This window comes from Streptomyces sp., assembly GCF_019510245.1.
Taxonomy (GTDB): domain Bacteria; phylum Actinomycetota; class Actinomycetes; order Streptomycetales; family Streptomycetaceae; genus Streptomyces.
The window spans coordinates 55,985-112,634 of sequence record NZ_JAEKKT010000114.1 but is presented as its reverse complement, the minus strand read 5'-3'; the positions used below and the strand labels follow the sequence as shown (position 1 = coordinate 112,634).

52 protein-coding genes (2 of these 52 cut by a window edge) are annotated in these 56,650 nt (G+C 73.9%); 29 read left to right on the top strand and 23 right to left on the bottom strand.

Features of this window, described 5'->3' with window-relative positions:
* On the bottom strand, positions 1 to 3,236 hold the 5' portion of the coding sequence (locus tag JF597_RS06985; protein WP_293990674.1) for a BTAD domain-containing putative transcriptional regulator. The gene continues 91 nt to the left of window position 1, outside the view; the window shows 3,236 of its 3,327 coding nt (coding positions 1–3,236); its start codon is at positions 3,234 to 3,236; its stop codon lies beyond the left edge, outside the window.
* A 212-nt stretch (positions 3,237 to 3,448) separates the two neighbouring features.
* Between JF597_RS06985 and JF597_RS06980 the strand changes: the two genes are divergently transcribed.
* Positions 3,449 to 4,141 carry a hemerythrin domain-containing protein gene (locus tag JF597_RS06980; protein ID WP_293990672.1) on the top strand — a complete coding sequence of 231 codons (693 nt, stop codon included), beginning with the start codon at positions 3,449 to 3,451 and terminating at the stop codon, positions 4,139 to 4,141.
* A gap of 2 nt (positions 4,142 to 4,143) precedes the next feature.
* Positions 4,144 to 5,058, top strand: a complete 915-nt coding sequence (locus tag JF597_RS06975) for a pyridoxamine 5'-phosphate oxidase family protein (RefSeq protein WP_293990670.1) — start codon at positions 4,144 to 4,146, stop codon at positions 5,056 to 5,058.
* Here the strand turns inward: JF597_RS06975 and JF597_RS06970 are convergent.
* The 6 genes from JF597_RS06970 to JF597_RS06945 form a co-directional block, all read right to left on the bottom strand.
* Entirely contained in the window at positions 5,024 to 6,556 is a 1,533-nt protein-coding gene (locus JF597_RS06970; protein ID WP_293990668.1) for an alpha/beta hydrolase, read from the bottom strand. The genes JF597_RS06975 and JF597_RS06970 overlap by 35 nt on opposite strands.
* On the bottom strand, positions 6,553 to 7,719 hold the full coding sequence (locus JF597_RS06965; protein WP_293990666.1) for a serine hydrolase domain-containing protein: 1,167 nt from the start codon (positions 7,717 to 7,719) through the stop codon (positions 6,553 to 6,555). The genes JF597_RS06970 and JF597_RS06965 overlap by 4 nt, the downstream gene beginning before the upstream one ends.
* A gap of 105 nt (positions 7,720 to 7,824) precedes the next feature.
* A complete protein-coding gene (locus JF597_RS06960) occupies positions 7,825 to 9,102 on the bottom strand; it encodes an RNA polymerase sigma factor (RefSeq protein ID WP_293990664.1) in 1,278 nt (425 codons plus the stop codon).
* The gene (locus JF597_RS06955) at positions 9,099 to 9,440 is read right to left on the bottom strand and encodes a YciI family protein (RefSeq protein ID WP_293990662.1); all 342 of its coding nucleotides are present in this window, start codon (positions 9,438 to 9,440) and stop codon (positions 9,099 to 9,101) included. The genes JF597_RS06960 and JF597_RS06955 overlap by 4 nt, the downstream gene beginning before the upstream one ends.
* On the bottom strand, positions 9,437 to 10,171 hold the full coding sequence (locus JF597_RS06950; protein WP_293990660.1) for a nuclear transport factor 2 family protein: 735 nt from the start codon (positions 10,169 to 10,171) through the stop codon (positions 9,437 to 9,439). Before JF597_RS06950 ends, JF597_RS06955 begins: the two co-directional genes overlap by 4 nt.
* A gap of 96 nt (positions 10,172 to 10,267) precedes the next feature.
* The gene (locus JF597_RS06945; RefSeq protein WP_293990658.1) at positions 10,268 to 11,614 is read right to left on the bottom strand and encodes an FAD-binding protein; all 1,347 of its coding nucleotides are present in this window, start codon (positions 11,612 to 11,614) and stop codon (positions 10,268 to 10,270) included.
* Between the two features lie 138 nt (positions 11,615 to 11,752).
* Between JF597_RS06945 and JF597_RS06940 the strand changes: the two genes are divergently transcribed.
* The 8 genes from JF597_RS06940 (at position 11,753) to hypE (ending at position 21,079) form a co-directional block, all read left to right on the top strand.
* Entirely contained in the window at positions 11,753 to 13,033 is a 1,281-nt protein-coding gene (locus tag JF597_RS06940; RefSeq protein ID WP_293990656.1) for an acyltransferase family protein, read from the top strand.
* Positions 13,034 to 13,053: 20 nt separating this feature from the next.
* Positions 13,054 to 14,724, top strand: a complete 1,671-nt coding sequence (locus JF597_RS06935; RefSeq protein WP_293990654.1) for an enoyl-CoA hydratase-related protein — start codon at positions 13,054 to 13,056, stop codon at positions 14,722 to 14,724.
* Positions 14,721 to 15,302 (top strand): hydrogenase maturation protease, encoded by a 582-nt coding sequence (locus tag JF597_RS06930; protein WP_293990652.1) that lies wholly within the window; start codon positions 14,721 to 14,723, stop codon positions 15,300 to 15,302. The genes JF597_RS06935 and JF597_RS06930 overlap by 4 nt, the downstream gene beginning before the upstream one ends.
* A gap of 207 nt (positions 15,303 to 15,509) precedes the next feature.
* Entirely contained in the window at positions 15,510 to 16,232 is a 723-nt protein-coding gene (gene hypB / locus JF597_RS06925; protein WP_293990650.1) for a hydrogenase nickel incorporation protein HypB, read from the top strand.
* Positions 16,229 to 18,592, top strand: a complete 2,364-nt coding sequence (gene hypF, locus JF597_RS06920) for a carbamoyltransferase HypF (RefSeq protein ID WP_293990648.1) — start codon at positions 16,229 to 16,231, stop codon at positions 18,590 to 18,592. The genes hypB and hypF overlap by 4 nt, the downstream gene beginning before the upstream one ends.
* 3 nt (positions 18,593 to 18,595) lie before the next feature.
* Positions 18,596 to 18,898, top strand: a complete 303-nt coding sequence (locus JF597_RS06915) for a HypC/HybG/HupF family hydrogenase formation chaperone (protein WP_293990646.1) — start codon at positions 18,596 to 18,598, stop codon at positions 18,896 to 18,898.
* Positions 18,895 to 20,022 (top strand): hydrogenase formation protein HypD, encoded by a 1,128-nt coding sequence (gene hypD / locus JF597_RS06910; protein ID WP_293990644.1) that lies wholly within the window; start codon positions 18,895 to 18,897, stop codon positions 20,020 to 20,022. Before JF597_RS06915 ends, hypD begins: the two co-directional genes overlap by 4 nt.
* A gap of 67 nt (positions 20,023 to 20,089) precedes the next feature.
* Entirely contained in the window at positions 20,090 to 21,079 is a 990-nt protein-coding gene (gene hypE / locus JF597_RS06905) for a hydrogenase expression/formation protein HypE (RefSeq protein WP_293990773.1), read from the top strand.
* A 52-nt stretch (positions 21,080 to 21,131) separates the two neighbouring features.
* Here the strand turns inward: hypE and hypA are convergent, their stop codons facing one another.
* From hypA to JF597_RS06855, 10 genes are all read right to left on the bottom strand, one after another.
* Entirely contained in the window at positions 21,132 to 21,470 is a 339-nt protein-coding gene (gene hypA, locus JF597_RS06900) for a hydrogenase maturation nickel metallochaperone HypA (protein WP_293990642.1), read from the bottom strand.
* Between the two features lie 7 nt (positions 21,471 to 21,477).
* Positions 21,478 to 21,654: a hypothetical protein gene (locus tag JF597_RS06895; RefSeq protein ID WP_293990640.1), complete on the bottom strand. Its 177-nt coding sequence runs from the start codon at positions 21,652 to 21,654 to the stop codon at positions 21,478 to 21,480.
* A 46-nt stretch (positions 21,655 to 21,700) separates the two neighbouring features.
* The gene (locus JF597_RS06890; RefSeq protein WP_293990638.1) at positions 21,701 to 21,907 is read right to left on the bottom strand and encodes a hypothetical protein; all 207 of its coding nucleotides are present in this window, start codon (positions 21,905 to 21,907) and stop codon (positions 21,701 to 21,703) included.
* Positions 21,908 to 21,961: 54 nt separating this feature from the next.
* Positions 21,962 to 22,582 carry a DUF5947 family protein gene (locus tag JF597_RS06885; protein WP_293990636.1) on the bottom strand — a complete coding sequence of 207 codons (621 nt, stop codon included), beginning with the start codon at positions 22,580 to 22,582 and terminating at the stop codon, positions 21,962 to 21,964.
* A complete protein-coding gene (locus JF597_RS06880; protein WP_293990634.1) occupies positions 22,579 to 23,124 on the bottom strand; it encodes a NifU family protein in 546 nt (181 codons plus the stop codon). Before JF597_RS06880 ends, JF597_RS06885 begins: the two co-directional genes overlap by 4 nt.
* Complete coding sequence (locus JF597_RS06875) at positions 23,117 to 24,907, bottom strand: nickel-dependent hydrogenase large subunit (protein WP_293990633.1); 1,791 nt, start codon at positions 24,905 to 24,907, stop codon at positions 23,117 to 23,119. The genes JF597_RS06880 and JF597_RS06875 overlap by 8 nt, the downstream gene beginning before the upstream one ends.
* A 58-nt stretch (positions 24,908 to 24,965) precedes the next feature.
* Complete coding sequence (locus JF597_RS06870) at positions 24,966 to 26,057, bottom strand: hydrogenase expression protein HypE (RefSeq protein ID WP_293990631.1); 1,092 nt, start codon at positions 26,055 to 26,057, stop codon at positions 24,966 to 24,968.
* A 3-nt stretch (positions 26,058 to 26,060) separates the two neighbouring features.
* On the bottom strand, positions 26,061 to 27,485 hold the full coding sequence (locus tag JF597_RS06865) for a hypothetical protein (RefSeq protein ID WP_293990771.1): 1,425 nt from the start codon (positions 27,483 to 27,485) through the stop codon (positions 26,061 to 26,063).
* A 296-nt stretch (positions 27,486 to 27,781) separates the two neighbouring features.
* Entirely contained in the window at positions 27,782 to 28,603 is an 822-nt protein-coding gene (locus tag JF597_RS06860) for a maleylpyruvate isomerase family mycothiol-dependent enzyme (RefSeq protein ID WP_293990769.1), read from the bottom strand.
* Positions 28,604 to 28,671: 68 nt separating this feature from the next.
* Positions 28,672 to 29,160, bottom strand: a complete 489-nt coding sequence (locus tag JF597_RS06855; protein ID WP_293990767.1) for a TetR family transcriptional regulator — start codon at positions 29,158 to 29,160, stop codon at positions 28,672 to 28,674.
* Between the two features lie 187 nt (positions 29,161 to 29,347).
* Between JF597_RS06855 and JF597_RS06850 the strand changes: the two genes are divergently transcribed.
* Both JF597_RS06850 and JF597_RS06845 read left to right on the top strand, forming a co-directional pair.
* Entirely contained in the window at positions 29,348 to 30,802 is a 1,455-nt protein-coding gene (locus JF597_RS06850; RefSeq protein WP_293990629.1) for an aldehyde dehydrogenase, read from the top strand.
* 568 nt (positions 30,803 to 31,370) lie between these two features.
* The gene (locus JF597_RS06845; RefSeq protein ID WP_293990627.1) at positions 31,371 to 32,375 is read left to right on the top strand and encodes a 2-dehydropantoate 2-reductase; all 1,005 of its coding nucleotides are present in this window, start codon (positions 31,371 to 31,373) and stop codon (positions 32,373 to 32,375) included.
* Between the two features lie 29 nt (positions 32,376 to 32,404).
* On the opposite strand, the gene JF597_RS06840 is transcribed toward JF597_RS06845, so the two are convergent.
* A complete protein-coding gene (locus tag JF597_RS06840) occupies positions 32,405 to 33,856 on the bottom strand; it encodes a WGR domain-containing protein (protein WP_293990625.1) in 1,452 nt (483 codons plus the stop codon).
* Positions 33,857 to 33,985: 129 nt separating this feature from the next.
* Between JF597_RS06840 and JF597_RS06835 the strand changes: the two genes are divergently transcribed.
* The 3 genes from JF597_RS06835 (at position 33,986) to JF597_RS06825 (ending at position 37,559) form a co-directional block, all read left to right on the top strand.
* Complete coding sequence (locus JF597_RS06835) at positions 33,986 to 35,152, top strand: sensor histidine kinase (protein WP_293990623.1); 1,167 nt, start codon at positions 33,986 to 33,988, stop codon at positions 35,150 to 35,152.
* On the top strand, positions 35,152 to 35,811 hold the full coding sequence (locus JF597_RS06830) for a response regulator transcription factor (RefSeq protein WP_293990621.1): 660 nt from the start codon (positions 35,152 to 35,154) through the stop codon (positions 35,809 to 35,811). Before JF597_RS06835 ends, JF597_RS06830 begins: the two co-directional genes overlap by 1 nt.
* 191 nt (positions 35,812 to 36,002) lie before the next feature.
* Complete coding sequence (locus JF597_RS06825; protein ID WP_293990620.1) at positions 36,003 to 37,559, top strand: carboxylesterase family protein; 1,557 nt, start codon at positions 36,003 to 36,005, stop codon at positions 37,557 to 37,559.
* A gap of 81 nt (positions 37,560 to 37,640) precedes the next feature.
* On the opposite strand, the gene JF597_RS06820 is transcribed toward JF597_RS06825, so the two are convergent.
* From JF597_RS06820 to JF597_RS06800, 5 genes are all read right to left on the bottom strand, one after another.
* Positions 37,641 to 38,801: an ABC transporter substrate-binding protein gene (locus JF597_RS06820; RefSeq protein WP_293990618.1), complete on the bottom strand. Its 1,161-nt coding sequence runs from the start codon at positions 38,799 to 38,801 to the stop codon at positions 37,641 to 37,643.
* Positions 38,802 to 38,909: 108 nt separating this feature from the next.
* Positions 38,910 to 41,489: an ATP-binding cassette domain-containing protein gene (locus JF597_RS06815; protein WP_293990616.1), complete on the bottom strand. Its 2,580-nt coding sequence runs from the start codon at positions 41,487 to 41,489 to the stop codon at positions 38,910 to 38,912.
* Positions 41,490 to 41,501: 12 nt separating this feature from the next.
* Positions 41,502 to 42,371, bottom strand: a complete 870-nt coding sequence (locus JF597_RS06810; RefSeq protein WP_293990614.1) for a branched-chain amino acid ABC transporter permease — start codon at positions 42,369 to 42,371, stop codon at positions 41,502 to 41,504.
* A gap of 177 nt (positions 42,372 to 42,548) precedes the next feature.
* On the bottom strand, positions 42,549 to 43,919 hold the full coding sequence (locus tag JF597_RS06805; protein ID WP_293990612.1) for an FAD-dependent oxidoreductase: 1,371 nt from the start codon (positions 43,917 to 43,919) through the stop codon (positions 42,549 to 42,551).
* A gap of 168 nt (positions 43,920 to 44,087) precedes the next feature.
* A complete protein-coding gene (locus JF597_RS06800) occupies positions 44,088 to 45,155 on the bottom strand; it encodes an alcohol dehydrogenase catalytic domain-containing protein (protein ID WP_293990610.1) in 1,068 nt (355 codons plus the stop codon).
* A gap of 69 nt (positions 45,156 to 45,224) precedes the next feature.
* Here JF597_RS06800 and JF597_RS06795 point away from each other — a divergent pair, with 69 nt between their 5' ends.
* From JF597_RS06795 to JF597_RS06730, 14 genes are all read left to right on the top strand, one after another.
* On the top strand, positions 45,225 to 46,031 hold the full coding sequence (locus tag JF597_RS06795; protein ID WP_293990608.1) for an SDR family NAD(P)-dependent oxidoreductase: 807 nt from the start codon (positions 45,225 to 45,227) through the stop codon (positions 46,029 to 46,031).
* Positions 46,032 to 46,042: 11 nt separating this feature from the next.
* The gene (locus JF597_RS06790; protein WP_293990606.1) at positions 46,043 to 47,176 is read left to right on the top strand and encodes an acyl-CoA dehydrogenase family protein; all 1,134 of its coding nucleotides are present in this window, start codon (positions 46,043 to 46,045) and stop codon (positions 47,174 to 47,176) included.
* 91 nt (positions 47,177 to 47,267) lie between these two features.
* Positions 47,268 to 48,056 carry an enoyl-CoA hydratase/isomerase family protein gene (locus tag JF597_RS06785; RefSeq protein WP_293990604.1) on the top strand — a complete coding sequence of 263 codons (789 nt, stop codon included), beginning with the start codon at positions 47,268 to 47,270 and terminating at the stop codon, positions 48,054 to 48,056.
* Entirely contained in the window at positions 48,041 to 48,412 is a 372-nt protein-coding gene (locus JF597_RS06780; RefSeq protein WP_293990602.1) for an OB-fold domain-containing protein, read from the top strand. The genes JF597_RS06785 and JF597_RS06780 overlap by 16 nt, the downstream gene beginning before the upstream one ends.
* Positions 48,409 to 49,557 carry a thiolase family protein gene (locus JF597_RS06775; RefSeq protein WP_293990600.1) on the top strand — a complete coding sequence of 383 codons (1,149 nt, stop codon included), beginning with the start codon at positions 48,409 to 48,411 and terminating at the stop codon, positions 49,555 to 49,557. Before JF597_RS06780 ends, JF597_RS06775 begins: the two co-directional genes overlap by 4 nt.
* A gap of 52 nt (positions 49,558 to 49,609) precedes the next feature.
* Complete coding sequence (locus tag JF597_RS06770) at positions 49,610 to 50,821, top strand: acyl-CoA dehydrogenase family protein (protein WP_293990598.1); 1,212 nt, start codon at positions 49,610 to 49,612, stop codon at positions 50,819 to 50,821.
* A complete protein-coding gene (locus tag JF597_RS06765) occupies positions 50,818 to 51,804 on the top strand; it encodes a phosphotransferase family protein (protein WP_293990596.1) in 987 nt (328 codons plus the stop codon). The genes JF597_RS06770 and JF597_RS06765 overlap by 4 nt, the downstream gene beginning before the upstream one ends.
* 12 nt (positions 51,805 to 51,816) lie before the next feature.
* The gene (locus JF597_RS06760) at positions 51,817 to 53,031 is read left to right on the top strand and encodes an acyl-CoA dehydrogenase family protein (RefSeq protein ID WP_293990595.1); all 1,215 of its coding nucleotides are present in this window, start codon (positions 51,817 to 51,819) and stop codon (positions 53,029 to 53,031) included.
* Positions 53,028 to 53,804 (top strand): SDR family oxidoreductase, encoded by a 777-nt coding sequence (locus JF597_RS06755; RefSeq protein ID WP_293990593.1) that lies wholly within the window; start codon positions 53,028 to 53,030, stop codon positions 53,802 to 53,804. The genes JF597_RS06760 and JF597_RS06755 overlap by 4 nt, the downstream gene beginning before the upstream one ends.
* Positions 53,801 to 54,568, top strand: coding sequence for an SDR family oxidoreductase (locus JF597_RS06750; protein ID WP_293990591.1), 768 nt, complete (start codon positions 53,801 to 53,803; stop codon positions 54,566 to 54,568). Before JF597_RS06755 ends, JF597_RS06750 begins: the two co-directional genes overlap by 4 nt.
* Positions 54,565 to 55,353, top strand: a complete 789-nt coding sequence (locus tag JF597_RS06745) for an enoyl-CoA hydratase-related protein (RefSeq protein WP_293990589.1) — start codon at positions 54,565 to 54,567, stop codon at positions 55,351 to 55,353. The genes JF597_RS06750 and JF597_RS06745 overlap by 4 nt, the downstream gene beginning before the upstream one ends.
* Positions 55,354 to 55,469: 116 nt before the next feature.
* Positions 55,470 to 56,096 carry a TetR/AcrR family transcriptional regulator gene (locus JF597_RS06740; RefSeq protein WP_293990587.1) on the top strand — a complete coding sequence of 209 codons (627 nt, stop codon included), beginning with the start codon at positions 55,470 to 55,472 and terminating at the stop codon, positions 56,094 to 56,096.
* A gap of 113 nt (positions 56,097 to 56,209) precedes the next feature.
* Positions 56,210 to 56,560, top strand: coding sequence for a nuclear transport factor 2 family protein (locus tag JF597_RS06735; protein WP_293990585.1), 351 nt, complete (start codon positions 56,210 to 56,212; stop codon positions 56,558 to 56,560).
* Positions 56,557 to 56,650 carry the beginning of a hypothetical protein gene (locus JF597_RS06730; RefSeq protein WP_293990583.1) on the top strand. The gene runs 290 nt beyond the window's last position, so 94 of the gene's 384 nt are visible here — the first part of the coding sequence; the start codon lies at positions 56,557 to 56,559; the stop codon falls past the right edge of the window. The genes JF597_RS06735 and JF597_RS06730 overlap by 4 nt, the downstream gene beginning before the upstream one ends.

The following is a 56,650-nucleotide window of genomic DNA, read 5'->3' as shown; positions in this document are numbered from 1 at the left end:
GCGAGCGCGGTGCGTTCGGCCAGCGCGTAGCCCTCGGCCGCCGCCCGGTCCTCGCCGAGCAGCCGGTGCAGGTCGGCGAGGGCGTGCGCGAGCGGACGGCTCGCATACGCCGCGCCCGCCGCGCCGGCCAGCTGCTCCCGCAGCGGCCGCAGGTGCCCGAGGAGGGCGGCCGCCGTGCCGTGGTCGCGGTGGACCACGGCGAGCTGGGCGCGGAAGTCGAGCTCGAGGCCGTAGAGGTGGTCCCGCGGCGGCTCCGCGGAGACGGGTACGGCCAGGGCCTCGTCGAGTCTGCCCTGGCGCGCCAGGACCAGCGCCCAGGCCACCGCGACCTGGCCGGGCGCCGACTCGTACACGGTCCGCACCAGCGGTTCGACGTCGGCCGCACGGTCCTGGACGAGCCGCATGGTGATCAGCCCGAGGGTGCGCAGGCCGGTGGCGTGGTGGGCGCCCACCCGCTGCAGCAGGGTGTCGGCCTCGGCGTAGGCGGCCTCCGCCGCCTCGAAGCGCCCGGCCACGCAGGCCAGCATCGCGGAGGTCGCCGCGCTGAGTCCCTGCGCCCACACCAGCCGGTAGCGGCGGGCGAGGACCAGCCCCGCCACGGTGTGCCGGTGCACGGCCGCCGGGTCGTTGCGGGCGGCGGCGGTCATCGCGTCCAGGTTCTCGCAGACCCAGCGGTAGGCCGGCAGGTCGTGCGTCCGGGCGAGGCCGCGCAGCTCGGCGGTGAGCGCCGGCCGGGTGCCGGTCCGGTTCTCGTGCGGCAGCAGCTTCGCCGAGGTCATCAACGCGGCCGCCATCAGCCGGGGTTCGCCGTCGGCGCGGGCGAGCTCCAGCTGGGCGCGCGCCGCCTCCAGGGCCCGGGGCGGGTCCTCGGCGGCGACCGCGTCGACGAGGACCTGGAGGACCCGGGCCCGGGTCGGCCCGTCCAGCCCCGGATCGGCCGCGAGCCGTTCCAGGCGGGCCAGCGCCGTCCGGTCGTACGGTCCTTCGAGCCGGCTGCGCCAGGCGGCGGGCTCGGTCCAGGCCCCGTACACGGCCGCGACCAGGTCGCCGCGGTCGGCCTGCTCGGCGAGTTCCACCGCGCGCTGCCGGGTGCGCCGTGCCGCGTCGGTGGCGCCGGTGCGCACCTGCGCGCCCAGCAGCCGTACCAGCAGCTCGATCAGCCGGTCGGGCGGAGTGTCGTCGCCCGTGGTCGCGGTGCGGGTGTCGATCGCCTGCTGGATCAGGGTGACGGCGACGTCGTGGGCGTAGCGCCGCTCGGCGGCCTCGGCGGCGCGCAGCGCGTAGTCGATGGCGAGCGGAGCGTCGGCCGTGCTGCCGGAACGGGCGAAGTGGTGGGCCAGGGCGGTGAGTTCAGCGGGCCGGTGGTGGCGCAGCAGGCGCGCGACGCGGGCGTGCAGCCGGGAGCGCCGGGCGCCGGACAGGTCCGCGTAGACGGTGTCGCGGACCAGGGCGTGCACGAACCGGACCCGGCCGGGCCCGGGTTCGGCGAGCAAGTCGGCGGCGAGCGCCGCGTCGAGGCCATCCAGCACCTGCTCCTCGTCCGCCTCGGCGGCATCGACGAGCAGGGCGACCTCGGTCTCCAGACCCAGCACGGCGGTGAGCTGGACGACGGACCGGGCGGCGGCGGGCAGCAGGGCGAGGCGCCTGCGCAGCACGTCACGCACCCCCTGGGGGACCTCGGACACCGCGACCAGGGCGCCCTCGTCGGCCAGCAGCCGGGCGCTCTCCAGGACGTAGAACGGATTGCCGCCGGTGCGTTCGGCGAGCGCCGCCACGGTCGCCGGATCCACCGGCGCGCCGCAGACGGCGTCCACCAGAGTGGCGGTGTCCTGGAGCGGCAGGCCGCCGAGCGCGATCCGGTGCGGGGCGCCCGGGGCGAGGTGGGCGAGGGTCTTGAGGAGGTGTTCGCCGACCTCGGCGGGCCGGTAACCGGCGACGGTGAGCAGGGGCAGCCCGGTGACGGCGGCCGCCGCCTCGACCAGGGCGAGGGTCTCGGCGTCCGCCCGGTGCAGGTCCTCCAGCAGGACGGCGAGGGGCGCCTGGGAGGCCGCGGCGCGCAGCCAGTCGGCGAAGGCGCGGTGCATGCGGAAGCGGCCGACGCTGGCCTCGCCGTCCGGGGTGGGGGCCGCCGCGTCCTGCGGCTCCCGCAGCAGCACCGCCAGCTCCTGCGAACCGGCCGGCGGCACCTCGCGGGCGAGCTCGCCGAGCGCCTCCACCCAGGCCCAGGCGGGCGGTGCGCCCTCGTACTCGGGGCAGCGCCCGACCACCACCCGCCAGCCGGCCCCGCGCAGCCGGGCCCCGGCCCGGTCGAGGAACGCGGACTTGCCGGCTCCGGCCGCGCCCGTGACCAGCACCACTCCGCCGCCCGCGCGTGCGGCCCGGGCCACCCCGTCCAGGGCCCGCAACTCCCGGCCCCTGCCGACGAACAGACCGGGGCCGGTGCGCACGGGGGGTTCGGCGACGGGCTCGGGCACGGCCGCGCGCAGCGCCTCGAGCCGCCCGTTGAGCACGGCGTGCTCCAACTCCCGCAGGGCGGGCCCCGGATCGCAGCCGAGTTCGTCGCGCAGGACGGCGCCGGCCCGGCGCACCGCGGCGAGGGCGTCGGCCTGCCGGTCGCAGGCCCACTGGGCGAGCGCGAGCAGCCGCCAGCCCTCCTCGCGCAGGGGACTGTCCCGGACCAGCGACTCGGCGTCGGCCGCGGCCTGGGCCGCCCGGCCGGTGCGCAGGTCCGCGGCCACGGCCAGTTCCCGGGCCTCCGCGTGCAGCCCGGTCAGCCGGGCCACCTCGGCGGCGGCCCACTCCTCGTCCGCGTGCTCGGCGAAGGCGGGCCCCCGCCACCAGCCCAGCGCCTCGGCGAGCAGGCGCCGGGCCTCCTCGGCCGGGGCGGTACGGGCCCGCCCGACCCAGGTCTCGAACCGCCAGGCGTCCACCGCGTCCGCGGCCAGCCGCAGGGCGTACCCGGGCGCCACGGTGACCAGGACGGTGGCCGGCGCCCGCGGCGGGCGCCCCGGTTCCAGGGACCGGCGCAGGTTGGACAGGTAGGCGTGCAGCGACACACCGGCCTTGGCCGGCGGCTCACCCCGCCACAGCGCGTCCGTCATCCGGTCCACCGGTACGACACCGCCCCGGGCCGCGATCAGCAGGGCCAGCACGGCGCGCTGCCGCGGGGCACCCAACTCGACCGGTGTCCCGGCGACTTCGGCACCCAGCGGACCCAGGACTCGCAAACGCAGCACGCCGCCGGAATCTACCCGAGCGCCGCGTCGATCCTGTCAACAGACGTTAAACGCGGACTGGACGCGGCCGTGCCGCCGGACGCGGCCGTGCCGCCGGGCCGGCCGTCACGCACCGCCGAGCCGAGCGCCAAGCCGACCGCCAAGCGGACGCCAAGAGGCGTGGGCGACGGTGGGCGGCCGACGCAGACATCAGATCGCTGGAGCAAGCAAGCGTGTCCCTCAACAGCAACCACGGCGTCCCCGCCACCGCAGGGCGTCCTCACACCCACGAAATGGTCGTGGTCCACCGGGTCTTCCGCCGCGAGTCGGCGCTGCTGCCCCGGCTGGTGCGCGCCGTGCCCGACGGCGACCGGGCCCGTGCGGCGCGGGTCGCCGCCGCACTGCGCGACTACACCCTCGGCCTGCACCACCATCACCACGCCGAGGACGAACTGATCTGGCCGCTGCTGCGGGCCCGGGCCGCGCACGACGAGGCGCTGGTGGACCGGATGACCGCGCAGCACGAGGCGATCGACCGCACCCTGACCTCTGTCGCCGAGTGGACGCCCGTGTGGGAGGGGGCCGGCGACCGGATACCCGGCGAGGAACTGGCGCTGGCACTGGACGCGCACCGGATCGCGCTCCTTGAGCACCTCGACGAGGAGGAGCGGTCGCTGCTCCCGCTGGTCGCCGAGCATCTCACCGTCCCGGAATGGGAACTGGTGGGGCAGCGCGGCCTCGAAGGACTGCCGAAGAACAAGCGCATGCTGGCCCTCGGCGCCATCCTGGAGGAGGCCACCCCCGAGGAGAGCGCCTACTTCCTCGGCAGGGCCCCGCTGATCGGCCGGCTGCTGTGGCGGGCCGTCGGCCGCCGCCAGTACGCCGCCTACCGCCGGAGCATGCGTGCCCCGCTGGACGGAGAGTAGCCATGGCCCTCCTCGACTCCGCCCCGCTCGACGTCCTCGACGCCTACCGGACCTGCGAGTTCGCCACCCTGGGCCGGGACGGCACCCCGCTCGCCTGGCCGACGGCCGTGCGCCGCCGCCCGGACGGGACGCTGCTGCTCAGCACCTCCCTGGCGTTCGCGCAGAAGGCGCTGAACATCCGCCGGGACGGCCGCGTCGCCCTGCTCTTCTCCGACCCCACCGGCAGCGGCCTGGAGAAGGCCCCGCAGATTTTCGTCGGCGGCCACGCCGAATGCCCCGACGAGATCATGACCGGGCCCGAGGGCGCCGAGGACTACTGGCGGATGCTGTTCGAGCGGCAGCCGCACAGCAGGTCGTACGTCAGCGCGCCGATGCGGCGGGTGATGGACTGGTACTACCTGCGCCTGCTGATCACCGTCACGCCGCACCAGGTCCTGGTACGGCCACCGTTGCCGGTGTCCGACGTACCGGCCGCGCCGGCCGGCGACCTGGTCGGCGCCGCGCAGCTCGCCCGCTTCCCGACGGCGGTGCTCGCCGCCCGCGACGCCTCCGGCGCGCCGGTCCTGGCCCGGACCCGGCCGGTGCCCACGGGCGAGGGCTTCGCCGTGGACGTCCCGGCCGACTGCCCGGCCGCTGCGGGACCCGCCGCCCTGCTGGTGCACCGGCACGACGAGCGCCTCAACCACATGCACAACGCGCTCGTGCGCGGCGAACTGCGGACGGGCGGTGCCGGACGGGTGCTGGTCCCGGGCAAGGTGGTGGAGCCGATGGGGTCGGGCCGCGTGAGCGACGCGGTGAGCGTGCTCCGCAGCACGAGGCGGGCGACCGACCGCTACCTGAGCCGGCGCGGCCTGCCCCGGCCCCGGGTGCGGTGGGAGGAGTTCAGGGCGCTGGCACAGGACGCGCGGCGCAGGTGACGTCCGCCGCCGGCAGCGTGCCGGAGGCGAGGTACGCGTCGACCGCCGCGTCGGCGCAGGCACTGCCGTAGACCCCGAACACCGCGTGCTGGTCCGCGCCGCGCAGCGTCACCAGGCGGGAGCTGGGCCAGTCCCGGTGCACCGCCTGGGCGCCCGCGTACACGGTGCGCGGGTCACCGGTCGCGTTGACGAGGAGGGCCGGCAGGTCGTCCCTGATCGTGGTCGGGCGCTCGCGCGGCGGCTCCCAGAAGGCGCACGGGCCGATGTTGTTGGTCACGGGCCCGAACAACGGGTCCTGCGCACGGGCCCGTCGGACGTCACGCCAGTACGTCTCGGGGTCGCGGGGCGCGCCGACGTCCCCGCAGAGCACGGCCATCTGCACACTGCCGTACGCCGACTCCGAACCGGTCAGCATGAAGCCGAGCGTGTCGGCCAGCCACGGACTCGGGTCGACCGTCCTGCCGCGGGCCGCGTCACGCAGGTCGCGGACGGCCGCCGCGAGGTCGCCGTACGCCGCGTCGTCGTCCTGCGAGAGGCCGCTGAAGACGACCATCGGCGCGACGCCGTCGTCCACCCGGTAGCCGCCCACCCGCAGCGGCGCGCGCCCGGCGGCGGCCTGGATCCGGTCGACGACGGCCAGCACCGCGTCCCGGCTGCGGCCCAGGCCGTACGTCGTGTCGCGGGCGGCGGCCCAGGCGGCCCAGTCCCGCAGCGCGTGCCTGTTGGCGGGCTCCGAACCGCGCAGCAGGCGAGGGCCGTACCGGCCGGGGTCGGCCACGCCGTCCAGCACGACCCGGTCCGTGCGGTCCGGGAACATGGTGGCGTACACCTCGCCCAGGTAGGTCCCGTACGAGTAGCCGAGGTAGGAGATCCGCCGCTCACCGAGCGCCGCGCGGATCACGTCCATGTCCCGCGCGGTGTTCCGGGTGGTGACGTACGGCAGCACGTCGCCCTCGTACCTCCGGCAGTCACGGGCGAGTTCCTCGGCGAAGGCGGTGGAGCGGTCGAAGCCCGCCCGGTCGTGCCCCGGGCCGCGGATCCCCGACCCCGTGGGCCAGTGGCAGTCCAGGGACGTGCTGCGGCCGACGAAACGGGGGTCCACGCCGACCACGTCGTACCGCTTGCCGGTGTCCTTCATCGCCTCCCGCACCCACGGCGGGTCACCGATCGTCTGCCCGCCCGGGCCACCGCTGTTGAGCAGCAGCGCGCCGACGCGGTGGGCCCTGTCGGTGGCCCTGATCCGGGAGACGGCGACCGTGATCGTCCGGCCGCCCGGGTCGGCGTAGTCCAACGGCACGGTGACGTCGGCGCACCGGGCGCCCGCCTTCTCGAGGTCCTTGCCGGTGTCGTCGTCGGGGCCGAGCACGCAGCTCTTCCACGTGAGGTGCTGGTGGTGGTAGCGGGCCAGTGGATCCGGGGCGCCGGTGGCGGCCGGTGCGGTGCCGAGGGCGAGAGCGCTCGCCAGGGCCAGGGCGGCGGTGGCCGCGAAGCCGGTCATGCGGGGGTCCTTTCGCTGTCGCAGAGGGACGTGTCGACGAGGTCCTGGAAGTCCAGTTCGGCCCGGAGGCTGTCCGGGACCTGGTTCAGGGCGACGGCCACGCTGCGGCCACCGGGGCCGACGGCGACCAGCGCACGATGCCCGCCGGGCACGGTCCCGGCGTGTCCCCACCACACCCCGCCGCAGGACAGCGGCGACGAGATCAGCCCCAGGCCGTACCGGGCACCGGGCCACAGCCGGTCCGGGTCGGCGGCCACCGTCCGCTCCATCTCGGCGAGTCGTGCCGGGGACAGCAGCCGTCCGCCGAGCAGCGCGGTGGCGAACCGGGTGAGATCGCCCTGCGTGGAGACGAGCGCACCGCCGACCCCGCCGAGTGACATGTTCCAGTCGGTGCCGTCGGCGCGCCGCCCGTCGCCGGACGTGAAGTAGCTGTGGGAATGCGGCCCTCGGAGACGGGCCTCGTCCCTGGGCCAGTAGGTGTCGTGCAACCCGAGGGGCCGGATGACGCGGCGGCTGATCTCGTCCTCGGGAGCGTGCCCGGTGACCTTCCGGACGATCAGCCCGAGGACCAGGTAGTTGGTGGTGGCGTAGTGCCAGGACCCCCCCGGACGCGGGAGTTGCAGGGCCCGCGCGACCAACTCGCGTGCCTCGAAGTGGCGGTACCGCAGCCGCTCGGGGTGCTCCCACTCCGGTGCGTCGAGATAGTCGGGCAACCCGCTGGCGTGCCGCAGGAGCTGCCGTACGGTGATGCGCCGGCCGTCGTAGCCGTGGGCGTCGATCAGGCCCGGCAGGTAGCGGTCGACGGTGGCGTCGAGCGGGAGCCGGTGCTCGGCGGCGAGTTGCAGGACGACCGTCGCGGTGAGCGTCTTGGTGACGTTGCCGACCCGCAGCCGGTCGGTGGTGTTCATCGGGCGGCCGGTGCGCAGATCGGCCGTGCCGGCGGCCTCGGACCAGCGCCCGCACGGTCCTTGGCCGAGGACCGAGGCCCCCGCGATGTGGTCGTCGGCGGTCAGCCGGGTCAGCGCCCGGCGGACGCCGTCCTGCGGACCGCACCGTTCGGCCGGACCGTCAGGCGACGACCGTGCGAGGGCCGCCGGTGCGGAGGCCAGCACGAGCGCCGCCACCGATAACGCCAGGGTGGACTTCAGGGAGAACGTTGCCATGTGTCATCACGCTAGGGACGGCCCGCCCCGCGATCACTCCGGCGGGCTGCCGCATCCGGCGTGGGGGCAGCCCCCGGCCGGAACCTCGGGCGAACCCCCGGATGCCTACGCCGACCGGCACTGCGCGAGGCGCTTCGCCAGGAACCTGCGCTCCGCCGCGTTCTCCGCCAACTCCAGCGCCCGTGCGTACGACTCGGCCGCCTCCCGGGTACGCCCCAGGCGGCGCAGCAGGTCGGCACGGGTCGCCGGCAGCAGGTGATAGCCCGTCAGCTCGCCCTCCGCCGCCAGCTCCGCCACCAGGGCGAGCCCCGCCTCCCCGCCCTCGGCCATGCCCACGGCGACCGCGCGGTTCAGCCGGACCACGGGCGAGGGAACGTACCGCTCGAGTTCGCCGTAGAGGCCGGCGATGTCGGCCCAGTCGGTGTCGGCGGCGGTCGGTGCGGTGGCGTGGCAGGCGGCGACGGCGGCCTGGATCTGGTAGGGGCCGGGCCGCCCCCGGCGCAGTGCGCCTTCCAGGAGCGCGGCGCCCTCGTCGATCTCGGCGCGGTCCCAGGCCGTGCGGTCCTGGTCCTCCAGGGTGACCAGGTCGCCGGCCGCGTCCACCCGGGTGGCCCGGCGGGCGTCGTGCAGCAGCAGAAGCGCGAGCAGCCCGGCGACCTCCGGTTCGTCGGGCATCAGGCGGGCGAGCAGCCGGGCCAGCCGGATCGCCTCGGCGCACAGGCCGGTCCGCAGCAGGTCGGCGCCGGCCGTGGCCGCGTACCCCTCGTTGAACAGCAGGTACAGCACGCCGAGCACGCCCGTGGTGCGCTCGGGCAGCAGGTGTGCGGGCGGCACCCGGTACGGGATGCCGGCGTTGCGGATCTTCCGCTTGGCCCGCACCAGCCGCTGCGCCATCGTCGCCTCGGGGACGAGGAAGGCGCGCGCGATCTCGGCCGTGGTCAGTCCGGCGAGGGTGCGCAGGGTCAGCGCGACCCGGGCCTCGATCGGCAGCGCCGGGTGGCAGCAGGTGAAGACCAGCCGCAGCCGGTCGTCCGCCACGCCGCTGCCGTCACCCTCGCCGAACGGGTCGTACGGATCGAACGGGTCGTACGGCTCCTCGTCCCGTGCCGCCACCGCCGCCTCCCGCAGCTTCCTGGCCCCCACCGCCTCCCGGCGCAACACGTCAAGGGCGCGGTTGCGGGCGGTCGTGGTCAGCCAGGCGCCGGGGCGGCCCGGCACTCCGTCGCGCCGCCACCGTCCCAGCGCCTGGGCGAAGGCGTCCTGCGCGCACTCCTCCGCGAGGTCCCAGTCGCCGGTCACCCGGATCAGGGTGGCGACGACCTGGGCCCACTCCTCGCGGAACGCGGCCGCGACGGCCGCCTCGACCTCGTCCGTGGTGCTCACTCCCAGACCGGCCGGATCTCCACCGAGCCGCCGGCCAGCGCCGCGGGGTGCCGCGAAGCCAGCGCGATCGCCTCGTCGAGGTCGGCGACCTCGATGACGTCGAAGCCCGCGATGTACTCCTTGGTCTCGGCGAACGGCCCGTCGCTCAGCAGTACCTCGTCACCCTGGACCCGGACGGTGGTCGCGTCGGCGCCGGGCCGCAGCCGGGCACCGCCCCTGACGACGTCACGGCCGCGCACCTCCTGGATGTACGAGGTGAAGCGCGGGTCCTCGGCGATCTCGGCGGGGCTCAGCTCCTCACCGCCGACGGGCGTGCAGATGAACATGACGTACTTCATGACCGCTTCGCCTCCAGGGGCACCGAGACGTGTTCATGGGCGATCAGCCAGCCGAAACCGGTGTCCCGGTAGCCGGTGGTCGCACGCACCACCCGGTCCAGGGGCTCCCCGGTCACCCGGGTGCCCTGGATGCGGACCAGGGCGTGGCTGAAGGTGCTGCCCTCCCCGGGCCGCACCCGGAGTTCGAGCACCTCGCGGTGGACCGGCCCGGTCAGCGTCGCCAACCACGCCTCGGCCGCCTTGCGCAGCGCGCCGATTCCCGTGTGCGCCTGTGTACCGGCCGGCCCGAAGACCTCCGCGTCGGGCGCGTAGCAGGCCGTCATACGGTCGACGTCCCGGTCGTGGACGGCCGCCGTCAGTTCGGCGTCGAGACGGCGGACGGCCGTCTCCGCGTCCTCCATGAGCCCCTCGTCCCAGAACGGGCGCACCTCCATGGCCCCGATGGTGGCCACGGGGTGTGCGGCGGCGATCCGTACGGCTTCCTCCAGGCTGCCGCAGTCGACGACGTCGAACCCGGCCACGTACTCCTTGGTCTCCGCGAACGGCCCGTCGGTCCGCAGCACCTCGCCGTCCCGCACCCGCACGGTGACGGCCCGGTCCGGCAGCTCCAGCCGGTGGCCGTACAACCGGGCCCCGCTCCGGACCCCGTGCTCCTCCACCCAGGGTTCGACCGGTGCCATCCCGGACGCGTCAGCGGTGTCGTCACCGCAGACCAGCAGCATGTACTTCATCGTTCCTCCCGGTCCTCGAAAGCTTCCTGCACCCCACCGACGAACGGCACCCGGCGGGATCGACACCCCGGTGCGCCGAAATCTCCGCGACGCCGTTCACCAGCCCATGCCGTGCCCCCGGCCCAGGATGCCGTGCGGGTCGTGTCGGCTCTTCGCCTCGGCGAGAGTGCTCCACCGGCTGCCGTAGTGCTCCCGCCAGTCCGCTGGGGACATCGGCAGCGCGTTGGCCGGGTAGGCGACCGCGCCCTTCGCCCGCGCGTACTCGTACGCCGTGCGGTTGGCGGCCACCATCGGGCCGGCCGTGCCCGGGGCGGCGGTGCGCAGCAGGGCGAGGAGGTGGACGACCTCACCGGGCGGGCGGCGGAACAGCGGGGCCCGCAGGGTGCTGCTGAGGAGGGGGTAGAGCAGGACCAGGCCGTTGTCGCGCAGGTCCCGGAAGCCGGGGCCGGCGAGGACGTCGGTCACGACGGACGCGGCGGTGTCCTCGGGGAGCAGCAGGTTCAGCCAGGGGTGCGGGTGCAGCCACTCGCCGGTCGCGCGCAGGACCTCCTCGTCGACGGCGACCCGGTCGGCGAACTCGGCGTACGGGAGGTCCGTGCTCTCGCACACGGCGAAGGAGAGGCCATCGAGGAGGGCCCGGTCGTCGGGCGGAGCCGCTCCTTCGTGGGCGGCCACCGCCTCCACCATGTACGTCCAGCCGTCGGCGGTGTCCTCGGCGGGGCGGGCCTGGCCTTCGAGGTAGGCGAAGCGCCGGTCCGTCGCCAGCAGGCGCTGGTCGGCCAGGTAGGTACCGAGGCCGGGGTAGTACAGGCAGTAGCGGCGGACCAGGCCGGGCGCGGGCACCAGGCGCAGGGTGGCCCGGACGATGACGGCCACCTGTCCCAGCCCGGCCAGGACCGCGTGGAAAAGGGCGCCGTGCCGTTCCGGCGAACAGACCAGGTGCTCCCCGGCGCCGGTCACCACCTCCAGCTCCAGCACCGAGTCCGCGACCAGGCCGTGCCGGTGACTCGCGCCGCCCAGCCCGCCGACGCTCAGCACACCGCCGACGCCGGCACCGAGGTAGTCGGTGAGTACGGGCGGCGTGAGCCCGTACGGCAGGGTCGCCGCGAGCACGTCCCGCCACAGCGCACCCGCCTGCACCTCGACCCGGTCCCCGCTCACCGGACCGACCGCGCCCAGCTCACGCAGGTCCAGGACGATCCCGCCCGGCGCCTGCCCCTGGCCGTACATCGAATGACCGCCGGCCCGCGCCGCCACCGGGATCCCGCGCGGCCCGGCAAGTGCCAGCGCGTCCCCGACCCCGGCCGCCGACCGGGGCCGCAGCACGCCCAGCGGCGGTGCGCACACCAGGTGGCCGAAGTCCTCCGCGGCCTCCCGCAGGATCTCCGGGCGGGTGTCCAGCAGTTCCCCGAATCGTTCGGAGACACCATCCGACGGCGTCACGCGGCACGCTCCAAAGAGGGATCGGTCGGCACGGGCGCCACCCATCTTCGTGCCCCGGGCCCGGCGGACGGTCCGTGTTCGCCGCTCCGACGCCCGAACACCACGACGGGTTTACCCCGGCGGAATGCGGAGAGCAGCGTGACCGGAGTACCGCCCCGTCCCCGCCGCTCCCCGAAGCGCATGCCCCATGAGAGGTGTTCCGGTCTGTCCGGCTCCCGCGAATCAGCAACCTCGGCCGTCACGTCGTCGCCCGCCGACACGTCCCCCGAGCCCATTGCGGACCGCACATCGGTCCCGCCGCCCCGCCCGGCCCCGGCCGCCCGCAGCGGCCCCCCGGCGGCACGCCGGGACGCCTACTTCGACAACGCGAAGTACCTGGCGATCGTGCTCGTGGCCGTCGGGCACGCCTGGGAGCCGCTGCGCCCGGACAGCCGTACCGTCACCGCGCTCTACACGTTCGTGTACGCCTTCCACATGCCGGCGTTCATCGTCATCTCCGGGTACTTCTCCCGCAGCTTCGACGCGAGCCCGGCCCGGATCAGGCGGCTGGTCACCTCGGTCGCCGTGCCGTACGTGGTGTTCGAGGTCGCCTACACCCTCTTCACCCGCTGGAGCGACCACGCGCCGGACCGCGAGATCAGCCTGCTGAACCCGCTGTACCTGACCTGGTTCCTGGCGGCCCTGTTCATCTGGCGGCTGACCACGCCGATCTGGCGGCAGCTGCGGTGGCCGCTGCCCGTCGCGCTCGCCACGGCGATGCTCGCGAGCCTGTCGTCGTCCATCGGCACCGACCTCGACCTGCAACGGGTGCTGCAGTTCCTGCCGTACTTCGTGCTCGGCCTGAACCTGCGGCCGGAGCACTTCAGCCTGGTGCGCCGCTGGAGCGTGCGGCTGTGCGCCGTGCCCGTCGTCTGCTGCGCCCTCGCCGTGGCGTACTGGTCGGTGCCGCACCTGGGCTACCGCTGGTTCTTCCACCGCGACAGCGCCGAACAGCTCGGCGTGCCCGCCTGGTACGGGCCCGTCATGACCCTCGCCACCTTCGGCTGCTCCCTGGTACTGGCCGCCTGCTTCCTCGCCTGGGTCCCCGGCCGCCGCACCTGGTTCACCGCCCTCGGCGCGGGCACCCTCTACGGCTACCTGCTGCACGGCTTCGTCGCGCAGAGCGCCGGGCCCGCCCACTGGTACGACCCGGCCTGGATGCACGGCCCGCTGGGCGCGGTGACCGTCACCGTCGTGGCCGCCGTGGTGGTGACCCTGCTGTGCACGCCGCCGGTGCGCCGCGTCTTCCGGTGGGTGATGGAGCCCGGGATGGAGTGGGCGTTCCGGGCGCGGCAGGAGCGTCCGGGACGGCCCGCGCAGGAGCGTGCGGCGCAGGACGGCGGGCGAAACGCCGCGCGGGTCCTTTCCGGGAGCCGCTGAAGCGGCGAATATGCCGCACCATGGACATTCTGCTCGTCGCAAGCGCGTTCAACAGCCTGTCCCAGCGGGTCTACGCCGAACTGTCCGACCTCGGCCACCGGGTGGACGTCGTCCTGGCCGGCCAGGGCCCCGACGCCGTCCGCCGCGCCGTACGGGACCGGTGCCCGGAGCTGATCGTGGCGCCGATGCTCAAGACGGCACTCCCGGAGGACGTCTGGCAGCGGCACACCTGCCTGATCGTCCATCCGGGACCGCTCGGCGACCGGGGCCCCTCCTCCCTCGACTGGGCTCTCGCCGAACAGGCGGCCGAGTGGGGGGTGACCGTGCTCCGGGCCGAGGCGGCCATGGACGCGGGCGCGGTCTGGGCGAGCGAGGCCTTCCCGGTGGCACCGGTCGGCAAGAGCGACCTCTACCGCAACGAGGTCGCCGACGCCGCCCTCACCGCCGTCCACCGGGCCGTACGACGGTACGCGGACGGCTCGTACAAGCCGCGGCCGCAGAGCGATCCCGCGATCCGCGGCAAGGTCGTCTGGCGGGACGTCTTCCGGCAGGAGCGGCGGCGGATCGACTGGGCGGCCGACGACACCGCCACGGTGCTGCGCAAGCTGCGCGGGGCCGACTCGCAGCCGGGAGTGCTGGACGAACTCCGCGGTCGTGAGGTGTTCCTGCACGGCGGCCACCCGGAGGACGAACTGCGCGGCGAACCGGGCCGGTTGCTGGCCACCCGGGCGGGCGCGGTCTGCCGGGCCACCCGCGACGGCGCCGTCTGGATCCCCGAGCTGCGCCCGCGCCGGAACTCCGGCGACCGGGCCCCCTTCCGCCGCCCCGCCACCGACGTCCTCGCCGCCCCGGACCTCCCCGAGAGCCCCGCCCCGCTGGAACTGCCCCCGGACCGCCGCACCTGGACCGACATCCGCTACCGGCAGCACGGCGACGTCGGCCTCGTCAGCTTCTCCTTCCCCGGCGGCGCGATGAGCACCGACCACTGCCGGCGCCTGCTCACCGCCTACCGCTACGCCCTCGCCCGGCCCACCCGGGTCCTGGTACTCGGCGGCCGGCGCGACTTCTTCTCCAACGGCATCCACCTCAACGTGATCGAGGCCGCCCCGGATCCCGCCGAGGAGTCCCGGACCAACCTGGACGCGATGGACGACCTGGTCGAGGCCGTGCTGCGGACCACCGACCGGCTCGTCGTGGCCGCGCTCGGCGGCAACGCGGCGGCCGGCGGCGCCATGCTCGCCCTCGCCGCCGACGAGGTCTGGTGCAGGGCCGGTGCCGTCCTCAACCCGCACTACCGGCGGATGGGCCTGTACGGCTCGGAGTTCTGGACGTACTCGCTGCCCCGCCGCGTCGGCGCCGACACCGCCCGGCGGCTGACGGAGGAGGCCCAGCCGGTGAGCGCCGCGACCGCCGCCCGGATCGGGCTCGTCGACGGGCTGCTGCCGGTCCCCGCGCAGGGCTTCACCGCCGAGGTCGAGCGACTGGCGGCCGAGCTCGCGGGCACCGCGGAGCTCGACCGCCGGATCGCCGCCAAGGCCGCGGCGCGCCGGGCCGACGAGGAAGAACGGCCGCTCGCCGCGTACCGGAGGGACGAACTCGCCCGGATGCACGCCCTGTTCTTCGACCCGGACGCCGCCTACCACTCGCTGCGCTCCGACTTCGTGCGCAAGGTTCCGGGCGGTGTCCGGTGACGCGGCTGCTGGTGGCGGGCGTCGGCAACATCTTCCTCGGCGACGACGCCTTCGGCCCGGAGGTGATCCGCGCCCTGGAGCAGCGCCCGCTGCCGCCCGAGGCGCACGTCCGGGACTACGGCATCCGGGGCATGGACCTCGCCTACGAACTGCTCGACGGCTGGCCGGTGGCCGTGCTCGTGGACGCGGCGACCCGCGGCGAACGCCCCGGCACTCTCACCCTCGTCGAGCCGGAACTGCCCGTCGGCCGCCCGGCGGCCCCGCCCGAGGCGCACGGCATGGACCCGGCGAAGGTCCTCGCCCTCGCCGCCCACCTCGGCGAGGACGCCCTGCCCCGCGTCCTCGTCCTCGCCTGCGAGCCCGGGGAGCTGCCGCGCGGCGACGAGGACATCGCACCCGGGCTGAGCGCACCCGTCCGGGACGCGGTCGGCCGGGCCGTCGCCGCCCTGCACGTCATGGTCCCGGCGCTGCTCGCGGATCCCCTGGTCACACCCGCGTTGGACCGCCCGGAGGAATCCGCGGGCCCCGTCGCGGCCGGTCGCCCGCCGACAGCCGCCACCGGCGCGGAGGATCGCTGAGCGGACCCGGTGAAGCCGGCTGCGGAACCGCGCCCGGCAGGGGCGCGGGGCTGTGTCCGGCATGCGGCTCCGCCGCGTGGGCGCGGCCGGCACCACCGGCTCGCGACAGGCGAACGGCATGACCAGCGAAGCGCTCGGCGGACCAGGACGCGGACCACCCGCTCCACCGGTCCTGCCCGGGCGCGGTGACCGAGGAGCGGAGCTTTCATGTGTCAGTCGGAGGAGGTCACCCGGGCCGTCCTGGCCAGGAACGACGGCCTCGCCGCGAGCCTGCGCAGCGACCTGGCCGAGCGCGGCGTCGGTGTGGTGAACCTGCTCTCCAGCCCCGGCAGCGGCAAGACCGAACTGCTCGGCCGGGTGCTGGCCCGGGCGGGGGAGCGGGGCGTGTCCGTCGCCGCCTTCACCGCCGACCTCGCCACCGAGAACGACGCGAGGCGCCTGGCCCGTTCGGGAGCGCCGGTGAAGCAACTGCTCACCGACGGGCTGTGCCACCTGGAGGCCCGGCAGGTCCGCGGCCACCTGGAGGGCTGGCTGCCGCCGGACACCGCGCTGCTGTTCGTGGAGAACGTCGGCAACCTGGTCTGTCCGGCCTCCTACGACCTCGGCGAGCACCTGCGGATCGTGCTGATGGCGGTGACCGAGGGCGAGGACAAGCCCGCGAAGTACCCCACCGCCTTCGGCTCCGCGCACCTGGTCATGCTCACCAAGACCGACCTCGCCGGACCGGCCGGCTTCGACGAGACCGCCTTCGCCGAACAGGTACGGCGGGTCAACCCCGGGGTGGAGATCGTGCGCTCCTGCGCCCGCACCGGGGAAGGCGTCGACACGATCCTGGAGCGGGTGCTCGCCGTACGGGACGGCGCCCCGGCGCACCGGCCGCCGCTCGCCCCGCACCCGCACGGCCACGTCCACGCCCCCACCGCCTCGTGACGGCGCCCACCACGACGGCGGCGGTCCGCAGACGCGTCACGGTGCGCGGGACCGTACAGGGCGTGGGCTTCCGTCCGTACGTCCACCGCCTCGCCGCCGACCTGGCGCTCACCGGCTTCGTCGGCAACACGGCGAGCGGGGTCCTCATCGAGGTCGAGGGCACGGCGGCCGGCGTCGAAGGGTTCTGCGCGCGGCTCGCCGGGGAGGCGCCGCCGCTGGCCACCGTGACCGCCGTGGCCGTCGAGGAGGTACCGGCCACCGGGGCCGACGCCGGTTTCACCATCCGCGCCACCGAGCAGTCCGCCCCCGGCCGCACCCTGCTCCCGCCCGACACCGCGACCTGCGCCGACTGCCTGCGCGAACTGGCCGATCCGGCCGACCGCCGGCACCGCCACCCCTTCATCACCTGCACCCACTGCGGCCCGCGCTTCACCATCGCCACCGGTATGCCGTACGACCGCGCGGCCACCACCATGTCCGGCTTCCCCCTGTGTCCCGCCTGCACCCGGGAGTACCACGCCCCGGCCGACCGCCGCTTCCACGCCCAGCCGGTGGCCTGCCCGGAGTGCGGCCCCCGGCTGCGGCTGGTGCCCGCCGCCGGCAGCGGCGTGAAAGCCGCTCGCGACGGTGACGCCCTCGCCCGGGCGCGGAAACTGGTCGCCGACGGGCGGATCGTCGCCGTGAAGGGCGTCGGCGGCTACCACCTGGCCTGCGACGCCTCCGACGCCCGGGCCGTGGACACCCTGCGCACCCGCAAGGCGCGCGGCGACAAGCCGTTCGCGGTGATGTGCGCGGACCTCCCCGAGGCCGAGCGGATCGCCGAGGTCGGGACGGCTGAGCGGGCGGCGCTCACCAGCCCCCGGCGCCCCATCGTCCTGCTCCGCCCCCGCCCCGCCGCCGGGCTCGCGCCCGGCGTCTGCCCCGGCAGCCCGCACCTCGGCGTCATGCTGCCCTACACGCCCGTCCACACCCTCCTCCTCGGCCTCCCCGGCGACCCGCCCGGCCCCCGCGTCCTGGTCATGACCAGCGGCAACCGCTCGGGCGAGCCCATCGTCACCGACGACGACGAGGCGCTGACCCGGCTGTTCGGGCTGGCCGACGCCTGGCTCGCCCACGACCGGCCCATCGCCTCCCCGTGCGACGACTCGCTGCTGCGGGTCCGCACCGACGGAACCGAGCAGGTCCTGCGCCGCTCCCGCGGATACGCGCCGCGCCCGCTGCGCCTGCCGGTCCCGGTGCGGCCCGCGCTCGCGGTCGGCGGCGACCTCAAGAACGCGCTGTGCGTCGGCGAGGGCGACCTGGCCTGGTTCGGGCCGCACATCGGCGACATGGGCGACCTGGCCACCCTGGAGGCGGCCGTCCGGGCGGAACGCCACGTGCGCCGGCTGACCGGGATCCGCCCCGAAACCGTCGCCGCCGACCGGCACCCCGGCTACCACTCGTCCGCCTGGGCCCGCCGCCGTGCCACCCGGCTGGCGCTCGGCAGACCGGTGTTCGTCCAGCACCACCACGCCCACATCGCCTCCGCCATGGCCGAGGCGGGTCTCGACGGCACCACACCCGTCATCGGCGTCGCCTTCGACGGCACCGGCTACGGCGACGACGGCACCGTCTGGGGCGGCGAGGTGCTCCTCGCCGACTACACCGGCTACCGGCGCCTCGCCCACCTCGCCCCGGCACCGCTGCCCGGTGGGGACGCGGGCGTCGCCAACCCGTGCCGGACGGCACTGGCCCGGCTGTGGGCGGCCGGCCTGCCCTGGGATCCCGACCTGCCCAGTGTCGCCGCCTGCTCCCTCGAGGAACTGCGCCTGCTGGAATGGCAGTTGCCGGGCGGGGTCGGCTGCGTGGCCACCTCCAGCATGGGGCGCCTCTTCGACGCCGTGTCGTCCCTGGCCGGCGTCTGCCACCGCGCGGGGTACGAGGCCCAGGCCGCCCTGGAGCTGGAGGCGCAGGCCTGCGCGGCCTGGGGCGCGGAGACGGCCGCGTACCCCTTCGGTGACCGCTTCGACCCCGCCCCCGCCCTGTGCGCGGTCATCGCCGACCTGCGGCGCGGCACCCCCGTGCCGGTGATCGCGGCCCGCTTCCACCGCGGGGTCGCCCGGGTCGTCCTGGACCTGTGCCGCGGGGCACGCCGGGCCACCGGAGTGACCACCGTCGCCCTCACCGGAGGCGTGTTCGCCAACGCGCTCCTCGAAGACGCGAGCGCAGACCTGCTGCACGGCGCCGGATTCACGGTCCTGCGGCACGGCGAGGTCCCGCCGAACGACGGCGGACTGGCGCTCGGGCAACTGGTGGTCGCGGCCCACCGGCAGCGACCCGACGACGACCGACGCAAGGCAGTCAGCGACGAGACGGAGTGACCCATGTGTTTGGCAGTGCCCGGCAGAGTCGTGAGCATCGACCACACCGCCGATCCGCTCACCGGCCTGATCGACTTCGGCGGGGTGCAGAAGCAGGCGTGTCTGGAATACGTGTCGGACGTCGAGGTCGGCGAGTACGTCATCGTCCACGTGGGCTTCGCCCTGCAGCGACTTGACGAGGAGTCGGCCCTGGCCTCCCTCAAGCTCTTCGAGGAACTGGGGCTCCTGGAGGAGGAGTTCGGCGACGCCTGGCAGCAGGCGGCCCGGCATGCGGCTCAGGAGACCGAGGGGAGCGAGGCACGGTGAAGTACCTCGACGAGTTCAACGACCCCAAGCTGGCCCGCCGGCTGCTGGACGAGATCCGGGCCACCGCCACCCGGCCCTGGGCCCTGATGGAGGTGTGCGGTGGCCAGACGCACTCCATCATCCGGCACGGCATCGACCAACTCCTGCCGGACGAAGTGGAGTTGATCCACGGGCCGGGCTGCCCGGTCTGCGTCACCCCGCTGGAGTGCATCGACAAGGCACTGGAGATCGCCGCCCGCCCCGGCGTGATCTTCTGCTCGTTCGGCGACATGCTCCGCGTCCCCGGCACCGACCGGGACCTGTTCCGGGTCAAGGGCGAGGGCGGTGACGTCCGCGTGGTCTACTCACCGCTCGACGCGCTCCAGCTCGCCCGCCGCCACCCGGACAAGCAGGTGGTGTTCTTCGCCATCGGCTTCGAGACCACCGCCCCCGCCAACGCCATGGCCGTCCACCAGGCCAAGCGCCTCGGCCTGGCCAACTTCACCCTGCTGGTCTCCCATGTCCGGGTCCCCCCGGCCATCGACGCCATCATGAGCGCCCCCGCCTGCCGGGTGCAGGCCTTCCTGGCCGCCGGGCACGTCTGCAGCGTCATGGGCACGGCCGAGTACCCCGAACTCGCCGAACGGCACCGCGTCCCCATCGTCGTCACCGGCTTCGAACCGCTCGACATCCTGGAGGGCATCCGCCGCACGGTCCGCCAGCTGGAGCGCGGCGAGCACCGGGTGGAGAACGCCTACGCCCGCGCCGTGCGCGCCGACGGCAACCCGGCCGCCGTCCGCATGATCGAGGAGGTCTTCGAGGTCACCGACCGCTCCTGGCGCGGCATCGGCCGCATCCCCGCCAGCGGCTGGCGGCTGAGCGAGGCCTACCGGGACTTCGACGCCGAGCAGCGCTTCGACGTCACCGGCATCCGCACCGAGGAACCCGCCGAATGCCGCGCCGGCGAAGTCCTGCAGGGGCTCATCAAACCCACCGACTGCGCGGCCTTCGGCACCACCTGTACCCCGCGCACCCCGCTCGGCGCCACCATGGTCTCCAGCGAGGGCGCCTGCGCCGCCTACTACCTCTACCGCCGGATGTCCGAACCGGCGCTCTCGCGCGAGGAGATGAACCCCGTTGGCTGAGCAGACCGTCGTCGACCCCGCGAACTGGAGCTGCCCGGCGCCGATCCGCGACCAGCCGGTCGTGGTCATGGGCCACGGCGGAGGCGGCGCCCTCTCCGCCGAACTGATCGAGCAGATCTTCGCCCCCGCCTACGGCAACGCCTTGCTCGCCGGGATGACCGACTCGGCCGTCCTCCACCTCGGCGGCGCCCGCCTCGCGTTCTCCACCGACTCCTACGTCGTACGGCCGCTGTTCTTCCCCGGCGGCTGCCTCGGCGACCTCGCCGTCAACGGCACCGTCAACGACCTGGCGATGAGCGGCGCCCGGCCCGCCTACCTGTCCGCCGCCTTCGTCCTGGAGGAGGGCGTCGAGCTGGCGGTCGTCGAACGCATCGCCCGGGCCATGGGCGCAGCGGCCGAGACGGCCGGTGTCACGATCGCCACCGGTGACACCAAGGTGGTCGAGAGCGGCCACGGGGACGGGGTGTACGTCACCACCGCCGGCGTCGGGCTCGTCCCCGAGCGCGTCGACATCCGGCCGCAGCGGGCCCGGCCCGGCGACGCCGTGATCGTCAGCGGACCGATCGGCCTGCACGGCGTCGCCGTGCTCAGCGTGCGGGAGGGGCTGGAGTTCGGCGTCGAGATCGCCAGCGACACCGCGCCGCTGGCCGACCTGGTCGCGACCATGCTGGACGTCACCCCCGACGTCCACGTCCTGCGCGACCCGACCCGCGGCGGCCTGGCCGCCTCCCTGAACGAGATCGCCCGCGCCTCGGGAACGGGCGTACGGCTCACCGAGCGCGCCCTGCCGGTACCGGACGCGGTCGCCAACGCCTGCGGCTTCCTCGGCCTGGACCCGCTCTACGTCGCCAACGAGGGCAGGCTCGTGGCCTTCGTTCCGCCGACGGACGCCGACGCGGTGCTGGAGGCGATGCGCGCCCATCCGCAGGGGGCCGGCGCGACCCGGATCGGGGAATGCGTGACCGAACACCCCGGCATGGTCGTGGTGGCGACCGGACTCGGCGGCACCCGGGTCGTCGACCTCCCGCTCGGGGAGCAGCTGCCGCGCATCTGCTGACGGCACGGTCATGACTCCGCCGGTGCCCGGGGTGTCCCGGGCACCGGCGGAGTCAGTCGACCGCGGTGATCTCCAGTTCCCGGCCGCTGCGCAGCTCGGTGGAGGGACGGTCGCAGTGCGGGCACCAGAAGAACGGCGGCATGCCCACGGCGAACTCCTCGGCGCACGGCTCGCACCAGGCCCGCGCGGTCACCTGCTCGACCACCAGCCGGGCGCCGGCGAGCGCGGTGCCGTCGCGGGCCACCTCGAAGGCGAAGTCCAGGGCGTCGGGGACGACCCCGGACAGTTCGCCGACCCGGACGGTCACCGCACGGACGTGGTCCGCGCCGTCCGCCCGGGCCCATTCGTCGGCCTGCTCGACGATCGCGGTCGCGATCGACAGTTCGTGCACGACCGGCTCACGGATACCGGTGACCGGCGCGCAGCCCGCCGGCGATCCGCCAGATCTTCATCTCGCGCATCATGCTGGGGATCTCGGTGACGAACAGCGCCACCAGCAGCGCGCCCACGACGGCGATCTCGGCGGTCAGGACGCGCTGGGCCGCCGTGCCTGTTCTCTTGCGTTGCATCTTCATGCGGGGAAACTCCCTGTCGCTCTGGGTCGCTCTCGGTCGCCCTGGGTCATCCGGGCGGGATGTTCGGCATCACGTCCAGCAGCACGTCGTGCCGCTTCCAGCGGATGTTGGTCGAGCGCCGCGCGTCGGCGGTGCCGTCCGGGTGGTGTCCGGACTGCTTCGTGTTGGGGCCCTTGTTGCCCTGGTGCATGCCGGGCACGTGGGACGGCGTGTCGGGCCTCGCCTGGGCGCGGCCGACCCTGATGCTGCCCATCGGGTTCTCCTTCCTCGGGCCTTCCTGTGCTGCCGTTCCTCAAGGCCGTTCGGCTCAGGGCCGCTCGGTGAGCTCCTCGAAGAAACGCTCCACGGCCGGCCACATCCGGCCACCGCCGGACAGGCCGCGCCACTCCCGGCGGACGACGGCGAGCATGCGAAAGCAGTCGTCGACCGGGACGATCCAGTGGTGGTCGAGGCCGTGCACCGTGTTGACCAGCAGTGCCTCGACATCGGGGGTCATGCCGGCCAGCGGCGGGCAGCCGGCGACCGCCCGCTGCCAGGCCGCGGCCGCCACCTCCCAGCGCATGGCCCCGGCCGGGCTCGGCCCCTCCGCGGTGACCGAGCCGTCGGCACGCGGTACGAAGAAGACCAGGCCGACCGGGACCCCGAGGGCCGCGGTGTCGACCTTCGGGAGGCGGACCCGGCGGGTGGGGATCAGCCGGAACTGGCCGTCGCCCGCGCCGGTGCCCCGCCGGGCGTCGGCGAACAGCACCGAGCAGGCGCGGCAGGCACAGCGGACCTCGGCCCGCCCGGTGTCGTACAGATGCGGATGGTCCCCGGACAGCGGCTCGGCGCACAGGTCGCACGCCTCCGCCCCGGGCGCCGGCTGCCGGTCGGCCGAGGAACGGATGAGGCGGGCCAGGGCTCCGCCGGGCGGTGTCCGGGTGGTCACCGGGCCTCCTGTGGCCGGCGCAGGGAGTCCAGGGGGACGAAGGCGGGCGCCGGGGCCTCGGGCACCGGCTGCACGTCGGCCAGCTCGGGGGCCGCGGCGAGCACCGCCTCCCGGACGGCGTCGGTCACCTCCGTGGTACCTCCGCCGCACCCCGAGCCGCAACCGCCGCCCGCGGTCAGCCGCACCCGGCCCACCTCGCCCTCCACCCCGGCCCACTCGACGTCGCCGCCGCGGTCCCGCACGGCGGGGCGCAGCCGCTCGACCGCGCGGGCGGCCCGGAGCTCGGGCGCGTCCGGGTGGATGTCGTGCAGGACCATGAGGTGGTCGAGCAGCTCGTCGCCGGCGAGCCGCTCGGCCAGCGGTGCGTCCGCGTGGTCGAGGACGCGGGCGAGCGCCTCGCCGTAGACCTCGGTCAGCAGCCGTACCGCCTCGACGGCCGAGCCGCCGGTCGGTCCGGGAGCGGACTCCAGGCTCTCCAGCAGCCCGTCGAGCCGGGCCAGCCGGGACTCGACCGCCGGGCCGTCGAGCCGTCCGTCAGCCATGGTTCGCCCCGTACACCGGCGAGTGCGTGACGCTCAGTGTCTTGCCCTTGCCCGTGTACATGTGGACACCGCACGGCAGGCAGGGGTCGAAGCTGCGGACCGTGCGCATGATGTCGACGCCCTTGAAGTCGTCCGGGCCGTTCTCCTCGAAGATCGGCTGGCCCATGACGGCGTCCTCGTACGGGCCCGGGGTGCCGAACTTGTCACGCGGGCTGGCGTTCCACGGGGTCGGTGGGTACGGGTGGTAGTTGGCGATCTTCTTGTCCTTGATCACCAGGTGGTGCGAGAGCACCCCGCGCACGGCCTCGTGGAAGCCGCAGCCGATCGCCTCGTCCGGCACCTCGAAGTCCTCGAACACCTTGGTGTCGCCGGACCTGACCAGCCCCATCGCCTCGTCCAGGAACTGCAGCGCCATGGCGGCCGCGTAGGCGACGAAGTACGGCCGGGCACGGTCGCGTTCGAGGGTGTTCGACCACTTCGGGATCTTCCACTCCAGCGTGGTCTCCGGCAGGCTCGCCCCCTTGGGCAGCGAGATCCGCACGCTGGTGCCGGTGGCCTTGATGTACGGCGTGTCCACGAGGCCGCTGAGCGCGGTCGACCAGAGCCGGGCCAGCGGGCCGCCGCCGGTGTCCAGGGCCAGGTGGTCGCCGGTGCGCTGGTCGTACCAGCGGGGGCTCATCACCCAGCTGTAGTTGCCCTCGAAGTCCCGCTTCTGCGGCACCGGGAGGGTCGTCTGGTTCCACGGGTGGCGCATGTCGACGGGGTTGCCGAGCGGGTCGTGGGTGACGAACGGGTCCTCGTTCACCCAGTCCTCGTAGAACGAGCTGCCCAGCATGATCCTGAGGCCCAGGTTGATGTCGACCAGGTTGTTGGTGACCAGCTCGCCGTCGACCACGATGCCCGGCGTGACGTACATCGCCTTGCCCCAGCGGTCCATGTTCTCGTACCGGTAGTCGACGACCTTCGGGTCCTGCCACGCGCCCCAGCAGCCCAGCAGGACACGGCGCTTGCCGACCTCCTCGTAGCCGGGCAGCGCCTCGTAGAAGAAGTCGAAGACGTCGTCGTTCATGGCGACGGCCTTCTTCACGAAGTCGATGACGTGCATCAGCCGGCTGAGGTAGTCGGTGAACGCGGTCGGCGACGGCATGGTGCCGACCCCGCCCGGATAGAGGGTGGAGGGGTGCACGTGCCGGCCCTCCATCAGGCAGAACATCTCCCGGGTGGTCCGGGAGACCTTCAGGGCCTCCTTGTAGACCTCGCCCTCGAAGGGGTTGAAGGCCTTCATGATGTCCGCGATGGTCCGGTAGCCGTGGATGTCGCCGCGCGGCGCGTTGGTCTTCTGCGCGCGGGCCAGGACGCTCGGGTTGGTGGCCTTGACCATCTGCTCGCAGAAGTCCACGAAGACCAGGTTGTCCTGGAAGATCGTGTGGTCGAACATGTACTCGGCCGCTTCGCCGAGGTTGACGATGTGCTCGGCGAGCGGCGGCGGCTTCACGCCGTACGCCATCTGCTGGGCGTAGTCGGAGCACGTCGTGTGGTTGTCGCCGCAGATGCCGCAGATGCGGGAGGTGATGAACCCGGCGTCGCGCGGGTCCTTGCCCTTCATGAAGACGGAGTAGCCGCGGAAGAGGGAGGAGGTGCTGTGACACTCCACCACCTCCCGGTTGGCGAAGTCGATCTTCGTGTAGATGCCCAGGTTTCCGATGATCCGGGTGATCGGATCCCAGGACATGTCCACGATCTGCGCGGGCTTGCGCCCTTTCTGCCGGGCCTCGGTTGTCATCGGCGTTCGCTGACCTTTGCTGTGGGGGGACGGGGGGTGGGGGACGGGCCGTGGCGCGTCAGGGGCGCCAGCGCGGGGCGTAGCCGCTGGTGAGCTTGCGCTTGTTGTGGCGCCACTTCGGCTCGTGGTTGACCAGCTCGTTGGTGAAGCCGCGCAGCCTGCGGATGACCGCCCCGTACGGCTTGATCGCGAGCGAGGAGAGGGTGCCGCCGGGCGGCTCGTCCATGAACGGCATGAACGCGTCCGGGAAGCCCGGCATGGTGCAGCCGATGCAGATGCCGCCGACGTTCGGGCAGCCGCCGATGCCGGCCATCCAGCCCCGCTTGGGCACGTTGCAGTTCACGACCGGACCCCAGCAGCCCGTCTTGACCAGACACTTGGGCGAGTTGTAGTCCGTCGCGAAGGTCGCCTGCTCGTAGTAGGCGGCTCGGTCGCAGCCCTCGTGGACGGTACGGCCGAACAGCCACTGCGGCCGCAGCATGTGGTCCAGCGGCGGCGGGGGAGCGGTGCCGGCGGCGTGGTAGAGCACCCAGACCAGGGTCTCCATGAAGTTCTCCGGCTGCACCGGGCAGCCCGGGATGTTCACCACCGGCAGCCCGCCCTGCGACTTGAAGTCCCAGCCGAGGTAGTCCGCGAGGCCCATGGCGCCGGTCGGGTTGCCGGCCATCGCGTGGATGCCGCCGAAGGCGGCGCAGGTGCCGATGGCCACCACCGCCCAGGCCCGGGGCGCCAGTTCGTCGATCCAGTCGTTGAGGGTCTGCGGCTGACCGGTCTCCGGGTCGTTGCCGAAGGAGGTCCAGTAGCCGTCACCCTCGATGATGTTCTGGTTCGGGATGGAGCCCTCGATGACGAGGATGAACGGCTCCAGCTCGCCCCGCGCCGCCTTCCGGTAGGGCGCCAGGAAGTCCTCGCCGCCGAGGCTCGGCGAGAGCACCTTGTTCACCAGGTTGACCTTCGGGATCCCCGGGATCAGGCCCAGGACCAGGTCCTCGATGGAGGGCTGGTCGGCGGCGGTCACCGAGACGGTGTCGCCGTCGCAGCTCATGCCCTCGGAGATCCAGAGGATGGTGATCTCGTCGAACCCCTGGGGTTCGCCGGCCCGGCCGGCCTCGCCGACGACGGCCGTGGTGCCGTTCTTGCTGGTGCTCATGTGCTAGGCCTCCGATGGAGTGGGTCCCGGGGACGGCTCTTCAGCCGCCGCTGGGTCCGGGACGTCGGTGCCCCCGAGCGGCTCGACTTCGTCGGGCCGGAAGTAGTGGAAACGCCCGTACCAGCCGTGCAGTTCGGCTGCCGGGTCGTCGTCCACGGTGACGGCGAGGTGGGTGCTGCCGTCCACGTCGTGGAAGACGGCGGCCACCGTCGCGGTCCGGCCGGCCAGGAACATGTCCTGCGCGTCGGCGCCCCGGCCGCGCGGGCGCAGCCGCACGGGGCTGCCGCCGCCGACCCGCACGCCGCCGACCAGGACGGTGTCGGTGGCCGGGGAGAGCCCGTCGTCGCCGCCCTCCTGCCACCAAGCCGGACGCCCGGTGGGGGAGGCCGGGGAGGCCTCGCCGGACGGGCCGAGTGAGCGGATGGCGCCGTGCAGGCGCTCGAAGACCTCCGGCGGCATGGTGTCGACCCGGTCGAGGATCTCGGCGGCCCGCGGGTCGGTGGCCCGGGCCTCCCGCTTCTCCTCGTCCGTGAGCAGCATGGTCCGCAGGGTGAGGATCTCGTCGATCTCACCGGCGTCGTGCAGGTCACCGGGGCTCTCCGGCGCCACCTGCGGATGGTCGGGGAGGATGATCGGCGAGGAGAGCAGCAGGGGAGAGACCGAGCCGTCCTCGGGGGCGGTGGCGGGGGGAGCGCCGCCGAGCACCGGGAAGGTGAAGTCGTTGCGCAGGCTCCGGGTGGCCTCCTGGAGGGCCCGGCCCGGGTCGATCAGGGAGACGAACTCGGCGCCCTCGACGCCGAGGAGGGTGTGGGTGGCGATGAGCGCGTGCCGCAGGGCCAGGTCGCGCGGGGCGCGCGGATCCCCCACATGCCCGTCGTTCGCAGTGCGCACCCGGAGCCGGAAGAGGCCCTCGCCGAGCCGTTCGGCCTCCAGGACGGCGCTCGCCCGCACCTCCGCCCGGCGGCGTACGATCCGCCCATCGCCGGAGGGCAGTTCCTCGGTCTCGGTCGCGGCCGGGGAGCTCACCGCGAACCGGTGCTCACCCTCGTCCAGCGCGATCGTGAGGTCGGCCGCGCGGGCCACCGCCTCCTCGAAGGTCAGCTGCACGGTCCCGTCGGCACAGGTCAGCGACTCGACGGGCAGCCCGTCGGCGTCCTCGACCTGTTTGTGCTGGAGCTGCAGATACCGCACCCGTACCCGCAGCCGCACGGCCGCGTCCGGCCGGCGCATCCGAAGCAGGCACTCGGTCCGCTGGTACCAGGAGTCGGCCGCACCCGACATGCCCGGTCCGACCGGCCCGTCGGCCTCCACCCAGTCGCGGGGGAAGAGGACCCCGAACTGCCAGCGGGCACGATTCTTCGGCGAGGACCGCCGATAGGGGTAGAGGAGGTAGCCCTCGTAGAGCACGGCATCGGCGACGGCACTCATCGCCTCGAAGGTCGGCGCGGGGCGGCCGGAGCCCTCCACCAGGGCAGTGCGGGGCGCTCTGCCGTCGACCAGTCCGTCCGCCATGCAGCCTCCTCGGATCCGCGGGCGCGCCCATACCTTCCACCAAGGTCACACCGGTCACGCCCGCGCGCCTCTTCTGGAGGAGGGGGGTTGGGCCGGACGGGGGACGCCGGGGAGCGCGCCGGATCGGCCGGCGGAGACGGCCCGCGCGGACCGGGAATTCGATGGCGCCGGCCCGGGCGGACGGCGGCGAGGCCGGTGTGGCGGCGGCGGTGTCAGGGGGCGACGAAGAGGGCGGGGAAGCGGGGCCCGAGCCAGGGTTTGCGTCCGTAGGCGAGCACCTGGCCCCGGGCGATGGCGAGCCACGGGTTGCGGCGGCCGAGGGCGATGAGCAGGAAGGCGACCGGGTCGATGAGGATCGTGCAGTCCGGGCGGTCCGACGGCTCCGGGGTCACCCGTACGGCACCGTCGGCCAGGGTGACGCCGAAGGCGCCGCCACCGCGCAGCCGGATCGTGTAGCGGGCGGTCAGGCCGGCGGTGGCCGTGCCGTCCGCCACGGCCGGCATCGCCGAGAGCAGGAACGGCACGCACCACGCGACCCGTTCGGCGTCGATCATGTGCGGGCGGCGCACCGCACGGGCGAGGTCGTAGCCGTGGCCCAGCATGTGGGTGAGCAGATAGGAGGCGAGTACGGACCGGTCCATCGGGCCGAGCGGGGTCACCGGCGCCGGACCGTCGGCGGCTGCGGCCAGCGCGTCGGCGCAGCGCTCCGCCTGCTCGGTGATCATCGCCGCGAGCGGGGCCGCCCTGCGCTCCGCGAAGGCGGCCAGCGACTCGGCGTTGGCCGCCGCCAGGCTCTGCGGTGTGCCGTTCCCGTACGGCCGGTCCCGCCCCACGGCGAGGTCGGCCATCAGCTCGTTGGCGAGCGCGAGATGAGCGGCCGCCTCGCCGACCGTCCACAGCGACCCCGGTACGGCGGCATCCGTGTCGGCGACGCCGTCGAGCACGGCCGTGATGTCGGCGGCGGTCTGCCGTATCGCCTGTCCGAGTCCCGCGGGCAGCGCCCCGTGGACGTCCTGCCGTGCCGCCTGATCCACCCCGGTCACCCCTGTTCTGTCGCGCGGTACCCAATCAGACGCACGGGCGCACCACAACCCCCCGGCGATCACCGCGTCCCGAGACCTCGCAGAAAGGTGTCGACGACCGTGTCGGCGGCCTGGGCCGCGCCGAGTCCGGGCAGTTGCTGCGCCGCCAGGTGCATGAGCTGCGGCAGCAGTGAACTGGCCCAGGCCGGCGGCAGGTCGTCGCGGAGCAGCCCCTCCTCGGTGGCCCGCCGCAGGAAGTCGTCCACCTCCCGGACCAGGGCGTCGCGCCGCTCCCGGATCGCGTCGTCGGCCCGCAGCCGGGTGAGCTCCACGGGCCACGTGCGGTTGACGGCGATGATCTCCTCGACGTACCGGTGCAGTGCCACGGCGACCGGGGCCTCCCGCAGTCTGGCGTGCTCGACGGCCCGCTCGACCGCGTCGTACCGGGCCTCGTAGATGGCCGCCAGCAGTTCCTCGCGGGACGCGAACCGCCGGTAGACGGTGCGCCGGTCGACACCGGCCTCGGCGGCGATCGCGGCGATGCTCGCGCCCGGATCGACGGCGAGCATTCGGGCCCCGGTGGTCAGGACGGCTTCCAGATTGCGTGCTGCGTCGGCTCTCACGGCCCAGAGCATATCCGGAGGTGTGGAACCTGTCTCACCTTCCGCAACTCAGCTGAGACCTCCATGAAGGTAAGTGCTACATTGAAGTGACAGATAACAGGGTCACTTCCCTCGGATCCTCCGGAGAGAGCACATGATCACTTACGACCGTCTCTACGTCGCGGGCTCGTGGACGGCGCCCGGCGACCCGGAACTCCTCGACATCCGCTCGCCGCACGACCAGACGGTCATCGGCCGTGCCGCCCAGGCCCGGCCCGCCGACGTGGACCGCGCCGTCGCCGCCGCCCGGGCGGCCTTCGACGAGGGCCCGTGGCCGCGGACGCCACCGGCGGAGCGCATCGCCGCCGTACGGCGCCTGAACGCCCTGCGGGAGGCCGACGCCGAGCGGATCGCCGACCTCATCTCGGCCGAGAACGGCTCGGCCCGCTGGTTCACCGGGGCCGGCCAGCCGGGGCTCACCCGGCAGGCCGAGGCCTACCTCGGGGCGGCGGAGGCGTTCGGCTGGGAGGAGACCCTGGATTCCGCGTCGGGGGTCCGGACGGTGGTGCGCCGCGAGCCCGTCGGTGTCGTGGCCGCGGTCATCCCCTGGAACTCCCCGTTCTCGGCCGCCATGGCGAAGATCATCCCCGCGCTGCTGGCCGGCAACACCGGCGTCCTCAAGGTGTCCCCGGAGAACTCGCTGAGCATGGGGGTGCTCGCCGAGCTGCTGGAGCGGACCGGGCTGCCGGAAGGCGTGATCAGCGTCCTCCCCGCCGACCGGGAGACCAGCGAGTACCTCGTCTCGCACCGCGACATCGACAAGATCGCGTTCACCGGCTCGACCCGGGCCGGCCGCAGGATCGCCGCCATCGCGGGCGAGCAGCTGAAGCGGGTCAGCCTGGAACTGGGCGGCAAGTCGGCCGCGATCATCCTCCCGGACGCGGACCTCGGCCGGGCGGTGCCGGGACTGAAGTTCGCCTCCCTCCTCAACAACGGCGAGTCCTGCATCGCACAGACCCGCGTCCTCGCGCCGCGCGGCCGGTACGAGGAGGTCGTCACCGCCCTCAAGGACCTCGTGGAGTCGCTCAAGGTCGGCGACCCGGCCGACCCCGACACCTTCATCGGCCCGATGGTCCGCCGGGACCAGCAGCAGCGCGTGCGCGACTACATCGAACTCGGCATCCGGGAGGGCGCCCGGCTCGTCACCGGCGGCCCGCAGGTCCCGCCGGGTCTGGAGAACGGCAACTACGTCACGCCCACGGTGTTCGCCGACGTCGACAACTCCTCGCGGATCGCCCAGGAGGAGATCTTCGGCCCCGTTCTCGTGGTCATCCCCTACGACGACGAGGACCACGCGGTGCGGATCGCCAACGACTCCGAGTACGGCCTCTCCGGCGGCGTGTGGTCCGCCGACGAGGCCCACGCCCTCGACGTCGCCCGCCGGCTGCGCACCGGCACGGTCACCGTCAACGGCGCACCCATCTCCTTCCACGGCCCCTTCGGCGGCCACAAGGCCAGCGGCATCGGCCGCGAGTACGGCGCGGTGGGGCTCGCCCAGTACGTCGAGTACAAGTCGGTCACGCTTGGCCACGCGGTCCGGAACGACTGACCCCCCCAGAAGGCGCCAGAACCTCAGGGACCGCTGGTGCGCCCCGGCGCAGGGAGGTCGGTTCTCCGGCGGCCGCCCGGCGAGGGCACCCTGCGTCGCGGCCCAGGAGGCGAGCAACTCGCGGACCTCCTGTCGGTCGTCCGCCCTCAGACCGTACGTGCGGCGGGCCGCACGAGGGAGGTACTGCCGGTACACCCATCGACGGTGACTGGCAGGCGGCCACCGGGGGCGGTTACCTGGAGGAGGTGGCGCGTCCCCGGCCCTCCGTCGGCGGGGTCGAAGCAGCCCACCCTCGGCGCGCGGACACCGCGCGGCCCGGGGCCGGGCCCCCGCGACCGCCCCTCAGCGGTCCGGCTTTCGCGAGCAAAGAAGTGGCTTCCGCAACCGCACAGCAGCAAGGAACGCCTTCCGTGGGACCCGCCACCGGCGGCACCTGAGCCGCCGGTGACGGGGCCGGATCCGATGTGGTGTCGCCTGTGACAACATCAGGCGGGGAGCGTGTCTGAGCAGCAGGACCCGGACGACCCGGCCCCACCCCGGCCCGCCGCCGATCCACCGGAGGTCACCCGTGTCGAAGCCCCGTTTCGCCGTGCTCGGCGCCGGCAGCATCGGCTGCCATCTCGGCGGCCACCTCGTCGCCGCCGGGTACGAGGTGGTGTTCATCGGCCGGCCGTCCGGCATGCGGGCACTGCGTGAACGAGGGCTCACCCTCACCGGCTCCGCCCGTCCACCCGTCCACCTCGCGCCCGACCGGCTGACCCTCGCCACCGGGACCGAGGCCGCTGCCGACGCCGACTACGTACTGGTCACCGTCAAGACCGCGGGCACCGAGGCCGCCGCCGAGGACCTCGCCGCCCACCTCGCCCCCGGCGCCGTCGTGGTCAGCTTCCAGAACGGGCTGCACAACCCCGCCACCCTGCGCCCCGCCCTGCCGGGACACACCGTGCTCGCCGGCATGGTGCCCTACAACGTGGTCCAGCCCGAACCCGGCACCGTCCACCAGGGCATGCCGGGCACGCTCATGACCGAGCCCGACGACACCCTGCACGCGGCCCTGCGCAGCGCGAACCTGGCCGTCGCGGCCCGCACCGACATGGCCGCCGTACAGCACGCCAAACTGCTGATGAACCTCAACAACGCGGTCAACGCCCTGTCCGGGCTGCCGCTGCGCGACCAGCTCGGCCAACGGGCCTACCGCCGCTGCCTGGCCCTGTGCCAGCGCGAAGCCCTCGCCGCCTACCGCGCCGCCGGCATCGCCCCCGCCCGCCTCGGGCCGACCTCGCCGCGCCTGACCCAGTACGTACTCGAACTGCCCGACGCCGCGTTCCGCCGGGTGGCCGCGGCCTCCCTCCGGATCGACGCCCACGCGCGCTCGTCGATGTGGGAGGACCTGCAACGCGGCCGCCCGACAGAGATCGATTCACTCCAGGGCGAGATCGTCGCCGTCGCCCGCAGCCACGGACACCGGGCCGCCGCCAACGCCCGGCTCGCGGCCCTGGTGCACGAGGCGGAGGCCACCCCGCGCACCTGGACCGGGGCGGAGCTGTACGCCGAGCTGCGCGCCGCGTCCTGAACCCTGTTCCTCAGGGTGGTGGCCCCGGCTCAGAGCAGTCGCCGGATGTCACCGCGTACCCGGTAGAAGCCGCCGGCCGCGGTGTGCAGGGAGTCCACGACATAGCGGGCCCCGGGCTCGCGTATCGCACGGGGGAACTGCACGTTCAGCTGGTCGTAGCCGTCCGAGACGACGTGCACCCGGACCTGGCCCGCCTCCTGGACGCACTCCACGACGATCGCCCCGGTGGGCGCCTGCGCGACGGTGGTCACCGCGGCCACGGTCGTGGCCGGCGCGCAGGCCGGCATCGCCGCGGCCGCCTTGACGTCCCGCGGCACCGGCACCGAGCCCTGCTGGGCCGCCGCGACGGCCGCCTCGCTCGCGTCCACGCAGACCAGGGAGCCGTCGGTGGTCACCAGGTAGAGCCGCTCGTCGTGGTACTGCATCGACAGCGCCGAACCGCCGCCCGTGCCCAGCTTCCACAGCCGGGTGCCGTCCCGGTCGAAGCAGTAGACGGACGAGGCCGCGTCACCGGCGAACACGAACCGCCCGCCGGGCGAGGTCGCGCACGAGTACACGGCGCTGTCACAGGTGTACGTCGCCTCGATCGCGCCGGTCGCCTTCGACAGCCGCTGGACCGCCTTGTGGGCGGTGCCCGCGTACACCACGTCGCCCTCCTGCCAGCCGAACAGCACCCCGCCCCTGGTCGGCGTGTGCCACAACTCCCGGCCGCCGTCGGGGGCGTAGGCGGTGACGCCCCTCGTGTGGCCGTGGTACACGGCCCGTTCGTCGGCGCGGACCATCCAGGCCTGCTCGCCCGGGCTGCGGCGGGCCCACTGGTGCTCGTCCTCGTGGTCGATGACGGTGAGCCGGCCGTCGCGGTCGGAGACGTCCAGCACTCCCTCGTGGATGTCCAGCCAGAAGATGTCGACGTCCGCCGCGATGTCGTAGGCCACGAACGGCAGCTTCGAGGACAGGTCGTACACCTTGCCGTCGTCACAGCCCGCGTAGATCCAGAAGTCGTCGGCGACCAGGCACTTCACGCCGTCCGGGAGACTGAAGCGGGCCAGCACGCCGCCCTCATGGTCCAGGGTGTACACATCGCCCGACTGGTTGCCGACCCAGCAGCGGTCGTCGTCGACATGGATGCCGAACGCGGCGGAGCCGGTGCGAAAGCGCCACAGCACGGGCGCGGCGGAGCGCGCGGTGGAGGGGGCCGACGCGACCTGACGCCGGGTCACCGAGCGGGGCGCGCGGGCTCCCTGCACGGCCGGGGCGTATCCCTTGCGCACCTTCTCGCCGACCTTCTTCGCGGCGGCGGCCCGTGCCTTCTCCACCGTCGCGAACGTCGTCGTCTGCGTCTGCCCCCCGGCGCCGATCCGGCCGTACCGCACGGTCACGACCAGGCCGGCGACGGAGACCTCGTAGAACTTGTGCGCGGCGCCGTCCTCCTGGGACAGCTCCAGACACGTCGTCGACCCCGTGGCAGTACCGGTGGACATGGCAGACCAGACCCCTCCCCATACGGATCCGCCGTCCGTCCGGGGGATCCACTGATCAGAACGTAGCCCGAGCCACTGACAACGGCCTTCGCCGGCCGCCCTGCCCGCGGCTGTGGATAGGGTCGAGGCGTGGACCGCAGCAGCAGGCAGCCGGACGACGTACTCGGCGGGGAAGCGGGGGACGAGCCGTCGCCCCGCGCGGCCCGGGCCCTGTGGTGCGGGTCGGCCGCTCTGGTGCTCGCCGTCCTCGGCACCTCGGTGCTCGTCACCGGCACGGACCACGCCGGACGACTGCCCGCGGCGCTGGCGCTGGTCCTCCTGCAGTCCGTCGCCCTGAGGTGGGTGGTGCGCGCCCCGGCCGCCGTACTGGCCGCGACCGCGGCGGCGGGGCTCGCGGTGTGGGCGCTGCTGCCGGCGGTGACCTTGACCGGCGCCCTGCTCGCGGCGCAGGTCGCGTTGTGCGTGCTGTCGGCGATCAGGCCCCGGCGGGTGTCGGCGCGGGCACTCGTGGCGATGTGCCTGCCGGCGCCGTCGGCCTTCGTCACGGGCGGCCCCGCGGGCCTCGCGGTCTTCCTGCTGACGGTGGTGCTGGCGTGGACCGCGGGGCAGTGGCGCAGGGCGCAGCGGGCCCGGACGAGGTCGGAGACGCGCCGGGCCGTGGTGGAGGAGAGGGCGCGGATCGCGCGCGAGGTGCACGACGTCGTGGCGCACACCCTGTCGGTGATGGTCGTCCAGGCGGGTGCCGCCGACGACGTGTTCACCCGGCAGCCCGAACAGGCCCGGGAGGCGTTGCGGGCCATCGAGACGGGTGCCCGGTCGGCGCTCGGCGAACTGCGCCTGCTGCTCCGCGCGTTCGGGCCCGACGCGGCTGAGGAGGAGACCGGGGAGCTGCGGCGGCCGGGGCCCTCGCTGGCGCGTCTGGACGAACTGGCCGGCACCGTGCGGGCCACCGGGATGTCCGTGCACGTGGACCGGGACGGCATGACCGACGGACTGCCGGCCACGGTGGACCTGGCGGCCTACCGAATCGTGCAGGAAGCCCTGACCAACACCCTGCGCCACGCGGCGGGCGCCGACGAGGTGAGCGTGCGGGTGCGGGTGGATGGGAAGTGGGTGGAGGTCACCGTGGCCGACAACGGCCTTACGGCACAGGGGCGTTCGGGCACGACGGGAGCGGGGCGCGGGCTCGTGGGGATGCGGGAGCGGGCGCGGCTGGTGGGCGGCAGTCTCCGTGCGGGCCCGCTGCCCGGCGGCGGCTTCGAGGTGGCGGCGCGGCTGCCGGTGGAGCGTGTGTGATGACGCTGCGTGTGATCCTGGCCGACGACCAGGCCCTGGTCCGTACCGGATTCCGCATGATCATCGACGCCCGGGACGACCTGGAGGTGGTCGGTGAGGCGTCCGACGGCGGCGAAGCGGTACGGCTGACCCGGGAACTCGCGCCCGACGTGGTGCTGATGGACGTACGCATGCCCGTCGTGGACGGCATCGAGGCGACCCGGCGGATCGTGGCGGACGGCAGCCGGGCCCGGGTGCTCGTGCTGACCACCTGGGACGTGGACGCGCACGTGGTCGCCGCCCTGCGGGCCGGAGCCTGCGGTTTCCTGCTGAAGGACATCCGCGCCCCCGAACTCGTCGACGCGATCCGTGTCACCGCGCGCGGTGACGCGCTGCTGGCGCCCACCGTGCTGAGCCGGGTCCTCGACCGGTTCCTGCGCACCACGCCCGGCCCGGCGCCGCCGCCCTCCCTGCGGGACCTCTCCGGCCGCGAGCGGGAGGTGCTCACTCTGATCGGGCAGGCACTGTCGAACGCGGAGATCGCCGAGCGGCTGCGGCTGTCGGAAGCCACCGTCAAGAACCACGTCACCGCGGTGCTGCGCAAACTGGGCCTGCGCGACCGCGTCCAGGCCGTCGTCGCCGCCTACGACCACGGCCTGGTACGACCGCGCCGCCCCTGACGGCATCGGCACCGGGCCCTCCTCCTCACGGAGGAGACCGGGCCGCCGTCCTCCCCCGCTCCCGGTGGCGGTCCCTCCTGGCGGCCGATCCGCGGCCCGGGCGACCGGCCCTAGCGTCGAGACGAGACCGACGACCTGGCCTGCCCTGCTCGCCCAGGACGACGCGACCGACGGCCCGTACGGGGGAGACGATGACCAAGCACCGCACCTTGACCGCCCTGACCTGCGCCCTGACCGCCCTGCTCGCGCCGGCCCGGGCGCCGGCGCCGCCCGCCGGGCCCGCCGTCGCCACGACGGTGCACACCCGCGAAGGCCTGGTGCGGGGTGCCGCTCACGACGGTTACCGCACCTTCGAGGGCATCCCCTACGCGGCACCGCCGGTCGGCCCGCTGCGCTGGGCGGCGCCGCACCGCCCGGCCGCCTGGACCGGAGTACGGGACGCGACCCGGCCCGCGAGCGCCTGCCCGCAGCCGGCCGGCGAGGTGCCCGGCGGCAGCACCGACGAGGACTGCCTCCATCTGAACGTCACGACCCCCGACGGCGCGGCACCGGCGCGCCCCCGGCCGGTGATCGTGTGGCTGCACGGCGGCGGTTTCACCACCGGGGCCGGCAGCTCGTACGACGCCCACCGCCTGGCCACCCGGGGCGACGTCGTGGTCGTCACCGTCAACTACCGCCTGGGGGCCCTCGGTTTCCTCGCCCACGCGGGCCTGCCCGGCTCCGGCACCTTCGGTCTGGCCGACCAGCAGGCGGCGCTGCGCTGGGTCCGCTCCGGCATCCGCGCCTTCGGCGGCGACCCGCACAACGTGACGCTGGCCGGCGAGTCGGCGGGCGGTTACGGCGTCTGCGCCCAACTCGCCTCGCCCGCGGCCGCCGGACTCTTCGATCGCGCGATCATCGAGAGCGGTCCCTGCACCGGCAGCCCCGACCGCCCCTTCGCACCGTCCGCCGTCCCGCCGGCCACGGCACGTGGCGCGGGCGCCGACCTCGCGGCGAAGGCCGGCTGCGGCTCCTCGCCTGACGTCCTCGCCTGTCTGCGGCGCGTGCGCGTCTCCCGGCTGCTCGCGGTGCAGGAGACAGACCAACAGCCCGCCTACGGCACTCCCTTGCTGCCCGGTGATCCCGCGGCGGTGATCGCCGCCGGCCGCTTCCACCATGTCCCCGTGCTCATCGGGAACAACCACGACGAGGGCAACGGCTGGGCCGCCGGCATCATCCAGTCCGGCAACCCCGTCACCCCCGCCACCTGGCCCGACGTCGTGGCCGCCTTCTTCCCCTCCCCGGGGCAGGCGAAGGCGATCGTCGACGAGTACCCGGTGCACGGCACCGACGGCGGCCCGGTGTTCGGCGCGGTCATCGGCGACGCGGACTTCGCCTGCCCGACGGCGCGCGCCGCCGGCCTGCTCGCGGCCCGGGTGCCGGTCTGGCGCTACGAGTTCGCCGACGAGCACGCGCCACCCCTCACCCCGGGCACCCCGCCGTTCCCGCTCGGCGCGCCGCACGCGAGTGAACTGCCCTATCTGTTCGACCTGGGCGGCCGCCCCCGCGAGCTGACCCCGGCACAGCACCGCCTGGCCGACACCATGATCGGCTACTGGGCCCGTTTCGCCCGCACCGCCGACCCGAACGGCCCGTCGTCGCCGCGGTGGTCCCGGCGGACGGTGCTGTCCCTGGCTCCGGACCACGTCGTCCCCACCCGCACGGCGATGTCCCGCCACCACTGCGCGTTCTGGAGCGCGCTCAACTAGCCGGGGCGAAGAACGCCGCACGGTCCGCCCGCCGGGACGGCGCCGGCCCACGGCACGGGTCCGTGGTCCGGTGCTGTCGGGTCAGTCGCGCGCCGGGGGAGTGTAGAAGTCGCCCACGGATGTCCAGACGCCGTTCTTGACCTCCACCTTCTGCACGCTGCGGGTGCCCAGGTGGTTGCTCGCGCTGAAGCTCATGACCGGCGACACCCCCGGGTCCACCTCGGCCGCCTTCTGGTAGGCGGCGGTGAGGGACTGGGCCGTGACGGGCCCCTTGACGGTCCTCGCGATCTCGGCGAACACCTTGGCGTTGCTCCAGCCCCACAGGGCGAGGAAGCCCGCGGTCTGGCCGGGCTCGTACTTGGCCATCGCGGTCCGGAACTCCTTCACCGCGGGGTCGTCGTCCGAGGGCGCCTTGACCAGCTGGACGGCCTTGAGACCCTCGGCGGCGTCCTTGGCCAGGGCGATCGTCGACTCGGCCGCCACCGGGGCGTAGGCGTACGTGGGCAGCGAGAGACCCTGCAGCTTGGCCTCCTTGAGGAAGGCGGCCGCCTCGGGGGAGGTGAGGATCAGGACGACCGCCTGCGGCTTCGCCGACTTCACCTTGCTGATGACCGGGGTGTAGTCGGTGGTCTGGTACTTGACCGGCAGCCGCTCGACGTCGACCGAGGGGTCCAGCTTCTTGGCGACGGGCGCCACCTGCTCGGCCACGTTCACGAACGCGGCCGGGTCGCTGTGCACGACGAGGATCTTCTTCGCGCCGTCCTGCACCGCCCAGGCGGCGACCGCCGCGGCCTGGTCCTCGTAGAGGGTCTGGGTGCCGAACAGGCCGGCGCGCGGCGGCTTGTACCAGTTCTCGGCGCCGCCCACCTCGTTGAGGACCGGCACCTTGGACTGTGTGAGGACGAACGGGAAGGCCGCCTCCGCCTGGGAGGTGCCGTTCGCGTTGACGATCGCCACGACCTTGTCCTGGCCTACCAGTTCACGTGCGATCTGCACGGTCTGCTGCGGATCGGCCGCGTTGTCCTTGACGGTCCACTCGACCTTGCGGCCGTTGACGCCACCCTGGGCGTTGAGCATCTTGAAGTACGCGTCGGCCCCCGCCTTCTCGGCCACGCCGTACGTGGCGGTGGAGCCCGTGAGGGGCAGCCACGCGCCGATGTGGATCTCGGAGGAGCTGCCGCCCGCCGATGCCGAGTCCTGACCGGCACAGGCGGTCGCGGTCAGTGCCAGTACGGCGAGCACGGCTGTCGCTCCCGCCGCACGGCGGGATCTGCTGATTGTCCGGAACACGGTCCACCTCGTTCACAACGGTTGGTACGGGCGCATGGGGTGCGGCAGGCGCAACGGATGTCACTGCACCGGGGAGGTCCGGGCGGTGGCCGCCGCGGTCGTGGCGGGCCCCGGGCCGCCGCTGAAGTAGGCCGACTCCGCCAGCGCGGCGAACTCCGGTTCGCCCGGCCGTCCTTGGGCGGCGACGGCGCCCTCGTGCAGGACGGCCACCTGGTGGCAGACGGACATGGCCCGGCTGAGCGACTGCTCCAGCAGCACCACCGTCAGGCCGTCGTGAGTCAGCCGGATCAGCCGGTCGTAGACCTCGTCCACCAGGGCGGGGGCCAGCCCGAGGGCCGGTTCGTCGACGATCAGGACGTCCGGCCGGGCGATCAGCGCGCGGGCGACGGCGAGCATCTGCTGCTCGCCGCCGGACAGCCCGGCGGCCGGGGCCGACAGCCGGTCACGCAGCCGGGCGGGCAGCCACTGGACGGTCTCCTCCAGCCGCTCGCGCAGTTCCGCGCCGGTGATGCCGGCCGCGTACGCAGCGACCTCCAGGTTCTCGCGCAGCGACAGGGTCCGGAACAGCCCGCGGCCCTCCGGAGCCAGGCTGGTGCGGACGGGGCCGTCCGACTCCCGAACGCCGTGGGTGGGCCGGAGCGAGCCGTGCAGGATGCCGGCGAGGGTGCTCTTGCCGGCGCCGTTGGCCCCCGCGACACCGAGCACCGTTCCTGCGCGGACGTCGAGGTCGACGTCCCGCAGGGCTGCCACACCGCCGTACGAGTGACCTGTCCCGCGCAGCCGGATCAGGCTCCGGTCGCCCACGGCGTCCGGCAGTTGGGCCCGGCTGCCGACCGTGCCCAGGTAGGACGAGCGCACCTTCGGATCCTGGAGCACGGTGTCCGGGGTGCCGTCGCCGATGGTGCGGCCGAAGTCGAAGGCGAGCACCCGGTGGGCGACGGAGAAGAGGTCGTCGAGGACGTGGTCGATGACAACCACGGCGGTGCCCTCGGCATTCAGCCGCCTGATGTGCTGGGCCAGCAACGTCCGTTCGCCGGTGTCGAGACCGCCGAAGGGCTCGTCCAGGATCAGCAGCCGAGGCCTCTCGGCCATCGCCCGCGCGAGGTCGAGACGCTTCTGCAGGCCGAAGGGCAGCTCCGCGGGACGGCGGTCCGCCACCTCCGCGAGGCCCACGGACCGCAGCAGCCGGGCGACGGCGTCCCGGTCGCGGGCCGTGACGCGGCGGCGGGTGCACAACACGTTCTCGGCGACCGTGAGTTCGGAGAACACCTCCGCGTGCTGGAAGGTGCGGCCGATCCCCAGCCGCCGGCGCGCGGTCGCCCGGGCGGTCAGCAGCGGCCGTCCCGCGAAGTCGGCCGTGCCGCTGACGCGTCCGTTTCCGGTCAGCCCGGACAGCACGTTCAACAGGGTTGTCTTACCCGCCCCGTTGGGCCCGATGACGGCCAGGATCTCGTCCTGCCGCACGGACAGCGAGGCGTCCTCCAGCGCCATGAGTCCGCCGTACGCCACGGACACGTGCTCCAGGCGGAGGAGGTCGGGGGCCTCGCCGTCCGCCCCGGACGGGTGACCGGCGCCCAGGAGTGGCGGGGAGGGCTCGGAGGACGGCGGCTGCCCGGTCTCCGGCCGTTCCGTGGAAGGCTCGGGGGACGGCGGCCGGCCGGTCTCCGCCCGTAGCCGTACGCGCCGCAGGATGCCCCGCGCGGGCGCGGCGAGGGACGGTACGACTCCCGCGGGCAGGAAGAGGAGGATCGCGATGAGGACGACGCCCTGCACCACCGGCTGGGGCAGCCCCACGGTGGAGGAGAGCGAGGGGCTCCAGGTGAGATAGATGCCGCCGGCCACGGCGCCCAGGACGGAGCCGACCCCGCCCAGCACGCACGCGGCGATCAGCGAGATGCCGAAGGCGAGCGAGAACGGGTCCGGGCTGACGAACCCGGTGATCAGGCCGAGCAGCACGCCCGCGAAGCTCGTGCACGCCCCGCTCACCGCGAACGACAGCGACGACTGGGCCTCCGGGGCGATCCCCACCGTACGGGCCGCCATCGGGTGCGACTTGGCGGCGACCAGGCGCATCCGCAGCGCCGAGGCGCGGGCGGGCACGGCCAGGGCGAGGACCACGGCCGCCGCGCCCACCGCGAGGTACTGGGCCTGGGTGCCACCGCCCGCGAACGTGCCGAGGCCCAGGTCGCTGCGCAGCTGGAGCACCGGTACGCCCTGGTCGCCCCCGGTCACGCCGCTCCACCTGTTGACCAGCTCCAGGGTCACCGTGGTGAAGGCGAGGGTCAGCAGCGCGATGTAGAGGACCGAGAACCGGGCGCCCGCGTATCCGAGGAAGGCACCCAGGGCGGCACCGACGGCGACCGCCGCCAGGACCACCGCCTCCAGCGCCCAGCCGTGCGCGCTGCCGTACGCCGCGAAGTAGGCGCCGAGGGCGAAGAACGCGGGGTGGCCCACCGACCAGATGCCGGACCAGCCGGCGAGCAGGCCGACCGACAGGACGACGATCGTGTACACGGCCGCCAGGGCCACCGAGTACATCTGGTACGCCGGGATCGCGCCGGCCGCCATGAACACCATGAGCACCGCGCCGGCGGCCGGTCCCAGGGCGGCCCTCGCCAGGACGGAACGGTTGAAGACCATGGATGCGACCCCTCAGACGCGCTGGAAGGTGCGGGTGCCGAACACGCCCTGGGGGCGGATCAGCAGCACCAGCACGGTGAACGAGAACACGAACGTGTCGCGGAAGCTGGCGGAGACGTAGTTCGCCGCCAGGTTGTCCAGGACACCGATGGCCAGCCCGCCGGCGACGGCCCCGTACATGCTGGTCAGACCCCCCAGGAAGATCCCCGCGAAGGCCCGGAACAGCGGTGCGGTGAGCGCCGTGGTCGCAAGGCCCGAGCGCGGCGCGTACAGGCACGCGGCCAGCGCGGCGAGGCCGAGGCCGAGGGCCCAGGAGATCCGGGCGAGCCGCTGGGCGCCGAGGCCGACCACCCGGGCCGTCTCGGCCGACTCGGCCACGGCACGCATGGCCGAGCCGAGCGTGGTGCGCGAGAACAGGAAGCCCACCAGCGCCATCGCCACCGCGGCGACACCGATCGTCACCAGACTCTGCACCGGCAGCGCCGCGCCCGACCAGCGCACGGTGCCGTCCACCAGGCTGGGGAAGTCCCTGGGCTGTTCGCCCCAGACCGACCCGGCCAGGTTCTCGGCGATCAGCGAGACCCCCATGGTCACGACGAGCGCGGAGAACAGCTGTCCCTGGCCCAGCGGCCGGATCACGGTCTCGCGCACCAGCAGGCCCGCCGCGACGGTGACCGCGACGGCGGCGAGGACACCGAGCGCCGTCGCCACGCCGCGGTCGTGGAGCGAGACCGCCACGTACAGGCCCAGGGTCGCGAGCGAGGCCATCGCGAAGTTCACGACGTCCGTGGCCCGGTAGATGATGACCAGCCCGAGGCCCATGAGGCCGTACACGGCTCCACTCGCCACACCGCTGACCAGGACAAGCAGGAACTGACTCACAGTCCCTCCCTCGGGGAAGAGCGCGTTTCACGCCACGCGTGCGGGACGTGCGGGCACCGTGGCCGGCACCAAATCAAAGTGAACTCACTTCAGTACGCTAGGCACCGTGGTGCCGGGCGGGCAAGACTCGTGCACGGGATTTGTGCGGGCCTCCCTGGGCGGCCTCCCTGGGCGGCCTCAGCGGTCGTCGGAGGCGGGTTGCCCGGCGAGCGCGGTACGGGCCGCCGCCAGCCCGAAGACCAGGGCGGGGGCGAGGCCGCCCGCGTAGGCGCGCCGGTACAGCCCGCCCGCGTCCGCGCCGGCCGCGAGCAGCCCGGGGACCGGCCGGCCTCCGCCGGTCCCCGGGCCGCCGGGCCCGGACAGGACGCGGGCCGCCGAGTCGATCAGCAGGCCGCCGAAGGCGAACGTGACCGCGGGCGCGGCCTCGATCACGTAGAAGGGCGGTTCGTCCAGCGGCCGGGGGTCCAGCAGGCGGCCGGGCGCCGGGGCCCCGCCCGAGGCCGCGGTGGCGTTGAACTCCCTGATGCGGTCGCGGATCACGGCGCCGGGATAGCCCCACTCCTCGGGCATCGACGCGAAGTCCGCCAGCTCCTCCGCCACCGCGCAGCGGGCCCCGGCGCGATGGCACAGCTGGAACTTGTCGACGCCCGGGATGCCCTCCACGTACGAGGCGCTGATCCACTCCCGGTGCACGCGCGCGTCGGCGACCAGCAGACCGCGGGCCCGGGGCCGGTCCAGCAGGGCCATGGCGCTGAGATGGTCGCCGGCCGTCTCGTCGACGAACCGCTCACCCGTGGTGTCGAACAGCAGGGCGTGCTCGCTGTAGTAGAGCGCGAGGTCCACGAAGCGCGCGGGGTCGGCCAGGGAGACGCCCGCCGGCATCAGGTGGCCGTAGAAGCCGGCGTCCTTCGCGCCGAACTGCGCCCCCACGGCCCGGCCGAGCGCCAGTCCGTCGCCGCGGCTGTGCGGGTTGGCCCGCAGCGCGACGTCCGCGGCCTGCGGGTGGAGGTGCTGGGCGCGCAGCGCGGGATCGCCCTGGAAGCCGCCGGTCGCGAGCAGCGTCCAGGCGGCCTCGACACGGCGTGCCGAGCCGTCCGGCAGGAGGCATTCGGCCCCCGTCACCCGGCCGTTCTCCGTCAGCAGGGTGCGCGTCCAGGTGCCGGTCAGCACCTCCTGGCCCCGGTCCCGGAGGAGCCGTTCGCAGGTGTCGAGGTAGTGGTCGGTGTCGACCTGGTGCCCGCGGCCGAAGCCGAGAACGGGCACCGGCGGTTTGCATGCCACGCCGAGCGACCGGACCCAGGCCACCCCGTCGGCGAATCCGTCGACCAGGGCCGCGGCCAGCTCCGGATCGCCGTCCGGATTGACCCGGCGCAGCTCCTCGACCGTCGGTGCGGTCCAGATGAAGCCCGCGAAGCGGGCGGACCCGCCCACCCGGTCGGCTTTCTCCACCAGCACCACCGAACCGCCCCCGGCCGCGACCCGGGCGGCGGCCGAGAGCCCCGCCATGCCGCCCCCGATCACCAGCAGGTCCACCGTGTCCGCGCCCATGGGCAGTCCTCCGCCTCTGTGTCACCGAGTGGGTCACGACGCTAATTGAACTCACTTCTGTAGTCGAGGGGTCGGTATGGGTGTGCTGAGGCGGTGCCCTTTCGGCCGCGGGTCGGTTGCCGCGGCCGTGAGGTCGCCCGGCGGAAGGCCCGGGAGCCGGCTGCCGGCTCAGTCGGGAACGACGACGGCGCGCCCCCGTACCGCGCCCGCGCGCAGCCTCTCGAACGCCTCCAGGGCGCTCGACAGTCCGTACCGCTCGACCTCCACGCGCAGGGCGCCCGCGCGGGCCAGTGCGACCACCCGTTCGAGCTCCGGCACGGTTCCCCAGAAGGGCAGTGAGATCCGCGTTCCGGGAGGGAGCGCGCCGGGCTTGCGGACCGTCAGTTCGCCGCCCCCGCTGCCGACGACGACCAGTTCCCCGCCGGCCCGCAGGACGGCCACGGCGAGCCCCAGGCTGGAGCGGCTGCCGACGAAGTCGAGCACGGCCACCGCTCCGGTCCCGCCGGTCCGGGCCCGCAGCACCTGGGCGGTGTCGGGCCGCGGCAGCGTCGCGAAGTGCGCGCCGCAGGCGCCGGCCAGGGCCAGCGCCTCCTCCCGTACGTCCACGGCCAGCACCTGCGCGCTCGTCGTGGCCCGCAGGATCTGGACCGCGAGGTGGCCCAGCCCGCCGACGCCGAGCACGACCACGCTCGTGCCGTCGGCCGGGGGGCGCCCCAGGGCGGTGACGGCGTGGTAGGCGGTGAGCCCGGCGTCGGTCAGGGGCGCCGCCTGGAGCGCGTCCAGGTCGCCCACCGGGACCAGCAGCCGTCCGGACGGCACGAGCACCGTGTCGGCCATCCCGCCGTCCCGGCCCAGCCCCGCCCCGGTGCCGGCCAGCTCCCGGTCGAGCTCCGGTCGGCGGTCGCAGTAGTTCTCCGCGCCCGCACCGCAGTTCGCGCAATGCCCGCACCCCCACGGCCCGTACACGACGACGCGCTCTCCGACGGCCGGACCCACGGCCGACGGGCCCCGCTCCAGCACCCGGCCGGCGATCTCGTGGCCGAGGGTGAACGGAACTCGGTAGGGGAGGCCGCCCGGAGCCGCGTCCACGACGTGGAGGTCCGACCGGCACAGCCCGGCCGCCTCGACCCGCAGCAGTACTTCCTCGCCCGTGGGTGCCGGCCGCGGCAGTTCGGTGAGGACGGGCGGTCCGCCCCGGCGCGTCAGCCGGACCGCTCTTGTGCTGGCTGTTGACATGGCTGAGACGGTAACAAAAATGAAGTCAGTTCAGTAGTGGAGAAGAGGGTGGAGGGAGAGGTGACCGCCATGAGTGACGAACGCGGTGACGGGAGGGCGGGCCGTTTCGGCGGACGCATCGCCCTGGTCACCGGTGCGGGTTCCGGCATCGGCGCGGCGGTGGCCCGGCGGCTTGCGGAGCAAGGTGCGGAGGTCTTCGCCGCCGACGTCGACGGCACCTCCGTCGCGGCCGTGGCCGGGGGACTTTCCGGCGCCCACGCGCTGACCCTGGACGTCGCGGACCCCGCACAGGTCGACCGGGCGTTCACGGAGGCGACGGCGGCGCGCGGACGCCTGGACGTGGTGGTGCACGCGGCCGGTGTGGACGACCCCGCCGCCAAGGAGTGGATCGCCGAGGCGCTGCTCGAGGACCGGCCGCCCGAGGTGACCGCGAGGCTCGGCGACGACGCATGGCGGCGCGTGCTGCGGGTCAACCTCGACGGCACCTTCCACGTGCTGCGCTCCGCGCTGCGCGTCATGGTGCCCCGCGCGGCCGGGGCGGTCGTCACCGTCGGTTCCTCCTCGGCCTTCGACACCCTGGCCGGTTATCCGCACTACGCGGCGTCGAAGGCCGGCGTGCACGCGCTGAGCCAGGCCGTCGCCAAGGAGGCGATCGCGTTCGGCGTCCGCGTCAACACGGTCGCGCCGGGGCCGACGGAGACGGGCATGGCGGCGCGCACGCCCGCGGTGCTCCGACGGGGCTTCGCCGAGCCACGGGTCCGGCCCTACGCCGCGCCGGAGGAGATCGCCGACATCGCCCTGTTCCTGGCGAGCGAGGACGCGGCGAATCTCGTGGGCGCGGTCCTGCTCGCCAACGGCGGACGGTTCACGGTGTGAGGGAGGTTCGGATGGTCCGGCTCGATGCCGATCCCGCGCTGCTGCTGGAGACCGAGGAGCGGCGCCAACTGCGGTCGGTGCTACGGGATGCGCTCACCGATTCCTGCGGGCCCGGGGAGGTCCGCCGGCAGGTCGCGAGCCCGCGCGGGTTCGACCGGGTGCTGTGGGACAGACTCGCCGGCGAGATCGGCGTGCACGGCCTCGCCGTGCCCGAGGAGTACGGCGGCGCCGGCTACACCTACGCCGAACTCGCCGTCGCCCTGGAGGAGACGGGGCGTGTGCTGTGCCCCGCGCCGCTGCTGCCGACCCTCGTGCTGGCCGGGGAAGCCCTGCTGGCCGGCGGGGACCCGCGGGCCTGCGAGCGCTGGCTGCCCCGGATCGCCTCCGGCGCCCGCACGGCCACCGTCGCCGGAGTGCTGCACCCGGCCAGGGTCACCGCCGAACGCGGCCCCGACGGCTGGGTGCTGCGCGGCGCGGCGGACTTCGTGCCCGACGGCGAGGACGCCGACCTGCTGCTGGTCGCCGCCCGCGCCCCGGACGGGGAGCGGCTGTTCGCCTGCGTACCCGACGCCGCGACCTGCCGTCGTACGGCGCACCGCGTCCTCGACCCCACCCGGCGCCAGGCGCGGGTCCGCTTCACCGGAGCCGCGGCCGATCCGGTCGGCGAGCCGGGGCAGGCCCCGGTGATCGCCGCCGCCGTGCTGGACGCCGGACGGGTGGCACTGGCCGCCGAGCATGTGGGAGGCAGTGCCCACGCGCTGGACGCGACCCTGGACTACGTGTCCCACCGAACTCAGTTCGGCAGGGCCATCGGATCCTTCCAGGCGATCAAGCACCGGCTGGCCGACCTCCTCGTCGCGATCGAGGGTGCCCGCTCCGTGTCGTCGTACGCGAGTGCCTGCCTGGCCGCGCGAGGGCCGGACCTGCCGGTGGCCGCGAGTGCCGCGGCGGTCGCCTGCACCCGTGCCTATCGCCTGGCCGCCACCGAATACGTGCAGCTCCACGGAGGAATCGGCTTCACCTGGGAGCATCCGGCCCATCTCTACGTGCGTCGCGCCAGGGCCGACGAGGCGCTGTTCGGTACCGGGGACGACCACGGCCTGCGCCTGGCCGGGCTGCTCGGCCTCACCGGCCGGGGCGACTGACCGCTCGTCGGCGGCCGATCTTCCGGACCATTGACAGGGGCATCAACCGACCCCAGAATCGAACTCAATTCAGTTCAGTTTGGAGGAGCTCATGGCAGTCGAAGACGAGATCCAGTTCGAGCGGGACGGGCAGGTGGCGCGGGTCTGGCTGAACCGCCCGCACAAGAAGAACTGCGTGACGGTGCCGATCCTCAACCGCCTCGACGAGATCATCACCGAGGTCGACGCGGACCCCGAACTGCGCGTGCTGGTGCTGCGCGGGCGCGGCAACACCTTCTGCTCCGGGTTCGACCTGGACAGCCTCAAGGCCGACTTCGTCGGCAGGTCCAACGCGATCGACGTCGCCGTGCTGTCGGCCAAGGTCTGCGACCGGCTGTACTCGATGAAGACTCCGTCGATCGCCGTCCTCGAAGGGCATGTCACCGCCGGCGGCTTCGAGTTGATGATCTCCTGCGACTTCGCGATCGCCGCGGACGACGCACTGATCGGCGACTTCCACATCCGCCGCGCCCTGTTCGGCGGAGCGGGGCCGATCTACCGGGTCCCGCGCATGATCGGCGTCCGCAAGACCAAGGAGCTCATGCTCACCGGCAAACTGCTCACCGGGGTCGAGGCCGCCGCGTTCGGACTGATCAATTCCTCGGCGCCCGCCGACAAACTCGACGCCACCGTCGAGGAGTTCGCCGACCAGCTCGTCGACAAGAGCCCCTTCACCATGTGGATCACCAAGATGACCATCGACCGGAGTCTCGACGCGGACATCCAGTCGTTGATGGTCATGGAACACCTCGCCGTCGGCGTGATGCTCAACTCCGAGGACGCGGCGGAGGGCGTGGCGGCCTTCCTGGAGAAGCGGGAACCGCAGTGGAAGGGCCGCTGAGCGCCGCGGCGGAGGCCGGGAGCCGGCTGCGCGGCTCCCGGTGCGCCGACTGCGCGGTGGCCGCCTACCCGGCCCGCCCCGGGTGCCCCCGCTGCGGGGGACCGGCCGAGCCGGTCGTGCTCTCCGCCACGGGCACGCTGTGGACCTGGACCGTGCAGCGGTACGCGCCCAAGTCGCCGCCGTACCTCCCACCCGCCGCCGGATTCACGCCGTTCACCGTCGGATACGTCGAACTCCCCGAAGGCGTCCGGGTGCTGGCCGCCCTGGACATCCGGCCCGAGGACGCGGAGATCGGCATGCCGGTCACCGTCACCGCGGGGGACGGGGTGCCGAGGGCCACCGGAGCCGTCGGATGAGCGGCGGGGACGTACTCGTCTGCGGTGCCGGGATCACCTCCTTCGCCCGGACGGCGGCGAGCGGCCGGGAGCTGGCCGTGCACGCCGTGCGAGCCGCTCTCGAGGACGCCGGACTGCCGTGGTCACGGGTGCGGGCCGCGTACGGCGGCAGCGACGCCGCCGGCAACGCCGACACGCTCGTCGCCGAACTCGGCCTGACCGGCGTGCCGTTCACCAACGTCCGCAACGGCTGCGCCACCGGCGGCAGCGCACTGGTGGCGGCGGTCGGCGCGATCCGGTCGGGGGCGGCGGACGTCGCCCTCGCCGTCGGGTTCGACAAACACCCGCGCGGCGCCTTCGACCCACGGCCCGCCGACTGGGGGCTCGACGAGGCCTACGGCCGCGACGGGCTGATGGTCACCACACAGTTCTTCGCGATGAAGATCCAGCGGTACATGCACGACCACGGCATCAGCCCCCGCACCCTCGCCCTGGTCGCCGAGAAGGCGTACGCGAACGGCGCGCTCAACCCGCTCGCCTGGCGGCGCAAGCCGCTCGACGCCGACGAGATCCTCGCCTCCGGCATGGTCAACGACCCGCTGACCCGGTACATGTTCTGCTCGCCCGGCCAGGGCGCGGTCGCCCTGGTCCTGTGCAGCCGCGCCGTGGCTCGCGAACTCGGCGGCGCACCGGTCACGCTGCGGGCGGCCGTCGTGCGGACCCGCAGGTTCGGCTCCTTCGAGGTGTTCAGCCCCTGGGCACCGCCCGGGACCCCGACCAGCGTGAGTGCGGACGCCGCCCGCCACGCCTTCGAGGAAGCCGGTCTGGGACCCGCAGACATCGACGTCTGCCAGCTCCAGGACACCGAGAGCGGCGCCGAGGTGATGCACCTGGCCGAGTGCGGGTTCTGCGCACACGGCGAGCAGGAGTCGCTCATCCCCTTCGGGGCGACCGGGATCGGCGGCTCGCTGCCCGTCAACACCGACGGCGGCTGCATCGCCAACGGCGAACCCATCGGCGCCTCCGGGCTGCGCCAGGTCCACGAGGTCGTACAGCAGTTGCGCGGCCGGGCCGGCGAGCGCCAGGTGCCGGGTGACCCCGCGGTCGGCTTCACCCATGTGTACGGGGCGCCGGGCGTCAGCGCCTGCACCGTGCTGACCCGCTGAGCGCACCGAGACGCATCGGGACACCGAGGACAGGAAGGGAGGTCGGAGGAGCATGAGCGGCATTCCCGAGCCGGCGGAGTTCCGCGCCGAGGCGCGGAACTGGCTGGCCGGCGTGGCGAAGAGGCGCGCCGCGCACCAGGACTGGGGCCGCGGCGACGACTCGGTGGCGGTCTTCGAGAACCGGACCGAAGCGGAAGAGCGCGCGCAGACCGAGCTGATACGGCGGTGGGAGCGCACCCGGTACGACCAGGGCTGGGGCGCCCTCGACTGGCCACCGGAGTACGGCGGCCGCGAACTTCCCTCGTACTACGAGCAGTTGTACCGGGCCGAGGAGGCGGCCTTCGACGTGCCGCGGCGCACCGAGGTCTTCCCGGTGACCCGGCAGCTCGTCGCCCCGGCCGTCCGCATCTGGGGCACGGACGAACAGAAGCGGCGCTGGCTGCGCCCCATGCTGCGCACCGACGAACTCGCCTGCCAGCTCTTCTCGGAGACCGAGGCCGGTTCCGACCTGGCCGGCGTCCGCACCCGGGCCGTGCGGGAGGGCGACGGCTGGGTGGTGCGCGGACACAAGGTCTGGACGTCCGGCGCCCGGGTCGCCACCTGGGGCGTCGCGGTGTGCCGCACCGACCCCGGCGCCCCCAGGCATGCGGGCATCACGGTCCTCCTGGTCCGGATGGACGCGCCCGGCGTGACCGTACGGCCCATCCGGCAGATGACGGGCGGCGCCAGCTTCAACGAGGTCTACCTGGACGACGTCTTCGTGCCCGACACCGACCGGCTCGGCCCGGTCGGCGAGGGCTGGCGGGTCACCCTCACCGTGCTCGCCGCCGAACGCCTCGACTCCGGCGGCCTCGGCCTGGACAACGCCGAGCGCGCCCTGGAGCTCGCCCGGCACCTGCCCCGCCCGCTCACCGGCGCGGAACGGCAGCAGGCGGCCGAGCTCTACGTCCGCACGTTGGTGCAACGGCTCACCGGACTGCGGGTGACGGCGGCCCTGGCGGCCGGTCGGGAACCGGGCGCCGAGGCATCGGTCGGCAAACTGCACGCCACCGCGACCATGCGCGCCACCACCGACCTCGTCCAGCAGCTCCTCGGGCCACGGCTGGCCGCCGACACGGGGGAGTGGGGCACCTTCGCCTGGACCGAGCACCTGCTCGGCGCCCCCGGCTACCGCATCGCCGGCGGCAGCGACGAGATCCAGCGCAACATCCTGGCCGAGCGCGTGCTCCGGCTGCCCAAAGAGCCGAAAGGGACGAGCAGTTGAGTACGACGACCGAAGTGGCCGAACTCGCACGGCGGGTCCGCGCACGGCTCGTGGCCCGGCACCCGCACGAGCCGCCGGGCGACCTGCGCACCCTGCCCGGCGGCCACTCCGGCCTCACCTACTCCGTCACGGCGGGAGAGGTGCCGTACGTCGTGAAGGCCGTGCCACCGGGACAGCGCGCCGTCGGCCGCAACGACGTGCTGCGGCAGGCCCGGATCCTGCGTGCGCTCGCCGGGTCGCCGGTGCCCGTCCCGGCCGTCGTGGCCGTGGACGAGACCGAACCGGCCTGGTTCGCCATGGAGTTCGTGGACGGCGAGGCCGTCGAGCCGGTCCTCGACGAACACCGCCTGGATCCCGGACTGTGCCGGACCCGCATGCTCGCCCTGGCCGGCGTGCTCAGGGACCTGCACGGGACGGCGGGTCCCGAGGCCGCCGAACCGCTCGACCCGGCAGCGGAGTTGGAGCGGTGGAGCCGCACCATGCGAGCGGTTCCGGACGGACTTCGCCCCGGCTCCGAGGAAGTCCTCGGCGCACTGGCCGCGGGCATCCCCGACAGCACGGCCCCCACCCTCACCCACGGCGACTTCCGGCTCGGCAACGTCCTGTGCCGGGGCGAGCGGCCGGCGGCCGTCGTCGACTGGGAGATCTGGGAGTACGGCGATCCCCGCATCGACCTCGCGTGGTTCCTGCTCTTCACCGACCACCGCAACTTCCCGCGCCTCGGCCGCGCGGTCCCGGGTCTGCCCACCGAGGAAGAGCTGCTCACCGCCTACCTCGACGGCCGTCCCGAACCTCCCGACCTCGACTGGTTCCGCGCTCTGGCCCGCACCAAGATGGCGGCGATCATGGGGCACAACCTGCGCAGGCACCGCGAGGGCAAGCACCACGACCCGGACCAGGAACGGCTGCCCCCGACCATCGCGGCGATGATCCGCACGGCCGCCGACCTCCTCGCCGCCACCCGGCGAACCCGACGGCCCTGAAGGAGCCACCCCATGGATTTCGGACTCTCGCCCAGGGCCGACCAACTCCGTTCCCGCATGGCCGCGTTCATGACGGAGCACGTCCTGCCCGCCGAGCCCGTCCACGACCGCCAGCTGGCAGAGGCGGACGACCCGCACCGGCTCCCGCCGGTCATGCGGGAGCTGCAGGAGAAGGCGCGCGCCGAGGGGCTGTGGAACCTCTTCCTCGCCCACGGCGACTGGGGCGCGGGCCTCACCAACCTCGAATACGCCCCGCTCGCCGAACTGGCCGGGCGCTCCGTCATCGGACCCGAGGTGTTCAACTGCTCGGCCCCCGACACCGGCAACATGGAACTGCTCGCCCTCTTCGGCACCCCCGAACAGCAGGACCGCTGGCTGCGACCGCTGCTGACCGCCCGGATCCGTTCGTGCTTCGCCATGACCGAGCCCGAGGTGGCCAGCTCCGACGCACGCAACATCCGCACCCGGATCACCCGGGACGGCGACGAGTACGTCGTCAACGGCCACAAGTGGTACACCTCCGGGATCCTGGACCCGGACTGCCGGCTGATCGTCCTGATGGGGGTCACCGATCCGGACGCACCCGCCTACCGGCAGCAGAGCATGCTGCTCGTCCCGCGCGAGGCCCCGGGCATCACCGTCCTGCGCGATCTGCCCATGTTCGGCTACACCGACCGCTGCGGCCACGGGGACGTGCTCTTCGAGGACGTGCGGGTGCCGGTGTCCGCGCTGCTCGGAGGCGAGGGCGAGGGATTCGCGCTGGCCCAGGGGCGGCTGGGGCCCGGCCGCATGCACTACGCCATGCGGGCGGTCGGATTCGCCGAACGCGCCCTCGAGCTGATGTGCCGCCGGACCCTGACCCGTACCGCCTTCGGCGGCCCGCTCGCCGAACAGGGTGTCGTGCGCGAGTGGATCGCCCGCAGCAGGATCGAGATCGAGCAACTGCGCCTGCTGGTACTGAAGTCGGCCTGGCTGATGGACACCTCGGGCAACGCGGCCGCCCGCACCGAGGTCGCCGCGATCAAGGTGGCCGCGCTGGAGGTGGCCCACCGGGTGGTCGACCGGGCGGTCCAGGCGCACGGGGCGGCCGGGGTCAGCGACGACACCGTGCTGGCCCGCCTCTACGCCATCACCCGGGCGCTGCGGATCGCGGACGGCCCGGACGAGGTGCACCTGCGCACCGTCGCACGCCGCGAACTGGCCCGGTACCCCGAGGAGTCGGCATGAACGCACAGGTCCTGGACGGAAGGGTGGCCGTGATCACCGGCGGTTCCCGGGGGATCGGGCTCGGCATCGCGAAGGCGTACCGGGAGGCGGGTGCCCACGTGGTGATCGCCGCCCGCAAGCCGGACGGACTGGCCGCCGCCCGCGCGGAGCTGCTGCGGGTCAAGGGGGACGGCGAGGTGCACGAGGTGGCCGCCCACGCGGGCCGGCCGGAGGACGCCGAGCGGTGCGTCGAGGAGACCATGAGCCGGTTCGGCCGACTCGACGTCCTGGTCAACAACGCGGCCACCAACCCCTACATGGGCCCCCTCCTCGACCTCGACCCACCGCGCGCCCAGAAGACCGTCGAGGTCAATCAGTACGGCATGGTCGTCTGGACCCGGCACGCCTGGCGGGCCTGGATGCACGAGCACGGCGGAGCCGTCGTCAACATCGCCTCCGTCGGCGGGCTGGTCGTCGATCCGCACATCGGCTGGTACAACGCCACCAAGGCGGCGATGCTCCACCTGACCCGGCAGCTCGCCTACGAACTCGGCCCGCACGCCAGGGTCAACGCGATCGCGCCCGGCCTGATCAAGACCGAACTGGCGCGGGCCGTATGGGAGCCGAGGGAGCCGATCCTCACCGCGAAGCTTCCCCTGCGCAGGCTGGGAACGGTCGAGGACGTGGCGAACGCGGCGGTGTTCCTCGGGTCCGGGGCCTCGTCCTGGATGACCGGTCAGACGCTCGTCCTGGACGGCGGGGCGACCGCGCTGCCGATCGGGGTGGAAGCGTGACCGGCGCGGCGGACCTGTTCTCGCTGGAAGGCCGGACGGCCGTGGTCACCGGAGCCTCGTCGGGGCTGGGCGCGCGCTTCGCCACGGTGCTCGCCGCCGCCGGGGCCACGGTGTTCGCGGCGGCCAGGCGACCGGACCGGCTGAAGCAACTGGCCGACGGCGAACCGCGCATCCACCCGGTCGTCTGCGACGTGGCGAGCGAGGCGGACCGCGTCCGGCTCGCGGAGACCGCCTTCGCGCACGGCGGCCGGCTCGACGTCCTCGTCAACAACGCGGGGGCACCCGGCGCCGTACGCGCCGAGCACGAGAGCCCCGGCGACTTCGCGGACGTCCTGGCCGTCAACCTCGTGGCACCGTTCCACCTCGCCCGGCTGCTCGCCGAGGCACGGAGCGATCACGACCGTACGAGATCGGTCGTCAACGTCTCCTCCGTCCTCGGACTCGTGGCCGGTGCCCCGCTCGGCGGGGCCGCCTACGCCGCCTCCAAGGCGGGGCTCCTCGGACTGACCCGCGAACTGGCCGGGCAGTGGGGAGAGGCGGGGGTGCGGGTGAACGCCCTCGCACCCGGGTGGTTCCGCTCCGAGATGACCGGCGGCCTGTTCGCCGACGAACGCTCCCGGCGCTGGGTGGAGCGCGGCACGATGCTGGGGCGCGGCGGCGCACCGGGCGAGCTGGACGGAGCGCTGCTGTACCTGGCCTCGGACGCGTCCTCGTACTGCACGGGCCAGGTGCTCACCGTGGACGGCGGGTGGACGGCGCGATGAGGGTCACGGTCGGGGTCGACGACGCCGGGGTGGCGCACGTCGAGATGTGCCGCGGCTCGGGCAACGCGATCGACCTGGCGACGGCCGAGGGACTGCTGGAGGCGGCCCGGGAGTGCGAGGCGGCCCGGGCACGGGTGGTGCTGCTGACCGGGCGGGGGTCCTCCTTCTGCGTGGGCGGCGATCTGAAGGAGTTCGGCGCTCTGTCCGGGGAGCGGCTGGCCGGGCATCTCGCCCGCGTCACCGGCGCACTGCACGGTGCGCTGCGGATCTTCGCCGGTCTGGACGCTCCGCTGGTGGCGGCCGTGCAGGGAGCGGTCGCCGGGGCCGGACTCGGGCTGGCCATGGCCGCCGACCTCGGGTTCGCCGCCGCGGACGCGCACTTCACGGCGGCGTACACCGCGATCGGCTACTCGCCGGACGCCGGGGTGAGCTGGCTGCTGCCCCGGCTCGTCGGCCCCAAGCGGGCCCTGGACCTCCTGCTGACCAACCGGAGGGTGTCCGCCGCGGAGGCCCTGGAGATCGGGCTGGTGGGCAGGGTGGTCGCGCCGGAGCTGCTCCGGGCGGAAGCCGAGGGCGTCGCGCGGAGACTGGCGCACGGGGCCACCGGGGCGTACGGCGTGACCCGGCGGCTGGTCGCCGGCGCGTTCTCGGCCGGGCTGGACGAACAGCTCGACGCTGAGGCCCGCCTGCTGGCCGCGGCCGCCGTGTCCGGGGAGGGGCGGGAGGGGATGGCCGCGTTCCTCGGCCGGCGACGCCCGGACTTCACGCGTGCGGCAGCGCGGTGACCGGGGGCCGCCGCCGCACCCTCACGTCCCGCCGATTCGAAGCCAACCTGAACTTGGGTCTACTCTCGGACGACCGGACGGTGATCGGAACCGGCCGTGGAGCAGAGGGAGAGACGATGGCAAGGGCGCGGATCGTGGATCCGGAGGAGGGGCCCAGGTCGAAGCGTGCGGCCATCCTGGTGGCCGCCGTGGAGCGGTTCGGGGAGGACGGCTACGAGAGCACCAAGTGGTCCGAGGTCGCCGACCGGGTCGGCATCGGGCAGACGGCGCTCTACCACTACTTCGAGTCGAAGGCCCACTGCCTGCTCACCATCATGCGCCTGGAACTCCAGCGCTCCCACGACCAGTTCGTCGAGGCCACGAAGGACGTGACGGAGCCGGTCGAGGAGGTGCGCGCGGCGGTGCGCTCCGCCTTCGCGGTCACCGAACAGGAGATCCGCCAGATGCGCATCCTGCAGGCGAACATGTCCCTGCTGGCCAACCCGCGCAAGTCGAAGCGGGAGGAGACCGAGCGGGTCGCGGCCCGCCAGCTCGTGCAGATGGTCGAACGGGACTGGACCAACCTGCTGATGCGCGGCATGTCCAAGGGGGCCTTCCCGCTGCGTGACGCCCACACCCTCGGTCTGGCCGTGCTCGGCATGATCGTCAGCGTCTGGCGCTGGTACCGCCCGACCGGGGCGATCCCGCTCTCCGAGATCAGCGAGATGATCGAGGGATGCGTGGTACGCATGGTCGCCGAATGACTTCCGGGTCCGTCCCGCCTCTTGCCGGGGCGGCCGTCCAGGGATCAAACTGAACTGAACTCAGGTCGTGGAAGTGTTCTGTAGCTCGATGTCCGTAGGGAGAGCGATCGGCAATGGTGCTTCGCGAATACATGGCCCGTATGGACGGCCAGGATCCGGAGAAGGCCCTGGAGCTGGTGGAGCCCGGATTCCGTTTCCTCATCGCCCTGCCCGGCGGCGAGCGCAGCGGGACCTCGCGCGACGAGTTCGCCGCGTACATAGCCGGGCGCCGGGCCGTGGACCGTACCCATGAGATCCAGAGGTACGCGGTCGACGGCGACGTCGAGACCGCGTACGGCTTCGTCGTCGAGCACGGCGTGACCACGGGGGCGTTCCTCTCCGCCGTACAGGTCTCGCCCGCCGGGCTGATGGCCCGCTACCAGTCCTTCTTCACCACCGGCTTCGACCTGGTGGACCGGCCGTGACCGCCCCGGCCGCGCAGTCCACCGCAGCGTTCCTGACCCGCTGGTTCGCCATCCTCGACAGCGAGGACGCGGACCGCGTCCTGGACCTGA

Bases quoted from the DNA above. Each gene is read 5' to 3' on its own strand.
- JF597_RS06975 (WP_293990670.1), top strand. From the start codon at position 4,144: ATGGCCCTCCTCGACTCCGCCCCGCTCGACGTCCTCGACGCCTACCGG.
- JF597_RS06970 (WP_293990668.1), bottom strand. From the start codon at position 6,556: ATGACCGGCTTCGCGGCCACCGCCGCCCTGGCCCTGGCGAGCGCTCTC.
- JF597_RS06965 (WP_293990666.1), bottom strand. From the start codon at position 7,719: ATGGCAACGTTCTCCCTGAAGTCCACCCTGGCGTTATCGGTGGCGGCG.
- JF597_RS06955 (WP_293990662.1), bottom strand. From the start codon at position 9,440: ATGAAGTACGTCATGTTCATCTGCACGCCCGTCGGCGGTGAGGAGCTG.
- JF597_RS06950 (WP_293990660.1), bottom strand. From the start codon at position 10,171: ATGAAGTACATGCTGCTGGTCTGCGGTGACGACACCGCTGACGCGTCC.
- JF597_RS06935 (WP_293990654.1), top strand. From the start codon at position 13,054: ATGGACATTCTGCTCGTCGCAAGCGCGTTCAACAGCCTGTCCCAGCGG.
- hypB (WP_293990650.1), top strand. From the start codon at position 15,510: ATGTGTCAGTCGGAGGAGGTCACCCGGGCCGTCCTGGCCAGGAACGAC.
- JF597_RS06915 (WP_293990646.1), top strand. From the start codon at position 18,596: ATGTGTTTGGCAGTGCCCGGCAGAGTCGTGAGCATCGACCACACCGCC.
- hypE (WP_293990773.1), top strand. From the start codon at position 20,090: ATGGGCCACGGCGGAGGCGGCGCCCTCTCCGCCGAACTGATCGAGCAG.
- JF597_RS06895 (WP_293990640.1), bottom strand. From the start codon at position 21,654: ATGAAGATGCAACGCAAGAGAACAGGCACGGCGGCCCAGCGCGTCCTG.
- JF597_RS06890 (WP_293990638.1), bottom strand. From the start codon at position 21,907: ATGGGCAGCATCAGGGTCGGCCGCGCCCAGGCGAGGCCCGACACGCCG.
- JF597_RS06880 (WP_293990634.1), bottom strand. From the start codon at position 23,124: ATGGCTGACGGACGGCTCGACGGCCCGGCGGTCGAGTCCCGGCTGGCC.
- JF597_RS06875 (WP_293990633.1), bottom strand. From the start codon at position 24,907: ATGACAACCGAGGCCCGGCAGAAAGGGCGCAAGCCCGCGCAGATCGTG.
- JF597_RS06870 (WP_293990631.1), bottom strand. From the start codon at position 26,057: ATGAGCACCAGCAAGAACGGCACCACGGCCGTCGTCGGCGAGGCCGGC.
- JF597_RS06865 (WP_293990771.1), bottom strand. From the start codon at position 27,485: ATGAGTGCCGTCGCCGATGCCGTGCTCTACGAGGGCTACCTCCTCTAC.
- JF597_RS06855 (WP_293990767.1), bottom strand. From the start codon at position 29,160: ATGCTCGCCGTCGATCCGGGCGCGAGCATCGCCGCGATCGCCGCCGAG.
- JF597_RS06850 (WP_293990629.1), top strand. From the start codon at position 29,348: ATGATCACTTACGACCGTCTCTACGTCGCGGGCTCGTGGACGGCGCCC.
- JF597_RS06840 (WP_293990625.1), bottom strand. From the start codon at position 33,856: ATGTCCACCGGTACTGCCACGGGGTCGACGACGTGTCTGGAGCTGTCC.
- JF597_RS06830 (WP_293990621.1), top strand. From the start codon at position 35,152: ATGACGCTGCGTGTGATCCTGGCCGACGACCAGGCCCTGGTCCGTACC.
- JF597_RS06825 (WP_293990620.1), top strand. From the start codon at position 36,003: ATGACCAAGCACCGCACCTTGACCGCCCTGACCTGCGCCCTGACCGCC.
- JF597_RS06815 (WP_293990616.1), bottom strand. From the start codon at position 41,489: ATGGTCTTCAACCGTTCCGTCCTGGCGAGGGCCGCCCTGGGACCGGCC.
- JF597_RS06805 (WP_293990612.1), bottom strand. From the start codon at position 43,919: ATGGGCGCGGACACGGTGGACCTGCTGGTGATCGGGGGCGGCATGGCG.
- JF597_RS06800 (WP_293990610.1), bottom strand. From the start codon at position 45,155: ATGTCAACAGCCAGCACAAGAGCGGTCCGGCTGACGCGCCGGGGCGGA.
- JF597_RS06795 (WP_293990608.1), top strand. From the start codon at position 45,225: ATGAGTGACGAACGCGGTGACGGGAGGGCGGGCCGTTTCGGCGGACGC.
- JF597_RS06790 (WP_293990606.1), top strand. From the start codon at position 46,043: ATGGTCCGGCTCGATGCCGATCCCGCGCTGCTGCTGGAGACCGAGGAG.
- JF597_RS06785 (WP_293990604.1), top strand. From the start codon at position 47,268: ATGGCAGTCGAAGACGAGATCCAGTTCGAGCGGGACGGGCAGGTGGCG.
- JF597_RS06775 (WP_293990600.1), top strand. From the start codon at position 48,409: ATGAGCGGCGGGGACGTACTCGTCTGCGGTGCCGGGATCACCTCCTTC.
- JF597_RS06770 (WP_293990598.1), top strand. From the start codon at position 49,610: ATGAGCGGCATTCCCGAGCCGGCGGAGTTCCGCGCCGAGGCGCGGAAC.
- JF597_RS06760 (WP_293990595.1), top strand. From the start codon at position 51,817: ATGGATTTCGGACTCTCGCCCAGGGCCGACCAACTCCGTTCCCGCATG.
- JF597_RS06755 (WP_293990593.1), top strand. From the start codon at position 53,028: ATGAACGCACAGGTCCTGGACGGAAGGGTGGCCGTGATCACCGGCGGT.
- JF597_RS06745 (WP_293990589.1), top strand. From the start codon at position 54,565: ATGAGGGTCACGGTCGGGGTCGACGACGCCGGGGTGGCGCACGTCGAG.
- JF597_RS06740 (WP_293990587.1), top strand. From the start codon at position 55,470: ATGGCAAGGGCGCGGATCGTGGATCCGGAGGAGGGGCCCAGGTCGAAG.
- JF597_RS06735 (WP_293990585.1), top strand. From the start codon at position 56,210: ATGGTGCTTCGCGAATACATGGCCCGTATGGACGGCCAGGATCCGGAG.